Origin of the sequence: Pseudomonas sp. NFPP12 (genome assembly GCF_900103205.1) — a bacterium.
Taxonomy (GTDB): domain Bacteria; phylum Pseudomonadota; class Gammaproteobacteria; order Pseudomonadales; family Pseudomonadaceae; genus Aquipseudomonas; species Aquipseudomonas protegens.
The window spans coordinates 1-55651 of record NZ_FMWW01000001.1 but is presented as its reverse complement, the minus strand read 5'-3'; the positions used below and the strand labels follow the sequence as shown (position 1 = coordinate 55651).

At 62.4% G+C, this 55651-nt stretch carries 55 protein-coding genes, 1 tRNA gene and 3 pseudogenes (1 of these 59 cut by a window edge); 37 read left to right on the top strand and 22 right to left on the bottom strand.

The window, feature by feature from the left end:
* Both BLS75_RS00290 and BLS75_RS00285 read left to right on the top strand, forming a co-directional pair.
* On the top strand, window positions 1–366 hold the end of the coding sequence (locus BLS75_RS00290; protein WP_072449909.1) for an NADP-dependent glyceraldehyde-3-phosphate dehydrogenase. It extends 1260 nt beyond the left edge of the window; only the last 366 of its 1626 coding nucleotides appear in the window; the start codon falls outside the window, past its left edge; it ends in the stop codon at window positions 364–366.
* A gap of 106 nt (window positions 367–472) precedes the next feature.
* Window positions 473–1516 (top strand): FUSC family protein, encoded by a 1044-nt coding sequence (locus BLS75_RS00285; RefSeq protein ID WP_065363310.1) that lies wholly within the window; start codon window positions 473–475, stop codon window positions 1514–1516.
* Here the strand turns inward: BLS75_RS00285 and glp are convergent.
* Both glp and moaB read right to left on the bottom strand, forming a co-directional pair.
* Entirely contained in the window at window positions 1513–2718 is a 1206-nt protein-coding gene (gene glp, locus BLS75_RS00280; RefSeq protein WP_072449908.1) for a molybdopterin molybdotransferase MoeA, read from the bottom strand. The genes BLS75_RS00285 and glp overlap by 4 nt on opposite strands.
* Window positions 2715–3254 carry a molybdenum cofactor biosynthesis protein B gene (gene moaB / locus BLS75_RS00275; RefSeq protein WP_011061996.1) on the bottom strand — a complete coding sequence of 180 codons (540 nt, stop codon included), beginning with the start codon at window positions 3252–3254 and terminating at the stop codon, window positions 2715–2717. The genes glp and moaB overlap by 4 nt, the downstream gene beginning before the upstream one ends.
* A gap of 226 nt (window positions 3255–3480) precedes the next feature.
* On the opposite strand from moaB, the gene mobA reads away from it, so the two are divergent.
* The 3 genes from mobA to fdhD all read left to right on the top strand — a co-directional run bounded on the left by mobA (window position 3481) and on the right by fdhD (window position 5981).
* Window positions 3481–4095, top strand: coding sequence for a molybdenum cofactor guanylyltransferase MobA (gene mobA / locus BLS75_RS00270; protein WP_176707089.1), 615 nt, complete (start codon window positions 3481–3483; stop codon window positions 4093–4095).
* A gap of 109 nt (window positions 4096–4204) precedes the next feature.
* Window positions 4205–5095, top strand: a complete 891-nt coding sequence (locus BLS75_RS00265) for a LysR family transcriptional regulator (RefSeq protein ID WP_011061998.1) — start codon at window positions 4205–4207, stop codon at window positions 5093–5095.
* 58 nt (window positions 5096–5153) lie between these two features.
* Window positions 5154–5981, top strand: a complete 828-nt coding sequence (fdhD, locus tag BLS75_RS00260; RefSeq protein ID WP_011061999.1) for a formate dehydrogenase accessory sulfurtransferase FdhD — start codon at window positions 5154–5156, stop codon at window positions 5979–5981.
* A 72-nt stretch (window positions 5982–6053) separates the two neighbouring features.
* On the opposite strand, the gene moaE is transcribed toward fdhD, so the two are convergent.
* The 5 genes from moaE to moaA are packed head-to-tail and all read right to left on the bottom strand — an operon-like array spanning window position 6054 to window position 9215.
* The gene (gene moaE / locus BLS75_RS00255) at window positions 6054–6512 is read right to left on the bottom strand and encodes a molybdopterin synthase catalytic subunit MoaE (protein WP_072449907.1); all 459 of its coding nucleotides are present in this window, start codon (window positions 6510–6512) and stop codon (window positions 6054–6056) included.
* A 2-nt stretch (window positions 6513–6514) separates the two neighbouring features.
* Window positions 6515–6766 carry a molybdopterin converting factor subunit 1 gene (gene moaD / locus BLS75_RS00250; RefSeq protein WP_011062001.1) on the bottom strand — a complete coding sequence of 84 codons (252 nt, stop codon included), beginning with the start codon at window positions 6764–6766 and terminating at the stop codon, window positions 6515–6517.
* Complete coding sequence (moaC, locus tag BLS75_RS00245) at window positions 6763–7245, bottom strand: cyclic pyranopterin monophosphate synthase MoaC (RefSeq protein ID WP_036996513.1); 483 nt, start codon at window positions 7243–7245, stop codon at window positions 6763–6765. The genes moaD and moaC overlap by 4 nt, the downstream gene beginning before the upstream one ends.
* A 26-nt stretch (window positions 7246–7271) precedes the next feature.
* Window positions 7272–8171: a bestrophin family protein gene (locus BLS75_RS00240; protein WP_072449906.1), complete on the bottom strand. Its 900-nt coding sequence runs from the start codon at window positions 8169–8171 to the stop codon at window positions 7272–7274.
* Between the two features lie 45 nt (window positions 8172–8216).
* A complete protein-coding gene (moaA, locus tag BLS75_RS00235) occupies window positions 8217–9215 on the bottom strand; it encodes a GTP 3',8-cyclase MoaA (RefSeq protein WP_072449905.1) in 999 nt (332 codons plus the stop codon).
* Between the two features lie 456 nt (window positions 9216–9671).
* Between moaA and BLS75_RS00230 the strand changes: the two genes are divergently transcribed.
* The 5 genes from BLS75_RS00230 (at window position 9672) to BLS75_RS00215 (ending at window position 14845) form a co-directional block, all read left to right on the top strand.
* On the top strand, window positions 9672–11996 hold the full coding sequence (locus BLS75_RS00230; protein ID WP_072449904.1) for an FdhF/YdeP family oxidoreductase: 2325 nt from the start codon (window positions 9672–9674) through the stop codon (window positions 11994–11996).
* 128 nt (window positions 11997–12124) lie between these two features.
* Window positions 12125–13546, top strand: a complete 1422-nt coding sequence (locus BLS75_RS00225) for a cytochrome ubiquinol oxidase subunit I (protein WP_072449903.1) — start codon at window positions 12125–12127, stop codon at window positions 13544–13546.
* 16 nt (window positions 13547–13562) lie between these two features.
* Window positions 13563–14579, top strand: a complete 1017-nt coding sequence (gene cydB / locus BLS75_RS00220) for a cytochrome d ubiquinol oxidase subunit II (RefSeq protein ID WP_015636145.1) — start codon at window positions 13563–13565, stop codon at window positions 14577–14579.
* Window positions 14566–14697: a hypothetical protein gene (locus BLS75_RS32690; RefSeq protein WP_015636146.1), complete on the top strand. Its 132-nt coding sequence runs from the start codon at window positions 14566–14568 to the stop codon at window positions 14695–14697. The genes cydB and BLS75_RS32690 overlap by 14 nt, the downstream gene beginning before the upstream one ends.
* Window positions 14690–14845, top strand: coding sequence for a DUF2474 domain-containing protein (locus BLS75_RS00215; protein WP_015636147.1), 156 nt, complete (start codon window positions 14690–14692; stop codon window positions 14843–14845). The genes BLS75_RS32690 and BLS75_RS00215 overlap by 8 nt, the downstream gene beginning before the upstream one ends.
* 58 nt (window positions 14846–14903) lie before the next feature.
* On the opposite strand, the gene BLS75_RS00210 is transcribed toward BLS75_RS00215, so the two are convergent.
* From BLS75_RS00210 to BLS75_RS00200, 3 genes are all read right to left on the bottom strand, one after another.
* The gene (locus tag BLS75_RS00210; protein WP_015636148.1) at window positions 14904–15878 is read right to left on the bottom strand and encodes a Dyp-type peroxidase; all 975 of its coding nucleotides are present in this window, start codon (window positions 15876–15878) and stop codon (window positions 14904–14906) included.
* A gap of 317 nt (window positions 15879–16195) precedes the next feature.
* A complete protein-coding gene (locus tag BLS75_RS00205; protein ID WP_072449902.1) occupies window positions 16196–18469 on the bottom strand; it encodes an FdhF/YdeP family oxidoreductase in 2274 nt (757 codons plus the stop codon).
* 251 nt (window positions 18470–18720) lie between these two features.
* A complete protein-coding gene (locus BLS75_RS00200) occupies window positions 18721–19614 on the bottom strand; it encodes a DMT family transporter (protein WP_072449901.1) in 894 nt (297 codons plus the stop codon).
* A 132-nt stretch (window positions 19615–19746) separates the two neighbouring features.
* Between BLS75_RS00200 and BLS75_RS00195 the strand changes: the two genes are divergently transcribed.
* The 17 genes from BLS75_RS00195 to gspM all read left to right on the top strand — a co-directional run bounded on the left by BLS75_RS00195 (window position 19747) and on the right by gspM (window position 38540).
* Window positions 19747–20184, top strand: a complete 438-nt coding sequence (locus BLS75_RS00195; RefSeq protein WP_011062012.1) for an Lrp/AsnC family transcriptional regulator — start codon at window positions 19747–19749, stop codon at window positions 20182–20184.
* 304 nt (window positions 20185–20488) lie between these two features.
* Window positions 20489–21130 (top strand): response regulator, encoded by a 642-nt coding sequence (locus BLS75_RS00190; RefSeq protein WP_072449900.1) that lies wholly within the window; start codon window positions 20489–20491, stop codon window positions 21128–21130.
* A 35-nt stretch (window positions 21131–21165) separates the two neighbouring features.
* Window positions 21166–24822 carry an ATP-binding protein gene (locus BLS75_RS00185; RefSeq protein ID WP_083533672.1) on the top strand — a complete coding sequence of 1219 codons (3657 nt, stop codon included), beginning with the start codon at window positions 21166–21168 and terminating at the stop codon, window positions 24820–24822.
* Window positions 24823–24945: 123 nt separating this feature from the next.
* Entirely contained in the window at window positions 24946–26475 is a 1530-nt protein-coding gene (gbpA, locus tag BLS75_RS00180) for an N-acetylglucosamine-binding protein GbpA (protein WP_072449898.1), read from the top strand.
* A 309-nt stretch (window positions 26476–26784) separates the two neighbouring features.
* Window positions 26785–28305 (top strand): N-acetylglucosamine-binding protein GbpA, encoded by a 1521-nt coding sequence (gene gbpA, locus BLS75_RS00175; RefSeq protein ID WP_072449897.1) that lies wholly within the window; start codon window positions 26785–26787, stop codon window positions 28303–28305.
* 66 nt (window positions 28306–28371) lie between these two features.
* Complete coding sequence (locus BLS75_RS00170; protein ID WP_072449896.1) at window positions 28372–28878, top strand: cytochrome b; 507 nt, start codon at window positions 28372–28374, stop codon at window positions 28876–28878.
* Window positions 28875–29408 carry a type II secretion system protein N gene (locus tag BLS75_RS00165; RefSeq protein WP_065363300.1) on the top strand — a complete coding sequence of 178 codons (534 nt, stop codon included), beginning with the start codon at window positions 28875–28877 and terminating at the stop codon, window positions 29406–29408. The genes BLS75_RS00170 and BLS75_RS00165 overlap by 4 nt, the downstream gene beginning before the upstream one ends.
* Window positions 29409–29422: 14 nt before the next feature.
* Complete coding sequence (gspD, locus tag BLS75_RS00160) at window positions 29423–31342, top strand: type II secretion system secretin GspD (protein WP_065364685.1); 1920 nt, start codon at window positions 29423–29425, stop codon at window positions 31340–31342.
* Window positions 31339–32832: a type II secretion system ATPase GspE gene (gene gspE, locus BLS75_RS00155; RefSeq protein ID WP_072449895.1), complete on the top strand. Its 1494-nt coding sequence runs from the start codon at window positions 31339–31341 to the stop codon at window positions 32830–32832. Before gspD ends, gspE begins: the two co-directional genes overlap by 4 nt.
* 2 nt (window positions 32833–32834) lie before the next feature.
* The gene (gene gspF, locus BLS75_RS00150) at window positions 32835–34052 is read left to right on the top strand and encodes a type II secretion system inner membrane protein GspF (protein ID WP_072449894.1); all 1218 of its coding nucleotides are present in this window, start codon (window positions 32835–32837) and stop codon (window positions 34050–34052) included.
* 17 nt (window positions 34053–34069) lie between these two features.
* Complete coding sequence (gene gspG / locus BLS75_RS00145) at window positions 34070–34504, top strand: type II secretion system major pseudopilin GspG (protein WP_072450556.1); 435 nt, start codon at window positions 34070–34072, stop codon at window positions 34502–34504.
* Between the two features lie 3 nt (window positions 34505–34507).
* Window positions 34508–35002 (top strand): type II secretion system minor pseudopilin GspH, encoded by a 495-nt coding sequence (gspH, locus tag BLS75_RS00140; RefSeq protein WP_072449893.1) that lies wholly within the window; start codon window positions 34508–34510, stop codon window positions 35000–35002.
* Window positions 34977–35372, top strand: coding sequence for a type II secretion system minor pseudopilin GspI (gene gspI / locus BLS75_RS00135; protein ID WP_065363296.1), 396 nt, complete (start codon window positions 34977–34979; stop codon window positions 35370–35372). Before gspH ends, gspI begins: the two co-directional genes overlap by 26 nt.
* Complete coding sequence (gene gspJ, locus BLS75_RS00130; protein WP_065363295.1) at window positions 35369–36013, top strand: type II secretion system minor pseudopilin GspJ; 645 nt, start codon at window positions 35369–35371, stop codon at window positions 36011–36013. The genes gspI and gspJ overlap by 4 nt, the downstream gene beginning before the upstream one ends.
* A complete protein-coding gene (gene gspK / locus BLS75_RS00125; protein ID WP_072449892.1) occupies window positions 36006–36890 on the top strand; it encodes a type II secretion system minor pseudopilin GspK in 885 nt (294 codons plus the stop codon). The genes gspJ and gspK overlap by 8 nt, the downstream gene beginning before the upstream one ends.
* A 6-nt stretch (window positions 36891–36896) precedes the next feature.
* Window positions 36897–38036, top strand: coding sequence for a type II secretion system protein GspL (gene gspL / locus BLS75_RS00120; protein ID WP_072449891.1), 1140 nt, complete (start codon window positions 36897–36899; stop codon window positions 38034–38036).
* Between the two features lie 3 nt (window positions 38037–38039).
* Window positions 38040–38540 (top strand): type II secretion system protein GspM, encoded by a 501-nt coding sequence (gene gspM, locus BLS75_RS00115; protein ID WP_072449890.1) that lies wholly within the window; start codon window positions 38040–38042, stop codon window positions 38538–38540.
* A gap of 78 nt (window positions 38541–38618) precedes the next feature.
* Here gspM and BLS75_RS00110 read toward each other — a convergent pair whose 3' ends face one another.
* Window positions 38619–39290 (bottom strand): Bax inhibitor-1/YccA family protein, encoded by a 672-nt coding sequence (locus BLS75_RS00110; protein WP_011062013.1) that lies wholly within the window; start codon window positions 39288–39290, stop codon window positions 38619–38621.
* 123 nt (window positions 39291–39413) lie between these two features.
* On the opposite strand from BLS75_RS00110, the gene BLS75_RS00105 reads away from it, so the two are divergent.
* The 5 genes and pseudogenes from BLS75_RS00105 (at window position 39414) to BLS75_RS00085 (ending at window position 42266) form a co-directional block, all read left to right on the top strand.
* Window positions 39414–39501 (top strand) — tRNA-Ser (locus BLS75_RS00105).
* Window positions 39502–39714: 213 nt separating this feature from the next.
* A complete protein-coding gene (locus BLS75_RS31870; RefSeq protein ID WP_143031399.1) occupies window positions 39715–40110 on the top strand; it encodes a hypothetical protein in 396 nt (131 codons plus the stop codon).
* A gap of 226 nt (window positions 40111–40336) precedes the next feature.
* On the top strand, window positions 40337–41314 hold the full coding sequence (locus BLS75_RS00095) for a fimbrial protein (RefSeq protein WP_158267410.1): 978 nt from the start codon (window positions 40337–40339) through the stop codon (window positions 41312–41314).
* Window positions 41315–41505: 191 nt separating this feature from the next.
* Window positions 41506–41757 (top strand): annotated as a pseudogene (locus tag BLS75_RS32530) (SOS response-associated peptidase family protein); the annotation flags it as partial.
* A gap of 245 nt (window positions 41758–42002) precedes the next feature.
* Complete coding sequence (locus BLS75_RS00085) at window positions 42003–42266, top strand: hypothetical protein (protein WP_072449886.1); 264 nt, start codon at window positions 42003–42005, stop codon at window positions 42264–42266.
* 73 nt (window positions 42267–42339) lie between these two features.
* Here the strand turns inward: BLS75_RS00085 and BLS75_RS32525 are convergent, their stop codons facing one another.
* Both BLS75_RS32525 and BLS75_RS32520 read right to left on the bottom strand, forming a co-directional pair.
* Window positions 42340–42612, bottom strand: a complete 273-nt coding sequence (locus BLS75_RS32525) for a lysis system i-spanin subunit Rz (protein ID WP_345769791.1) — start codon at window positions 42610–42612, stop codon at window positions 42340–42342.
* Between the two features lie 52 nt (window positions 42613–42664).
* Window positions 42665–43167: pseudogene (locus BLS75_RS32520) on the bottom strand (glycoside hydrolase family 19 protein); the annotation flags it as partial.
* A 406-nt stretch (window positions 43168–43573) separates the two neighbouring features.
* On the opposite strand from BLS75_RS32520, the gene BLS75_RS00075 reads away from it, so the two are divergent.
* Window positions 43574–44350 carry a hypothetical protein gene (locus tag BLS75_RS00075; protein ID WP_072444434.1) on the top strand — a complete coding sequence of 259 codons (777 nt, stop codon included), beginning with the start codon at window positions 43574–43576 and terminating at the stop codon, window positions 44348–44350.
* A gap of 3 nt (window positions 44351–44353) precedes the next feature.
* Here BLS75_RS00075 and BLS75_RS00070 read toward each other — a convergent pair whose 3' ends face one another.
* Window positions 44354–45010 (bottom strand): HD domain-containing protein, encoded by a 657-nt coding sequence (locus BLS75_RS00070; protein WP_011062090.1) that lies wholly within the window; start codon window positions 45008–45010, stop codon window positions 44354–44356.
* Window positions 45011–45554: 544 nt separating this feature from the next.
* Here BLS75_RS00070 and BLS75_RS00060 point away from each other — a divergent pair.
* A complete protein-coding gene (locus BLS75_RS00060) occupies window positions 45555–45755 on the top strand; it encodes a hypothetical protein (protein WP_072449883.1) in 201 nt (66 codons plus the stop codon).
* A gap of 210 nt (window positions 45756–45965) precedes the next feature.
* A complete protein-coding gene (pseH, locus tag BLS75_RS00055) occupies window positions 45966–46523 on the top strand; it encodes a UDP-4-amino-4,6-dideoxy-N-acetyl-beta-L-altrosamine N-acetyltransferase (RefSeq protein ID WP_072449882.1) in 558 nt (185 codons plus the stop codon).
* 115 nt (window positions 46524–46638) lie between these two features.
* On the opposite strand, the gene BLS75_RS00050 is transcribed toward pseH, so the two are convergent.
* Window positions 46639–47475 (bottom strand): bifunctional allantoicase/(S)-ureidoglycine aminohydrolase, encoded by an 837-nt coding sequence (locus BLS75_RS00050; protein ID WP_011062092.1) that lies wholly within the window; start codon window positions 47473–47475, stop codon window positions 46639–46641.
* Window positions 47476–47661: 186 nt separating this feature from the next.
* Window positions 47662–48546 (bottom strand): LysR substrate-binding domain-containing protein, encoded by an 885-nt coding sequence (locus BLS75_RS00045; RefSeq protein ID WP_011062093.1) that lies wholly within the window; start codon window positions 48544–48546, stop codon window positions 47662–47664.
* A 223-nt stretch (window positions 48547–48769) separates the two neighbouring features.
* Here BLS75_RS00045 and BLS75_RS00040 point away from each other — a divergent pair, with 223 nt between their 5' ends.
* Complete coding sequence (locus BLS75_RS00040; protein WP_072449881.1) at window positions 48770–48964, top strand: hypothetical protein; 195 nt, start codon at window positions 48770–48772, stop codon at window positions 48962–48964.
* An 80-nt stretch (window positions 48965–49044) separates the two neighbouring features.
* Here BLS75_RS00040 and ykgO read toward each other — a convergent pair whose 3' ends face one another.
* The 4 genes from ykgO to BLS75_RS00020 form a co-directional block, all read right to left on the bottom strand.
* Window positions 49045–49194 (bottom strand): type B 50S ribosomal protein L36, encoded by a 150-nt coding sequence (ykgO, locus tag BLS75_RS00035; protein WP_011062095.1) that lies wholly within the window; start codon window positions 49192–49194, stop codon window positions 49045–49047.
* Window positions 49195–49380: 186 nt separating this feature from the next.
* The gene (locus tag BLS75_RS00030; RefSeq protein WP_072449880.1) at window positions 49381–50595 is read right to left on the bottom strand and encodes a TPM domain-containing protein; all 1215 of its coding nucleotides are present in this window, start codon (window positions 50593–50595) and stop codon (window positions 49381–49383) included.
* 156 nt (window positions 50596–50751) lie between these two features.
* Window positions 50752–52158 carry an aldehyde dehydrogenase family protein gene (locus tag BLS75_RS00025; RefSeq protein ID WP_072449879.1) on the bottom strand — a complete coding sequence of 469 codons (1407 nt, stop codon included), beginning with the start codon at window positions 52156–52158 and terminating at the stop codon, window positions 50752–50754.
* 10 nt (window positions 52159–52168) lie between these two features.
* Window positions 52169–53212, bottom strand: a complete 1044-nt coding sequence (locus tag BLS75_RS00020; RefSeq protein WP_019094215.1) for a homoserine dehydrogenase — start codon at window positions 53210–53212, stop codon at window positions 52169–52171.
* A 273-nt stretch (window positions 53213–53485) separates the two neighbouring features.
* Between BLS75_RS00020 and BLS75_RS00015 the strand changes: the two genes are divergently transcribed.
* The gene (locus BLS75_RS00015; RefSeq protein ID WP_072449878.1) at window positions 53486–53743 is read left to right on the top strand and encodes a hypothetical protein; all 258 of its coding nucleotides are present in this window, start codon (window positions 53486–53488) and stop codon (window positions 53741–53743) included.
* Window positions 53744–53916: 173 nt separating this feature from the next.
* Here the strand turns inward: BLS75_RS00015 and BLS75_RS31865 are convergent, their stop codons facing one another.
* Both BLS75_RS31865 and BLS75_RS32515 read right to left on the bottom strand, forming a co-directional pair.
* Window positions 53917–54330 carry a hypothetical protein gene (locus BLS75_RS31865; RefSeq protein WP_125063479.1) on the bottom strand — a complete coding sequence of 138 codons (414 nt, stop codon included), beginning with the start codon at window positions 54328–54330 and terminating at the stop codon, window positions 53917–53919.
* A 1-nt stretch (window position 54331) separates the two neighbouring features.
* Window positions 54332–55651, bottom strand: a pseudogene (locus tag BLS75_RS32515) (hypothetical protein); the annotation flags it as partial.

The window sequence follows — 55651 nt, the reverse complement described above, 5'->3', positions numbered from 1 at the left end:
GTGGTGCCCATCGTGCCCTACCGCGACCTGGACACCGTGATCGACTATGTCCTGGAATCGGACTTCGGCCAGCAACTGAGCCTGTTCGGCAGCGACCCGGCCGAGATCGGCCGGCTGGTGGACGCCTTCGCCAACCAGGTCGGGCGGATCAATATCAACGCCCAGTGCCAGCGCGGCCCGGACACCTTCCCCTTCAACGGCCGCAAGAACTCCGCCGAGGGCACGCTGTCGGTACATGACGCACTGCGCACCTTCTCGATCCGCACCCTGGTGGCAACCAAATTCCAGGAGCGCAACAAGCAATTGATCAGCGACATCATCCGTAATCGCGAGTCGAGCTTCCTGACCACCGACTACATTTTCTGAGGGAGCCCCGAGCGTTCGCCCTGGCGCGAACGCCCGGCCCCTGCCGCCAAACGGAGGAACCGATCTGGGCCCGTTCAAACACCTGCGGGGCATCACCCTGCCACCTTTGCTGCGCCGCCTGCTGCGTCCCGTGCTCGACCCGTACCGGCGCTACCGTCACGCCCGGCTGATCCACGCGGTGCGGGTCGCCCTCGGCCTGATCGCCACCATCGTGCTGACCACCGGCCTCAACCTGCCCCACGGCGAATGGGCCTCGGTGACCATGCTGGTGGTGATCGGCGGCCTGCAGCATCACGGCAACATCGGCAAGAAGGCCGCGGAACGGGCCATCGGCACCCTGGTGGGCGCCGGGGTCGGGCTGGTGCTGGTGGTGCAGCAGGCCTACTTCGGCCACCCCTGGCTGACCTACCTGGGCATGTCGGTGGTGTGCGGCTACTTTTCCTATCACGCCATCGGCAAGGGCGGCTACACCGCGCTGCTGGCGGCGATCACCGTGTTCATCGTCGCCGGCCACGGTGACAACCAGGTCAGCGACGGCCTGTGGCGGGCGGTGGACATCCTCATCGGCATTGCCCTGGCCCTGGCGTTTTCCTTCGCCATTCCGCTGTATGCGGTGTACTCCTGGCGTTACAACCTGGCCAGCGCCCTGCGCGACTGCGCGCAGTTGTACGGGCGGATAATCAAGGGCCAGTCGGTGACCGACGACGAGCACCTCAAGCTCCTGGGCCGGGTCAACAGCGCCATGCTGCAACTGCGTTCGCTGATGCCTTCGGTGTCCAAGGAAGTACGGATTTCCATGACCGAGCTGGACGCCATCCAGCGCAACCTGCGCATGTGCATCAGCACCCTGGAGATCCTCGGCAACACCCGCCCCGATGCCAGCGACCCGCAGGCCATGGCGCAGATGCAACTGGCGCTCAAGGCCGAGCACCGGCAGATCCGCGTGCAACTGATCGGCATGGCCCGGGCCCTGCAATCGGGGGTCACCCAGCGCCTGGAGAAATCCGTGGAAGGCCACCCCGAAAACGCTCTGGAGGCCCCGGTGTATTCGGCCCTGGATGGTTACCGGCTGCTGACCCGGCAACTGGCCGCGACCCTCGGCGAGATGCACCAGCGCCTGGCCAAGAGCGCCCGGCACTGGAAGATCTAGAACAGCTCGCTGAAAGGAATGAAGGGCGCCCGATCCCCTGCCTGCAAGGTCCGGCCCTCGACGATTTCCACCAGGCCATCGGCCCAGGAAGCCCCCAGCAACACCCCGGAACTCTGGTTCGGATAAAGCACGGCGCGGCCGTTCTCCAGGCGCGCTCGCAGGTACTCGCGGCGCTTGCCGGCCTTGGGCCAAGCGAAGGCCACAGGCACCTCGACGCTCAGCGGCGCCACCTCCTGTACCCCCTGCAGCCGCAGCAGGTAGGCCCGGGCCAACAGGCCGAAGGTCACCAGTGCCGAGGCCGGGTTGCCCGGCAGGCCGATCACCGGCACCTGGCCGAAGTAACCCACGGTCAGGGGCTTGCCGGGCTTGATGGCGAGTTTCCAGAACAGCGGCCGGCCACTGTCCCTGAGCACCTGCCCGAGGCAGTCGGCATCCCCGGCGGAAACGCCGCCGGTGGTCAGGATCAGGTCCGCGCCATGCTGCAACTGCTCCAGCCTGAGGCGGGTGTGCTGCGGCTGGTCGGGCAGGATCCCGGCGTCGATCACCTCGCAGCCCAGGGCGTCCAGCCAGTGCCTGAGCAGGGTACGGTTGCTGTTGTAGATGCAGCCGGGGCGCATGGGCGTGCCCGGCTCCAGCAATTCATCGCCGGTGGACAGCAGCGCCACGCGCGGGCGGCGCACCACCTGCAACTCGGTACAGCCCTGGGCGGCGGCCACCGCCAGTTCGAAGGGGCCGAGGCGCTTGCCGGCCTGCAGCAACACCTCGCCGGCGCGGTTCTCCTGGCCCTGGGGGCGAATGTTCTGCCCCGTTTTCAGGGCCTGGGTAAAACGCACCCGGCCGTCTTCCAGCAGCTCGACGTTTTCTTGCATCTCAACGCAGTCGGCGCCTTCGGGCACCGGGGCGCCGGTGAAGATCCGCGCACAGCTGCCCGGTTGCAGGGGCGCACCGGGCTGCCCGGCGAACACGGTCTGCGCTACCGGCAACGGTGCACCGTCCCAGTGCTGCAGGTTCAGGGCGTAGCCGTCCATGGCACTGTTGGGCCAGGGCGGCAGGTCCAGGGTCGCCACCAGGTCGGTGGCCAGTACCCGTTGCCGGGCCTGATCCACGGCCAGGGTTTCGCTCTCCGGCAGGCGCTGGGCGTCGGCCATGGCCAGCAGGCTGGCCAGTGCCTCTTCCACCGGCATCAGTGGGTTCTGGCTCATCCCCGGCTCTCGCAGGCCTGCACCGGCTTGAGGTGCGGCACGAAATTGCATGGCCGGTGTCGGGCATCCAGCTGCTCGGCGAGGATGCCTTCCCAGGCGGTGCGGCAGGCCCCGGTGGAGCCCGGCAGGCAGCACACCAGGGTGCCATTGGCCAGCCCGGCCAGGGCCCGGCTCTGCACCGTGGAGGTGCCGATATCGAGAATCGAGATGGCGCGAAACAGCTCGCCGAAACCGTCGATGTGCTTGTCCAGCAGGCAGCCCACGGCTTCCGGGGTGCTGTCGCGGCCGGTAAAGCCGGTGCCACCGGTGATCAGCACCACCTGGATGCGCTCGTCGGCGATCCAGGCCGCCACCTGGGCGCGGATCTTGTACAGGTCATCCTTGAGCAGGTTGCGCTCGGCCAGGCTGTGGCCGGCCTCCAGCAGGCGGCTGACCAGCAGTTGCCCGGAGGTGTCAGTGGCATATTCCCGGGTATCGCTGACCGTCAGCACGGCAATGTTCAAGGGTACAAACAACGCATCCGACTTCACGCTCATGTCATTCTCCGACCGGCAGGCTAAAAATCATGAACCCAGGCTAAAGGCCCGCCGACGCGGCTGTCTAATCGTTCTGGCTGACCGGATTATCGATGCGCTCTATCATCCTGCCGGGCCCTGCCAGGGGGCCGATAAAGCCCGTCAATCGGCCATTCAACACTTCCGATTGGACGTACCCGAAGGACAATGCCATCGTTTGCGCCACCTACTTGATATGCGTCCTGCCATGACCCCGACCCAGCCCGCCCCCGCCTGTTCCCTGCCCTGCTCGATCCTGCTGCTGGCCGGTGGCCGCGGCTCGCGCATGGGCGGCCAGGACAAGGGCCTGGTGGCCTGGCGCGGCCAGCCGCTGATTGCCCATGTGCAGGCGGTGGTGCGGCCCTTGAGCGATGACCTGATCATTTCCTGCAACCGCAACGCCGAGCGCTACCGGGCCTATGCCGACCGCTTGGTGGAGGACGGGCAGAAGGATTTCCCCGGGCCCCTGGCCGGAGTCCTGGCCGGCCTCGCGACGGCCCGCCACCCCTGGCTGCTGGTGCTGGCCTGCGATGCGCCGCAGATCGACGCGGCGCTGATCCAGGCCCTGCTGGATGCCCGCGGCAACGACGCCAGGCCGGTGATGGTGCAGCAGGCCGGGCAATGGCAACCCATGTTCAGCCTGATCCCCACGGCGCTGCTGGGTGACCTGCGCCAGGCCTGGGACAACGGCGAGCGCAGCCTGCTGCGGGCCCTGGCCGCCCATGGGCTGAGGCCCCTGCCCTGCGCCGCGGACGATCCGCGGCTGAGCAACTTCAATACCCCTGAACTACTGTCTGAAGCAGGCCCCAAGCCCCTGGCCTGAACAGCGCCGGAGGTGCCCAAGGGCGCAACCGGGCAAGGCCCCAGGCCTTTTCATGGGCGCAACACCTGCGTTATTACTGAACCCGACTTTTCCCACAACAGGTGCCATCGTGGACATCAAGCAACTCAAGTTTCTGATCGCCCTGGAGCAGACCCGGCACTTTGGCCAGGCCGCCGCGCGCTGCCATATCACCCAGCCGACCCTGTCCATGCGCCTGCGCAATCTTGAGGATGAACTGGACCTGATCCTGGTCACCCGTGGCCAGCGCTTCGAAGGCTTCACCGAAGCCGGCGAGCGGGTGCTGGCCTGGGCCAAGACCCTGCTGGCAGCCCATGACGGGCTGTTCGCCGAAGCCGCTGCCTGCCGCGGGCAACTGGTGGGCAAGCTGCGCCTGGGGCTGGTACCGCTGAGCGGCTTCAACCCCATCAGCTACGTGCAACAGCTATCGTCGAGCTTCCCGGAACTGCAGTTCAGCCTGTCGTCCATGAGCTCCGACCGGATCATCGAGGACATCGGCAACAACCAGCTGGACCTGGGGGTCTGCTACCTGGACCACGTCAACCCCAACTACCTGGACTTCTTCGAGATCGGCGAGACCCGGGTCGGCCTGCTCTACGACACCCGACACTTTCATTTCGAAGGCACCGAGATGAGCTGGGAGGACGCCGCCGAACTGCCGCTGGGCATGCTCAGCACCGGCATGCACTATCGCAAGTCCATCGACCTGAGCTTTCGCAGCCGCGGCCTGAACCCGCAGCCGATCCTGGAAAGCGACTCCACCTACCAACTGTTCCAGGCGATCCACGAAGGCTTCTGCTGCTCGATCATGCCCCTGGACAGTGGCCTGGATTCGCCCATCGAGAACCTGGCCTTTATCCAACTGCCGGATGCCAGCGTGCTGGCGCCACTGGGGCTGGTGATGCGCAAGACCGAGCCGCGCTCGGCGATTGCCGAAAAGTGCTTCGCCGAAGCCAAGAAGCTGTTTGCGATCAAAGAGTGAATCAATGCCCCAGGGCCGCCCACGGCCCTGGGCGAATCGAATGCAACGAGGTGTGGTCATGGTTTGCCGGATCGAACAAACGGAGCAACAACCCGAGGCCAATGCGCCGGCGCCGGCGCCGCAGCGGGTGGCCTATCGCGAGTACAGCGCCGACGGCCCGATGGCCGAGGCGCCGCTGGCCGCCGAGATCGCCCTGGCGATCACCTACAACGGCCTGAGCCAGGCGGTGATGATGGTGTCTCCGGGCAACCTGGAAGACTTCATTCGCGGCTTCAGCATCACCAACGACATCGTCAATGACCTCGGCGAAATCTACGACATCCGCCTCAGCCACTTCCCCCAGGCCTGCCAGGCCGACGTGGAAATTTCCAGCCGGGCGTTCTGGGCCCTCAAGGACCATCGCCGGCAAATGGCCGGCACCAGCGGCTGTGGCCTGTGCGGAGTGGAGGCCCTGGAACAGGCGCTGCCGCAACTGCAGATCCTCGAACCCGCGGCCCTGCCACCTGCCGAACACCTGCAGGGCCTGCGCGAGCGCATCGAACAGGCCCAGCACATGGCCCGCAGCAGCGGAGCCCTGCATGCGGCGCTGTACTTCGACGAACAGGGCGAGGTGCGCCTGTGCCAGGAAGACATCGGCCGCCACAACGCCCTGGACAAGCTGATTGGCGCGCTGCTGCAGGCCGGGATCGATGGCCGCCAGGGCTTCACCGTGGTCACCAGCCGTTGCAGCCTGGAACTGATCCACAAGGCCGTGCGCGCCCGCCTCGGCACCCTGGTCAGCCTCTCGGCGCCGACCGCACTCACCGTGCAATGGGCCAACAAGCATCGCCTGAACCTGATCCACGTCCCCCACCGCAACGCCCCACGGATCTACAGCCCGGTGTAAATGCACCACGCCGGATGACATGCATCCGGCGTGGTTCCCCCCTTCCCTCAAGCCTCTGTCAGCGGCTTAAGCTCAACGTTCGGCACCCCAACGTTCGGCCGCCTGCCGGTCGCTCTCGCGGCCGTCGATCCAGCGTTCGCCGGCCGGGGTGACTTCGCGCTTCCAGAACGGGGCGCGGGTCTTGAGGTAATCCATGATGAAGGCGCAAGCCTCGAAGGCCGCTTGGCGATGGGCGCTGGCCACCCCGACAAAGACGATGGGCTCACCCACCTGCAGCAACCCCACCCGGTGCACCAGGCTCACCCGGTTCAGCGGCCAGCGCGCCTGGGCCTGCTCCACGATGCGCTGCAGCGAGCGCTCGGTCATGCCCGGGTAGTGTTCAAGAAACAGGCTGTGCACCGCCTCCCCCAGGTTGAGATCGCGCACATAACCGACAAAGGTCACCACGCCGCCGACGCTGGCGTCGCCGGCCTGCAAGCCGGCATTCAACTGGTCGAGGCTCAACGCCTGGGTCTGCACCTGGATGCTCATGCTCAGCCCCCGGTCACTTGCGGAAAGAAGGCGATTTCATCGAAGTCCTCGATGGCCGCATCGAGCTTGCACAGTTCCTGGTTCAGCGCGCACATCAGGCTGTTCTCCCCCAGCACCTGCGCCCAGGTTTCACCCCGGGCCATCAGCCGCTGGCGCAGGTCCTCGACGGTGCGCAGGCTGGCATCCAGGGGCAGTTTCTCGCCACCGCAGCCCAGTTGCTCACGGTAGCGGGCAAAGTAGTTGACCAGAATCATCGGGCCTCTCCTGCGATAAAGGTGCCGGACTTGCCGCCCTGCTTCTTCAGCAGGTGCAGCCCTTCGATGACCATGGCGCGGTCCACCGCCTTGCACATGTCATAGATCGTCAGCGCCGCCACGCTGGCGGCGGTCATGGCTTCCAGCTCGACCCCGGTGGCGCCGTTGAGCCGGCAGCAACTGGTGATCTGCACCCGGTCCGGCGGCAGTGCCTGCAGTTCGATGTGGATCCCGGTGAGCAGCAACGGGTGGCACAGGGGGATCAGTTCGTGGGTCTTCTTTGCCGCCATGATTCCAGCGATGCGCGCCACGGCGAACACATCGCCCTTGGGATGGCCCTGGTCCTGGATCAGTTGCAGGGTGGCCGGGAGCATGCGCACCCAGGCCCGAGCCTGGGCCTCGCGCTCGGTAGCGGCCTTGCAGGTGACATCCACCATGCTGGCCCGGCCCTGGTCGTCCAGGTGAGTGAGTTCATTCATGTGCAACCTCGGATAACAACAGTGGATCAGCTCAGGACATAGTCCACCGGCTCCAGCGCCGGCGGCAGTTCGGTGGCCCCCAGGGCCTCGAGAATCTCGCGCTCGATGTTGCGCACGATGGCGCTCAGCGGCAGGTCGTTCTCGTCGTGGCCGAAGGGGTCTTCCAGCTCGTCGCCTATGGCGTCCAGGCCGAAGAAGGTGTAGCTGACGATGGCGGTGAAGATCGGCGTCAGCCAGCCCAGGGGCTCGGCCATGGCAAAGGGCAGGAGGATGCAGAACATGTAGCTGGTGCGGTGCAGCAGCAACGTGTAGGGAAACGGCAGCGGCGTGGCCTTGATCCGCTCGCAGGTGGATTGCGCGCCGGTGATGGCCGCCAGTTGATTGGCCAGCAGCAGGTAGCGCCATTCGCTGAGCCGCCCCGCCTGGGCCTGGTCCGAACACTGGCGCGCGATCTGGCGCAGCAGGCTGTCCGGCAGGTTGCTGGTGCTTGCCGGCGGCAACTGGCTGAGCCAGGTTTCGGCAGCGCTCAGTTCATCTTCGCGGCGCAGCCGGGCCTTGAGGGCATGGGCGAAACCGCACAGGTCGCGCAGGATCGCGCTGCGCGCCCGGGTGTCTTCAAGCACCTGGGTTTCGCGGATCATCGAGCGCACCTCGGTCACCACCGTGCCCAGGGACTTGCGCGCTTCGTACCAGCGGTCGTAGCAGGCGTTGTTGCGAAAGCTCATGAAGATCGACAGCGACAGGCCGAGCAAGGTGAACGGGGTGGCATTGACCTTGGAGAAATACGCCGGGTGCAAGGTCTCGATCAGCACGATGGCCGAGGCCAGCAGGGTCACCAGCAGGCTGCGCAGGGCGATGCGCTTGGCAATCGACCCTTTGAGGGAAATCAGCACGCTGATCAGGTTGGGTTTGGATCTGACGATCATCGGGGTAGAACCTTTGCACAATGAAAAGCCGTGATGAGCAGCGGTTCAGCCGCCGGTCATGTTCATGAAGCGCACCACCTGCACCTCGTCGTTGAGTTCGAAGTGATGGCTGTAGGGCTTGAGTTTCATCGCCTCGACTATGGCCCGCTGCAGGCGCCCGGTATCGCCGGGGTGAGCGCGCAGCACGGCCTTGAGGTCCACCGAGTGCTCGTTGCCCAGGCACAGCAGCAAGCGGCCTTCGACGGTCAGGCGCACGCGGTTGCAGGTGCCGCAGAAGTTGTGGCTGTGGGGCGAGATGAACCCCAGGCGGATGTGCGGCGCCTCGGCCAGGCGCCAGTAGCGCGACGGGCCCTGGGTCGACTCGGCGGACTCGATCAGGGTGTAGCGCTCGGCGATCCGCTCGCGAACCCGGGCACTGGAAAAGAACGCATCGCTGCGGCTGTGTTCGCTTATGGTGCCCAGGGGCATTTCCTCGATAAAGGAGATGTCCAGGCCGCGGTCGATGGCAAAGGCCACCAGTTCGTTGATCTGCCGGTCGTTGCGCCCCTTCATCACCACGCAGTTGAGCTTGGTGCGCTCAAAGCCGGCGGCAATCGCCGCGTCGATGCCGGCAACCACCTGGCCCAGCTCGCCGGTGCGGGTCAGCTGGCGAAACAGGGTCGGGTCCAGGCTGTCGAGGCTGATGTTCAGGCGCTTGACCCCGGCGTCGAACAGCGGCGCGGCCAGCTTGCCCAGTTGCGAGCCGTTAGTGGTCATGCACAGCTCCCGCAGCCCGGGCAGCCGGGCAATGTCCCGGCACAGCTGGACCACCCCGGGGCGGATCAGCGGCTCGCCGCCAGTGAGGCGGATCTTGCGGGTGCCCAGGGCCACGAAACGTTCGGCCAGCTGGTACAGCTCCTCCAGGGTAAGAATGCCTTGGCGCGGCAGGAACTGCATGTCCTCGGCCATGCAATACACACAGCGAAAATCGCAGCGGTCGGTCACCGACATGCGCAGATAGTCGACCCGCCGAGCGAAGCCATCGAGCAATACCTGATCTGACATCCGAGCCTCTTTCGACGGTGGGAATCCATCGCGATTAGTTGAAGTTCTTCCACACAAGCACATGCAGAAGGTGTTATTGGCGGCAAGATTAAAAGCCATTAAAAGCCCCGTCCAATCGCTATTAACAACTGGCTGATCAATACAATCTATCGCTCCTCAAATCGCTTCCAACAAAGACCGAAACAAACAACCATCTATTTGATATATATAGATTTTTAACACTGATAGAGGCTTTCGATCAGCCGGTCATTAATTGCGATTAGACAGCGGCCACGGGTGACGAATAGGCTTTATTCGTGGCCCATATAACGAGCCCTGAAAGTTACTCCACGCCAATAAGCAATACCGAACTCAAACAAGTTCACAACAACCGCATTTAGCCTGTGCAGTCAAACAATCACTGACATCAATTCAATGTCGGCCGGTTGCCTGCGTGCGCTGTATTGGAGAAATATCATGAGCGAAGTTGATCGATACAAACCCTACAAGGGCGCCGCTGCCGGTTGGGGGGCGCTGATCGCAGTGACCAAGAACTGGCTGGGCAGCGAGAACGCCTTCAAGAACATCCGCGCCATGCTCAAGACCAACCAGAACGGCGGCTTCGACTGCCCCGGCTGCGCCTGGGGCGAGTCGCCGGAAAACGGCATGGTCAAGTTCTGCGAGAACGGCGCCAAGGCGGTCAACTGGGAAGCCACCGGGCGCCTGGTGAACCCGGCCTTCTTCAACAAATACACGGTCTCGGCCCTGGCCGCGCAGAGCGACTACTGGCTCGAGTACCAGGGCCGCCTGACCCACCCCATGCGCTATGACGCCACCCAGGACCGCTATGTGGAAACCACCTGGGACGAAGCCTTCGAGCTGATTGCCAGCCACCTCAAGGGCCTGGACTCGCCGAACCAGGCGGAGTTCTACACCTCTGGCCGGGCCAGCAACGAGGCGGCCTACCTGTACCAACTGTTCGTGCGCGCCTATGGCACCAACAACTTCCCCGACTGCTCCAACATGTGCCACGAGGCCAGTGCCGTGGGTATGTTCGAAAGCGTCGGCGTGGGCAAGGGCACGGTGGTGTTCCATGACCTGGAACAGGCCGACGCGATCTTCGTCATCGGCCAGAACCCCGGCACCAACCACCCGCGGATGCTCGAGCCACTGCGCGAGGCGGTGAAACGCGGTGCCCAGGTGATCTGCTTCAACCCGCTCAAGGAACGTGGCCTGGAACGCTTCCAGCACCCCCAGCACCCGCTGGAGATGCTCACCAACGGCTCCGAGCCCACCTCCTCGGCCTACTTCCGCCCGGCCCTGGGCGGCGACATGGCGGCCTTTCGCGGCATCGCCAAGTTCCTCCTGCGCTGGGAGCGCGAGGCCCTGGCCAACAATGGCGAAGCGGTGTTCGACCGGGCCTTCATCGCCGAACACACCTCGGGCCTGGACAGCTACCTGGCCGAGGTCGATGCCACGTCCTGGAACCACATCGTCGAGCAGTCCGGCCTGAGCCTGGCCGACATCGAGCTGGCCGCGCGCATGTACCGCAAGGCCAAGCGCGCGATCATGTGCTGGGCCATGGGCCTGACCCAGCACACCCACTCGGTGCCGACCATCCAGGAAGTGATCAACGTGCTGTTGCTGCGGGGCAATATCGGCCGTCCCGGCGCCGGCCTGTCGCCGGTGCGCGGCCATAGCAACGTGCAGGGCGATCGCACCATGGGCATCAACGAACTGGCGCCCACCGAGCTGCTGGATGCCCTTGAGGCGCGCTTCGGCTTCAAGCCGCCCCGGGAGCACGGGCACAACACGGTGATGGCGATCTCGGCCATGGAACAGGGCCAGGCCAAGGTGTTCATCGGCCTGGGGGGCAACTTTGCCCAGGCCACCCCGGACACCCCGCGCACCCACGCGGCCCTGCGCAACTGCGAGCTTACCGTGCACATCGCCACCAAGCTCAACCGCAGCCACCTGGTGACCGGGCGCGAGGCGCTGATCCTGCCGTGCCTGGGCCGCACCGATATCGACATCCAGGCCAACGGCCCGCAAGGCATCACCGTGGAAGACACCTTCAGCATGGTGCATATCTCCCACGGCCAGCTCAAACCCAAGTCGCCGCACCTGCGTTCGGAACCGGCGATCATCGCCGGCATCGCCAACGCCACCCTGGGCCAGCACCCCATCGACTGGCTGTGGGTGATCGAAGACTACGGGCGCATCCGCGACCTGATCGCCGACACCATCCCCGGGTTTTCCGACTTCAACCTCAAGCTGCTCAACCCCGGCGGCTTCCACCTGGGCAACGACGCCAGCCAACGACGCTGGAACACCGCCACCGGCAAGGCGCGGTTCATCCCCAGCGAACTGCCGGAACACCTGGTCAGCGCCGGGGTGCGCAAGCTCAAGGTCAAGCCCGACCTGATCCTGCAGACCATGCGCTCCCACGACCAGTACAACACCACCCTGTATGGCCTGGACGACCGCTATCGCGGGGTCTACGGCATGCGCGAGGTGCTGTTCGCCAACGAGGACGACATCCGCCGGCTGGGCTACGAGCCGGGGCAGAAGGTCGACATCGTGTCGCTGTGGGATGACGGCCGGGAACGCCGGGTCAGCGGTTTCACCCTGATCGCCTACGACATTCCCGCCGGCCAGTCGGCCGCCTACTACCCGGAGACCAACCCCCTGGTGCCCCTGGAAAGCTACGGCGACCGCACCTACACACCGACCTCCAAGTTCATCGCCATCCGCCTGGAGCCGGCGGCGGCCAGCAACCTGATCCAGTCCGTCGGCGTTTGACCCGGCCGGAGCGGCCAAGGCGCCGCTCCAGCCTGCCCCGCGCAGCCTGTTGCCGTACGCCGCGAACCCGGGTTCACGGCGGCCGGAAGGCGCCTGCGCGGGCCCCCAGCCATTACGAGGGTTTCGTCATGTTTCATCTACAGGCACTCGACCTGGCGCGCATCCAGTTCGCGTTCACGGTCTCGTTCCACATCATCTTTCCCGCCATCACCATCGGCCTGGCCAGTTTCCTCGCGGTACTCGAAGGCTTGTGGCTCAAGACCCACAACAGCACCTACAAGGACCTGTACCACTTCTGGTCGAAGATTTTCGCCGTCAACTTCGGCATGGGCGTGGTTTCCGGGCTGGTCATGGCCTACGAGTTCGGCACCAACTGGAGCCGCTTCTCGGACTTCGCCGGGAGTATCACCGGCCCTCTGCTGACCTATGAAGTGCTGACCGCGTTCTTCCTCGAAGCGGGCTTTCTCGGGGTCATGCTGTTCGGCTGGAACCGGGTGGGTCGCGGACTGCACTTTTTCGCCACGGTGATGGTGGCCATCGGCACCCTGATCTCGACCTTCTGGATCCTCGCCTCCAACAGCTGGATGCAGACGCCCCAGGGCTTCTCCATCGTCGATGGGCGGATCATGCCCATGGACTGGCTGGCGATCGTCTTCAACCCGTCCTTCCCCTTGCGCCTGATGCACATGGCGATTGCCGCATTCGTCGCCACGGCGTTCTTCGTCGGATCGAGCGCCGCCTGGCACCTGCTGCGGGGCAACGACACGCCGCCGGTGCGCAAGATGCTGTCGATGGCGCTGTGGATGGCGCTGATCGTGGCACCGATCCAGGCGGTGGTCGGTGACGCCCATGGCCTGAACACCCTGGAGCACCAGCCGGCGAAGATCGCCGCCATCGAAGGCCACTGGGAAAACCACGGCAGCGAACCCTCGCCCCTGGTGCTGTTCGGCATTCCCAACATGGACGGCGAGAAAACCGACTACGCCGTGGAAGTGCCCTACCTGGGCAGCCTGATCCTGACCCACAGCCTGGATAAGCAGATCCCGGCGCTCAAGAGCTTCCCCAAGGAAGACCGGCCCAACTCGGCCATTGTGTTCTTCAGCTTCCGCATCATGGCCGGCCTGGGCATGTTGATGATCCTCACCGGGTTGCTGGGCCTGCTGCTGCGACGCAACGGCGCGCTGTACCGCAACCGCCTGTTCCTGCGCCTGGTGCTGTGGATGGGCCCCAGCGGCCTGATCGCCCTGCTGGCGGGCTGGATCACCACCGAAGTCGGGCGCCAGCCCTGGGTGGTGTACGGCCTGCTGCGCACCAGCGACGCCGCCTCCAACCACAGCGTGGCGCAACTGAGCATCTCCCTGGCGCTGTTCGTGGTGATCTACTTCTCGGTGTTCGCCGTGGGCATCGGCTACATGATGAAGCTGGTGCGCAAGGGCCCGCAGCCCCACCACGAGCATCCGCCCAGCACTGCGCCCGGCCAGGAGCCGACTCCGCGCCGGCCGCTGTCGGCCATCCCCGAGACCTTCGCCACCGGCGACCACCACCTCTGAAACAAGGGCAACCAACATGACGATTCAAGGCATAGACCTGTCATTGATCTGGGGCGTGATCATCGCCTTCGGGGTGATGATGTACGTGATCATGGACGGCTTCGACCTGGGGCTGGGGATCCTCTTTCCGCTGATCCCCGATGCCCGGGAGCGGGACGTGATGATGAACACCGTGGCCCCGGTGTGGGACGGTAACGAGACCTGGCTGATCCTCGGTGGCGCGGCGCTGTACGGCGCCTTTCCCCTGGCCTATTCGGTGATCCTGGAGGCCCTGTACCTGCCGCTGATCTTCATGCTCGCAGGGCTGATCTTCCGCGGCGTGGCCTTCGAGTTCCGCTTCAAGGCCAGCCCCGAGAAACGGCACATCTGGGATTGGGCGTTCATCGGCGGCTCACTGCTGGCGACCCTGTGCCAGGGCATCGTGATCGGCACCTATATCAGCGGCATCCCGGTGGTCGATCGGCAGTTCGCCGGCGGCACCCTGGACTGGCTGGCGCCCTTCCCGCTGTTCTGCGGCCTGGGGCTGATCGTGGCCTATGCGCTGCTGGGCAGCACCTGGCTGCTGGTCAAGACCGAAGGCATGCTGGAAGCGCGCATGCGCCACTACACCCGGCCCCTGGCGTTCGCGCTGACCGCGGTGGTGGCGGTGCTCTGCGTGTGGACCGCGCTGCTGCACCCGGAGATCGCCAACCGCTGGTTCAGCCATGCCCATATCGTGATCTTCGGTGCGCTGCTGGTGCTGGGGCTGGCGGCACTGTGCGGGCTCCTGGGCACTTTGCGCCAGCACCATTCCCACTGGCCGTTCGTGTTCACCCTGGTGCTGGTGTTCCTCGGCTACATCGGCCTGGCGTTCAGCATCTGGCCGAACATAGTGCCGCCGTCCATCAGCCTGTGGGAGGCGGCTTCACCGCTGTCCAGCCAGCTGTTCATCCTGATCGGCACCCTGTTCATCCTGCCGGTCATCCTGATGTACACCTGCTGGAGCTACTACGTGTTCCGCGGCAAAGTGAGGATTGGCGATGGCTACCATTGATCGAGCAACACCCCTGCCCTGGCACAAGGCTGTGGCGCAACTGAGCCTGCTGTTCATCGGCGCACTGCTGATGCTCGCCTGCAGCGGCGCACTGATGCTGGAGCTGGCGCATGGATAGGCTATCGACGCGGCCGCCACGGCCGGCATCCACCTGGCAGCGGTTGCTGTGGATGGGGGGTATCTGGCTGGCCAGTGTGGTGGGCCTGGGGCTGGTGGCCGGCGTGTTGCGGCTGCTGATGCAAGCCGCCGGCATGCACAGCCACTGAGCAGGGGCGATAACGCCTGCAACCCCGGCCCGCAATAGCGGGCCGGTTTTTTTTGCGCCTACAGGCCGGTGGGCGCGCGCTCGGCCAGGTCTTCCAACAGGTCGGCGGAGGGCACGAAGAACAGCCCGCCGGTGACCGCGGTGCTGAAGTCCAGCAGGCGATCGTAGTTGCCTGCAGGGCGGCCGACGAACATGTTCTCCAGCATCTGCTCCACCGGCCGTGGCGAGCGGGCGTAGCCGATGAAATAGGTGCCGAATTCCCCGGCGCCCGGGCGGCCGAACGGCATGTTGTCGCGCAGGATCTTCACCTCCTCGCCGTTCTCTTCCAGGGTGGTCAAGGAGCTGTGTGAGCAGCTGGGTTTCACTGCATCGTCGAGTTCGATATCCGACAGTTTGGTGCGGCCGATGATGCGTTCCTGGGCCTCCACCGTCAGTTCGTTCCAGGCGGTCATGTTGTGCAGGTACTTCTGCACCAGCACGTAGCTGCCATTGCAGAACTGCGGGTCCTCGTCCCCCACCAGGGTGAAATCCACCGCCTCGCGGCCTTCCGGGTTCTCGGTGCCGTCGACGAAGCCGACCATGCTGCGCATGTCGAAATAGCGGAAGCCCTGGACCTCGTCCACCACCTTGATCGAATCCCCCAGGGGCTTGAGCAACTGCGTGGCCAACTCGAAGCACAGGTCCATCTGTTCGGCACGGATGTGCAGCAGCAGGTCGCCGGGAGTCGATGGCGCGCGGCGCCCCTCCACGCCCACCTCGATGAACGGGTGCAGCGACGCCGGGCGCGGGCCGCCGAACAGGCGGTCCCAGGCGCTGGAGCCAAAACCGCAGACACAGGACAGATTGCCCCCCGGGACGCGCTTGCCCACCGAACGGGTCAAGGCGGCGATATCGGCGCACCAGTCGCGCACGGTTTGCGCGGCAGCGGCGCCGGGCGCCAGGGTGGCGACGATGAAGATCGCGCTACGGGTGATGGGATTGCAGATGGCTTGGGGCTCGGGCTTGCGCTCGGCCAGGGAGGACGGCTGGGTCATTATGGGTTCCACAGGCTGCGGTCGGAAAAATCACCGACAGGAAAATAGCAGATTGTGACCGTGGCAAGGGAGATTGCTCCCCCTGGAAGGCGCCGCCTTCCCATTCACCAAATCCCCGGGCCATCAAGCATCTCTGGCCTCGCACAGCGCACGACCCTGTAGCCGCTGCCGAGCCTGCGAGGCTGCGCAAAGGACCGCAGGGCCTTGCTTGGCGATCTACCGCCGGGCATCAGCGTTTTCCGGATCGCCGCGGCCGCTACGCGACCCTGCGGCAGCGGCTGCACGAGTCGCGAGGCGCTGTGACGCTGTGGCTCCGTTCAAGTGGGGCTTGAGCGCAACACTCGCACCGGCACCGATTTGTAGGACGGCGTGCCGCTGTCCACGTCCAGGTAGTCCAGGGGCACCAGGCGGTTGGCTTCGGGGTAGTAGGCGCCCACCGTGCCATTGGCGATCTTGTATTCGATGGCGGTGATCTTCTCGTAGCGCAGCCGGCGCCCGCCGATCACCGTTTCGATGTCCACCAGGTCGCCATGGGCCAGGCCCCGGGCGGCCAGGTCCGCCGGGCTGATGAACAGTACGTCGCGGCGGCCGAACACCCCGCGATAGCGGTCGTCCAGGGCGTAGATGGTGGTGTTGTACTGGTCGTGGCTGCGCAGGGTGATCAGCCGCAGCACATCGGCGCCGTCCACTTCCTTGTCCTCATGCAGCCCGGGAAAGACGAAGAATTCGGCCTTGCCCGAGGGCGTCAGCCACTGCCGCTCGGCTGCCGCCAGGGGCATGCGGAAACCACCCGGCACGCGAATGCGGGCGTTGTAGTCGTCAAAGCCGGGCACGGTCCGTTCGATCAGGTCGCGGATCTTGTCGTAGTCGGCCACCAGCTCCAGCCAGGGCACGCGGCTGCCCGGCAGGGTGGCCTTGGCCATGCCGGCGACGATCGCCGGCTCCGACAGCAAAAACTCGGAGGCCGGCGCCAGCTTGCCGGCCGAGGCATGCACCATGGACATCGAGTCTTCGACGGTGATCGCCTGACGCAGGCCGTCCTGCATATCCAGCTCGGTACGGCCCAGGCAGGGAAAGAGGAAGGTTTCCCGGGCCACCAGCAGGTGGCTGCGGTTGAGCTTGGTGGCGATGTGCACGCTCAGGTCCAGCTTGCCCATGGCCGGGAAGCACTGGCCCGGGTCCGGCAGGGCCACGGCAAAGTTGCCCCCCAGGCACAGCAGGGCCTTGGCGCTGCCGGCGATCATCGCCTGCATGGCTTGCACCGCATCGTGGCCGTGATGCGCCGGCGGGGTGAAGCCGAAGGTCTGCTGCAGCTTGTCGAGAAAGGCCGGGGAAGGCTTCTCGGTAATGCCCACGGTGCGGTTGCCCTGCACGTTGGAGTGGCCGCGCAACGGGCAGATCCCCGCCCCCGGCTTGCCCAGGTTGCCCCTCAGCATCAGCAGGTCGCAGATCAGCCGGACATTGGCCGTGCCTTCGTTGTGCTGGGTGATGCCCATGCCGTAGGTGACGATGGTGGCGTTGGACTTGGCATAGGCCGCGGCGACCATTTCCAGGTCCGCCTGGTGCAGGCCGCTGGCCTGCTCGATGTCTGCCCAGGCGGTGGCATGCAGGTCCGCCGCCAGGGCCTCGAAGCCCTGGGTGTGCTCGGCGATGAATGCCTGGTCCAGGACTTGCCCCAGGCTGTCCTCCAGGGCCAGCAGCGCCTTCATGATGCCCTTGATCGCCGCCGCGTCGCCGCCGGCCTTGACCTGGAAGTACGACGAGGCGATGCGGGTGGAGCCGTAGGTGGCCATCTCCACCATGTTCTGCGGGTCGGCGAAACGCTCCAGGGCGCGCTCGCGCAAAGGGTTGAAGACCATGATCGGCACCTTGCGCCGCGAAGCTTCATGCAGGGTGCCCATCATCCGCGGGTGGTTGGTGCCGGGGTTGTGGCCAATGGAGATGATCAGCTCGCAGAGGTCGAAGTCCTCCAGCGACACCGTGCCCTTGCCGATGCCAATGGACCGCGGCAGGCCGACGCTGGTGGGCTCGTGGCACATGTTCGAGCAGTCGGGAAAGTTGTTGCAGCCGTATTCCCGGGCGAACAGCTGGTACAGGTAGGCCGCTTCGTTGGACGCGCGGCCGGAGGTGTAGAACTCCACCTGCTCGGGTTGCAGGCTGCGCAGGATCTCGCCGATGCGGGCAAAGGCGTCCTGCCATGCCACAGGCTTGAAGGTGTCACTGGCGCGGTCGTAGACCAGGGGCTCGGTCAGGCGCCCGAGGTCTTCGAGTTCGTAGTCCGAACGCTGCAGCAATGAGGTCACCGGATGCTGGGCGAAGAACGCCGGGGTTACCCGCTTGTTGGTGGCCTCCCAGGTCACCGCCTTGGCGCCGTTTTCACAGAACTGGAAGGTCGACTTGTGCTCCTTGTCCGGCCAGGCGCAGCCCGGGCAGTCGAAGCCGTCGGGCTGGTTGGTGCGCATCAGGGTCAGCGGCGCCTTGAGGGTGTCCATCTGCTCGCGCACCGCGGTCGCAGTGGCCTTGAGCGCGCCCCAACCACCGGCGGGACCATCGTAGTTGCGGATTCCGGGAACCTTGCGTCGAGTACTCATGAGCGCTCCAGGGCCGGCCCGGCGCTGCACGACGCGAACCGGTGGTTGCGGGTGACCGAGGCGCGCCAGGGCAGGATGCCCAGGGGCCTGGATCGGGGGGCAAGCGCGCTGGAAAAGCCTCAGCGCAGGGTAAAATCTAGCCCTGCGGGTTGGCCTGTCAAGGCCAGGCGCCGACCGGTACAGGGCCCATGCCAGGGCCCCGGTCAGGCCCGGGGGAGCCTATTGCAGGCCCCCGCCAGAACCTGTAGCGCCTACTGCAAAACGCTGCGCCGGCGCTTGAGGGTCCAGCCCTGCTGCATGCCGGCCGCGGCCAGCAGGATCGCCCCCACGCCCACCCATTGCAGCAGCCCCAGGCGGTGCCCGAAGGCCACCCAGTCGACCAGGATCGCCGCAATCGGGTAGATGAACGACAAGGCGCCGGTCAGGGCCGTCGGCAGTTTCTGGATCGCCCCGTACAGCAGCACGTACATCACCCCGGTATGGAGAATGCCCAGGGTCAGCAGGCTGGCCCAGGCGCTGGCCTGCTGGGGTGGCGCGCCAAGGTTGGCCCAGGGCGCCAGCAACAGCACCCCGGTGCAGACCTGGATCAGGGCGATCAAGTGCGGCGGCGTGCCGCTCAGGCGCTTGATCAGCAGCGCGGCAAAGGCGTACAGGGCCGCCGCGCCCAGGGCCAGGGCAATGCCCAACAGGTAGTCGCCACCCTCCTCGCCCTGGCTGCCGTGGGCACTGACGATGGCCAGCATTCCGGCGAACGACAGGCCCAGCCAGAACAGCTTCTGCGGGGTGATCTTTTCTCCCAGGAACAACGCCCCGAGGGCCACCAGGATGAACGGCTGAACGTTGTACACCGCGGTGCCGATGGCGATCGAAGCCCGGGAGTAGGAGCCGAACAGCAGCACCCAGTTGCCGACAATGGCCACGCCACTGAGCACCGCGAGGATCAAGGTGCGCTTGCTCAGAATATTCTTACGCAAAAAGCCGAAAGCTCCACAAATCAGCAGCAAGGTCCCGGCGCCGAACAGGCACCGCCAGAACACCACATCCAGCACCGGTTGCCCGGACACCAGGACGAACCAGCCAATGGTTCCGGAAATCAGCATGGCAGCGGTCATTTCCAATGATCCGCGTCGGGTTTGTGCATCCATCATCAGGCTCCTTTGCAAGTGGGCAAATTATGCCCAGCCAGCAGAGCCCATCGCCAGATCAAAACCTGGGCTAGAATCGATTCAGACCTTTTTTATCAAGGCCAAAGAGCCCATTCACCTAACGAGATCGCCATGCTGGATGCCATCGACCAAACCCTGATCAGCGCCCTGATGCAAGACTCGCGACGCTCCCTCAAAGCTCTGGCGCAGATCAGCGGGCTGTCCGCCCCCAGCGTCTCGGAACGCTTGCGCCGGCTGGAAGAACGCGGCGTGATCAGCGCCTATACCCTGGAGATCGACCCCAGGTTTCTCGGTTACCAGTTGCAGGCCATCGTCCGCATCCGCCCCTTGCCGGGCAAGTTGCAGGAGGTCGAACGGCAGATCCTCGCGATTGCCGAGTTCACCGAATGCGACAAGGTCACCGGCGACGACTGCTTCATTGCCCGTCTCCAGGTGCGCTCCATGGAACAACTGGACAGCCTGCTGGACCACCTCAATCACTACGCCGAAACCAACACCGCGATTGTCAAGAAATCGCCGATCAAACGGCGCCTGCCGCCTCTGGAATGAGCCCCATCCCGAAAGCGCCTTCAGGATTGAAAAACGCCAGAAACGAGGCAGAAAAGCACCGCTGAGAGCCCGTTCTAGAGGCGTTTCACACTAAAAATAGGCTACGTATCCTACAGATTTACAGACATTTCTTAGCAAACATAAGACGATTCTTAAAAGCGCTTCAGCAGCTTTTTGACGTCAATTTCAGTGATACCCTGCGAAACCTCTGACTAGCCCACTAGCAAAATGCCTACTCCAACCAAAGGAAGCCGGTGCTTTGCTGGTTGCTCATGCCTGTCGAAAAAACGAGTAGCGAAAAACGATGTCGATCCGCGTCCAGATAGCCGATGACCATCCCCTGACCCTGATTGGGATACACACCCTGCTGGAGAACCGTGCCAACCTGGACGTGGTCGCCCAGGCCCACAGTGTTGAAGCCCTGCTGGAGAACCTGCAGCGTCACCCCTGCGACCTGCTGTTGACGGATCTGATGATGCCCGGCGGCGAGCAGGTGGACGGTATCCGCCTGATCCGCCGCTTGCGCACGCTGTACCCGCAGCTGGCGATCGTGGTGGTCACCATGCTCGACAACCCGGCGCTGATCAACAGCGTGCTCAAGCTGGGCATCCAGGGCCTGGTGAGCAAGCGCGGCCTGCTCAACGACCTGCCCAAGGCCGTGGCGGCCAGCCCGCGTGCGCCTTTCGTCTCCGCGTCGATCCAGCACCTGCTGGATTCCAGCGCCGCGTTGCACGGCAAGCCGTTGCTGCAACCGGAGCAACTCTCGGCCCGGGAAGTCGAAGTGCTACGCCTGTACGGCACCGGCATGAGCATCGGTGCCATTGCCCTGCATCTGTGCCGGAGCAAGCAGACCATCAGCACGCAAAAAAGCAGCGCCATGCGCAAGCTCGGCCTGGACACCTCTGCCAGCCTGTTCCTGTACATCCAGGAGCACGGCCTTTCCTGAGCTGCAAGCGCGGCACATCCCGGAGTCCCCCCTCTATGTATCTCTTTTCGCTTTCCTTCGTGCGCCGGAGGATGCAGCGCTTTTGCCTGCTGCTCATCCCGCTGGCCAGCCTGCCAACCCTGGCCACAGCCCACGCCGACAACCTGCCGCCAGCCGCCCGGGACAACAACCTGCCGCTGAACAGACTGTTGCAGCTGCGCGACAGCCTGCCGCGCAAGCGCCTCAAGGTGGCGCGGATCGTACCGCCGGATCGGCCCATGGAGAGCGCCGGCAATCAGGTCTTGAAGGCCATCTCCGACCAGTACCTGCAACTCATCGGCGAACAACTGGACCTGCACTTCGAAAACGTCGAGCTGCCTTCACCCCAGGCGGCGGTGGATGCGCTGCTGGAGCAGCGGATCGATCTGCTGCCAAGGGCCAGCGATTTTGAAGCAGCCAATCCGGAGCTGCGCCTGAGCCTGCCCTATTTGCGCAACCAGCCCATCATTGTCGGCCGCTCCAGTGACCGCAGCCTGCCCCTGGACCTGCGAGGCAAGCAGGTGCTGGTGCTAAAGAACTACCTGGACAGCAATCGGGTCCGCAAGGCCTACCCCCTGAGCATACTGCGCGAGGTCAGTACCACGGCGCTGGCCTTCGAGCAGTTGGCCCGGGGCGAAGCGGACGCCTTCATCGGCGACCAGTTCCGCTCCGACTTGTACCTCCAGGCACGTACGGACCTGGCTCTGCACAACAAGTTTTCCGCACAACTGCCCGACACCGGCTTCGCCTTCGCCGTGCGCCGCGATGAACTCACCCTGCTGACCCTGCTCAACCATGCGCTGCAGAGCATTCCCGAGGCCCAGAAGCTCAAGCTCCAACAGCAGGCCAGCCACGGGCCGTTCCCCTATTCCCCGATCGACACGTTCATGCTCAGCCCCCAGGAACTGGGGTGGTTACAGGACCACGGGCAAATCAACTTGCTGGCCCATGAAGCGCCGCCGTACCTGTATCGCACCAGCGACGGGCGCTGGTCCGGTCGCAGCGTCGAGCTGCTGCAGACCCTCGCCGATGCCTTTCGCCTGGAACTGAACATCGAGTCGAGCCAGTCCCGGTCCCACGACCTGGAGCAACTGACCAGAGGCCACGTCGACCTGGCCACCCGCCCGCTGGCGATTGCCGACGGCTCCCGCGGGATACGTTTCAGCCAGCCCTATGTCACCCGCAACTGGGCCTTCATCATCCGCAACGGAGACAGTTCCCCCAGTTCCCTGGAGGCCATGGAGGGGCACACCCTTTCGCTGCCGCGCCAGCACCCGCTGCTTGAACACTTGCGCCTGCGCTATCCGCAGATCCAACTGATGCTTACCGACAACTTCCAACAGGCCCTTGACCTGGTGCGCCTGCGTCGGGCCGACGCGACCCTGGACAGCCCCGCTAGCGACCCGATGCAGCCTGGCCCAGGCCTGCAATACGGCCTGTCGATCAAGGCCACGCCCAGCCCCCACCAGTTCGCCGTGGCCCAAGGCTCCGGCGAGTTGCTGGGTATCCTCGACAAGCTGCTGGACTCGTTGTCCCGCGCACCGCTGAGTGATATCCAGGTGGTGGCCGAACGCCCCCGGGACAATTTCTGGGAATGGGCCGCAGACCAGGCCTGGCACGTCGGCGTCGGGGCTCTGGTGATCTTCGCCCTGTTCCTGGTGTGGAACTGGCGGCTGAAGATCCAGGTCAAGGAACGGATCTGCGCCCAGACCCGGCTGCAGGACAAGCTGGCATTCCAGTTCTCCCTGCTCAACGGTCTGCCGACGCCACTCTACGTCTGCGACCTGCATGGTCGCCTGAGCACCTGCAACCGCGCCTACGAGGAGTTCTTCAGCACCTCCCAGGAACAGGTGGAGGGCTGCCTGCCCACCGAACAACTGAACATGCCAGCGGAGTTCGCCCAGGTCCTGCAGGACGAGCACCAACAACTGCTGCACAACCACCGGCCGCGCTTTCTCGACACCAGCCTGGTGATCAAGGGTGAACAACATTACCTGTACCAATGGCTGGTCCCCTTCTACAGTGCCCGGGGCCTGCTACAGGGACTGCTCGGCGGCTGGCTGGACATCTCCGAGCGCAAACACCTGGAAATCAAGTTGCGCGAAGCCAAGCAGGTGGCACTCAAGGCCAGCGCGGCCAAGAGCGAATTCCTGGCGTCCATGAGCCACGAGCTGCGCACTCCGCTCAACGCTCTGGTGGGCCTGCTGGAGCTGGAAACCAGCAGCCGCACCTTGCCATCGCACAACCTGCGGGTGGCCCAACAATCGGCGACTTCGATGATCGACCTGATCGGCAACATCCTCGACCTGGACAAGATCGAGAGCGGCCTGATGCAGCTGGCGGCGCACCCTACCGCGCTGGAGCCGTTGCTGACCAACAGCCTCGGCCTGTTTGCCGCCCAGGCGCGGGAGAAAAACCTGCAACTGCACTTCGACTACCATGCCGACCGCCAGCGCCTGTACTGGGTCGACTCGCTGCGCGTGCAGCAGATCTTCCACAACCTGATCAGCAATGCACTGAAGTTCACCGACCAGGGCGGCATCCATGTCCGAGTCAGCGAAAGTGTCCTGCGCGAAGGCGTCAGCCTGCTGACCCTGAGCGTCAGCGATACCGGTATCGGCATTCCCCTGGCCTTGCAGCCACAGATCTTCGAACCCTATCGCCAGGCCAGCGCGCGCACCGCCCACCTCTACGGTGGCTCGGGGCTGGGCCTGAGCATCTGCAATCAGTTGACCCAGTTGATGGATGGGCATATCTGGCTGGAAAGCCAGCCCGGCCAGGGCTGCTGCGTGAGTGTGGAACTGCCCCTGAGCTGGCAATTGGCCCCCGGGCCAGTGGACGAGCCCCTGGTGCCTGACCAGCAGGAGGCCAAGGCCCTGCGAGTCCTGGTGGTGGACGATGTGTCGACCAACGGCCTGGTGCTGACTCTGCAACTGGGTCGCCTGGGGCATCAGGCAGAACATGTGTGCAGCGGCGAACAGGCCTTGCTGGCCCTGAGCGAATCCACCTACGACGTGCTGATCAGCGACTGCAACATGCCGGGCATGGATGGCTACGCCCTGGCTCGCACCGTGCGCCAGGATGAACGGCGCCTGGGGCTGCCCCAGCGGCTGATCATCGGCTACACCGCCAGTGCCCTGAGCAATGAAGCCACCCAGTGCTCCAACGCCGGGATGAACGACCTGATGATCAAGCCGGTAACCCTGGCACGCCTGCAGGAAGTCCTGAACAACTACGCGCCGGTCGAGGAAGAGCCTCGGGATATTCGCGCCTTCAGCCTCGACCACCTGGATGAAGCAGGCCGGAACAGTTCGATCCTGCGCCGGCGCATTCTCCTTGAGCTGACCAAAAACCTGCAGCAAGAGATCCAGCAGATACGCGACACCGACCTGGCCGTCATGACGGAGACCATCGGCGACCTGAGCCACCGCCTGACAGGCGTGGCCTGCCTGATCGATGCCAGCGAAATGGCCGCGGCCTGCCAGGCCCTGCGCCAGGTCAACGTGCACCAGCCACAGGCAGTCCGCCGTTGCCAGGCCGAGCTGTTGCACAGCATGGAGCGCATCTTCGAACAGGCCAAGGCCGACCTGGCGGCCCTGCGCCAGCCCCTCAGGCCCTGGTCCAGGGGCATTGCTCGCGCGCCGCTGACTGACTCTCGTACTTGTCCCATGTGAAGTGGCGCCCGCCCTTCCTACCCTTGCGCTTGCTTTCGGGGGGCGCAAGACAGGGGTGCCAGCTGCACATCCTTCCCCACGATCGCGTGTTGAATCCAATAATTCCCAACTAAGGATCAATCGATGATCACGTTGCACCGAGCCCGTTCATTCCTCAAGCTTCCGCTGGCCATGGCCATCGGCATGGCTGCGCTCGCGGCTCAACAAGCCAGCGCTCACGGTTATATCGAGAGCCCGAAATCCCGCGCCTTCATGTGCCATACCAATGGTGGCAAGCTCAACGCCAACTGCGGCGCCGTGACCTATGAGCCACAAAGCACCGAGTACATCGGCCGCCCGGGGGAAGGGTCCATCTCGCACTTCCCAAGCAGCGCCCAGGCCTGCACTGGGGACTTCACCAAGTGCGGCCCGGCCAACGGCACCATCCCTGCCGGCGGCCTGGCGCGTTTCTCGGAGCTCAACGAGCAGACCGCCACGCGCTGGAGCAAGAACACCATCAAGCCGGGCCCGCAGACCTTTACCTGGCACTACACGGCGGCCCACTCCACCCGCTACTGGCAGTTCTACATCACCAAGAAAAACTGGAACCCGAACCAGCCACTGACCCGTGATTCGTTCGAAAGCACACCTCTGCTGGACGAGCCATGGCCAGCCCTGAACGCCCCGACCGCGGCGGGCGGCAAGACCAGGCACACCGTGAACATCCCGTCCGACCGCAGCGGTTACCACGTGCTGCTGGCGACCTGGAAAGTCCACGACACCGACGCCACTTTCTATCAGGTGGTCGACCTGAACATCGACAATGGCGCCACCATTCCGTCGACCTGGACCACTGTCGGCGCAGTCCAGCCTGAAGCCTTGAGCATCGGCGACAAGGTCAAGACCCGGGTGTTCAATGCCCAGGGCGAACAGGCCGCCAAGCAGATCGTGCTGCAAATCAGCTCCGCCGAACTGGCCAAGGCCGACGTCTGGCCGCACGAACTGGCCAAGAAGGTCAACGCTGCCAAGCAGGGCTACCAGATGGGCCTGCTCAACGACAAGGACGAAGTGCTACCCAACTTCGGCAAGAACGACATCCTGGTCAAGAAAGGCAGCGACATCGTCAACGTGATGATCGACAAGGAGCAGGCTGCCAAGCCGGGCGAACTGTCCATCACTGGCATGCAGTCCGAATACACCCTCAAGGACGGCAAGGTCGACCTGCACTTCAACGCCATCGCCAAGGGCGGCGACTACACCGTAAAAGCCACGGTGTACAACGCCAAGGGTGAAAGCGTGGCGTTCCAACAGGCTCCGGCCGGCAATACCCCGCACTTCTCCATGACGCTGACCGGTCAGAGCGCCGGCAAATACGACCTGGTCGTGGTAGCCACGTCGAAGAAAGGCGAAGTGCTGCAGCAGACTGCCAGCTTCTCCCTGAAACAGGAGGAAAGCGGCGGTGGCGGTGAGGGAGGCGGCAAGTACGATCACGTCTTCCCCCAAGGCTTGAGCACCTACAAGGCCGGCACCCTGGTGCTGCAACCCAAGGACGGCAATACCTACAAGTGCAAGCCCTTCCCCTACAGCGGCTACTGCGTGCAGTGGAAGGCCGGAGCGACGCATTACGAGCCAGGTACCGGTAGTCACTGGACCATGGCCTGGGATCGCCAGTAACCATCATTGGTGAAGGTTTCACCTTGGAGCGTGGCATGTGAATGCCACGCTTTTTCTGCGTACAACGCACGCTCCGTACCAGTGCTGGCAAGCGCGCGAAAACGCCCGATAACGTCCGGCCCTTGCTGCCCAACAGTGCTGGCTGGCGACTCTCGTACTCGTCCCATGTCCCCTCCCAGCCCCTGCCGCGTAGCCTGTGATTGTTCCCACGGCAGCGCTGGCACGGATGCCAACCGCCCCCTCAGATCGGTCCCCAGTGGCGCCCCCGAGAACTCCTGCATTTCCTTCTATCTGCTCAAGGATCTAACAATGATCAAAGCCAACCGAGTTCGCTCGTTCCTCAAGCTGCCTCTGGTGCTGGCCATGAGCGTTGCCGGCGTTGCTGCTCAGCAAGCTTGCGCTCACGGCTACATCGAGAGCCCTAAATCCCGTGCCTACATGTGCAACGAGAAAGGCCTGAACCAGAACAGCAACTGCGCAGCGGTGGCTTACGAGCCACAGAGCACCGAGTACATCGGCCGCAAGTTCGAAGGCGGCTTCTCGCACTTCCCAAGCGCCGCCCAGGCCTGTACCGGTGACTTCACCAAGTGCGGCCCGGCCAACGGCACCATTCCTGCCGGCGGCCTGGATCGTTTCTCCGCGATCAACGAACAAAGCAGTACTCGCTGGACCAAAAATACCATCAAGCCAGGCCCGCAGACCTTCGCCTGGAAGTACGCCGCTCCCCACGCCACCCGCTACTGGCAGTTCTACATCACCAAGAAAGACTGGAACCCCAACCAGCCACTGACCCGTGATTCCTTCGAAAGCACCCCACTGCTGGATGAGCCATGGCCAGCCCTCAACGTTCCGGCGAAAGCTGGAGAGACCACCAAGCACACCGTGAACATTCCGTCCGACCGCAGCGGCTACCACGTCGTGCTGGCGACCTGGAAAGTCCACGACACCGACGCCACCTTCTATCAGGTGGTCGACCTGAACATCGACAACGGTGCAGTCGTTCCTTCGGGCTGGACCACTGTCGGCCAGGTCAACCCGGAAGCCTTGAGCATCGGCGACAAGGTCAAGACCCGGGTGTTCAATGCCCAGGGCGAACAGGCCGCCAAGCAGATCGTGCTGCAAATCAGCTCCGCCGAACTGGCCAAGGCCGACGTCTGGCCTCACGAACTGGCCAAGAAGGTCAACGCTGCCAAGCAGGGCTACCAGATGGGCCTGCTCAACGACAAGGACGAAGTGCTACCCAACTTCGGCAAGAACGACATCCTGGTCAAGAAAGGCAGCGACATCGTCAACGTGATGATCGACAAGGAGCAGGCTGCCAAGCCGGGCGAACTGTCCATCACTGGCATGCGGTCCGTATACACCCTCAAGGACGGCAAGGTCGACCTGCACTTCAACGCCATCGCCAAGGGCGGCGACTACACAGTGAAAGCCACGGTGTTCAACGCCAGAGGTGAAAGCGTCCTGTTCCAGGAAGCTCCAGCCGGCAACAACCCGCATTTCAGCATGACCCTCACCGGTCAGGGCGCCGGTCAGTACGACCTGGTCGTGGTTGCTACTTCCAAGAAAGGCGAAGTGCTGCAACAGACCGCCAGCTTCGCCCTGAAAGCCGAAAACGGCGGCGGCGAGCCAGGCCAGTACGACCACGTGTTCCCGCAAAGCCTGAAGTCCTACAAGGCTGGCACAGTGGTGCTGCAGCCCAAAGATGGCAACACCTACAAGTGCAAGACCGGCCCTGTTGCCGGCTGGTGCACCATCTGGACCAGCAGTAACAACGCCTATGAACCAGGCGTAGGTTTCGCCTGGCAGCAGGCGTGGGACAAGAACTAAGCCACACCTTCGTTAACCCGAGCGTGGCGCTTGGCGCCACGCTTCCTTTTGCCAGTCATGCCCCCTATGTCTACTCGCAATTACTCCAGGCTTCATGTGCTGCTGCACTGGACCTTCGCCACCATCATCATCTGGGCGACGCTCAGTGGCTTCGGCAACGCCCTGCTCGACCTGCCCACCGTGATCGCCGACGGGATCAACTTCATCAACGTGTCGTTGACCTTCCTGCTGATTCCGCTGCTTGGCCTGCGAGTTGTGTGTGCCCTGGACCGCCAGGAACCGGCCTCCCCCCATCGGCTCGCCCGCCTGCTGGCCAAGGGCGGACACCTGGTGCTCTACCTCACGACCGGCCTGGTGCTGGCCACTGGCGTATTGATGATGGAACGCCCGATCAATGTCTTCGGCCTGCTGTCACTGCCCCAGCCGCTGCAGGAACCGCTGCTCACCACCTTCTTCAATAGGGTGCACAAGTACGCCTGCGTCGCGCTGGCGCTGCTGGTGGCCGGGCATGTGGCAGCGGTGGTGATCCATCACTGGCGCGGTGAAAAACTCCTGCGGCACATGAGCCTATGAACCTCCTGCGCCGATGCCCACGCGCCGTTCTACAGATCGGCGCGTTGTCGTTGCTGGTGACCTGGCTGGGCTGGCTCGCCTACAACAGCTTCCTGTTCGCCCAGCGTCTGGACGAGACCGTGCGCCCCGGCCCCCTGGCCGTCAGCGAACCGCCGCGCCTGCCGCCGAACAACGCGGCCATAGCCCAACTGTTCGGTGTGCTGCCCCAGGAAGCCACCGGCAACCTGCCAAGAGTGCCGCTGACGCTGCTGGCCAGCCTGGTGGAACGTCGCCCGGAACTGTCCAGGGCGCTGATTGAATCCCCTGAGGGCAGCCGTTTCTATGGCATTGGCGAGCCCCTTCCCGGAGGTGGCAGCCTGCGCGAAATCAGCACCCAACAGGTGCGCATACAACGCTTTGGCGAAGACCAGTCGCTGTCTCTGGCCCACCACTCGACTCCCCTGCTGATGCCGTTGCCCATGGCCCCCGAGATGCCTCAAAGCACTGCCGTGCGGGCAGAAACCCACAACCTCGTTCAACCCTCTTTGTGACCCCCCAAGACATCATGAAACGAACATTCATTGCAGGCTCCCTACTGGCCCTTAGCACCTTGATCGGCCCCGTCCAGGCCGCTGAAAAACCTCCCCAGGGACAACAGTGGACCTTGAACATGAAGGACGCAGAACTACGCGACCTGATCAACGAGGTCGGGCAGATCACCGGCAAGACCATGATCCTCGACCCGCGCCTGAACGGTAAGGTCACGGTCCAGTCCACCACCGCCATGGACCAGAAAGGCATTTACTCGCTGTTTCTCACCGCCTTGCGCAGCCAGGGCTACGTGGCCATGGACCAGGGCGACCGGGTGCTGATCCTGCCGGTAGCCGAGGCCAAGACCAAAGCCTATGCCCAACCCGACGAGGGCAGCGAAGAGTTCATCACCGAAGTCATCGAACTGCACAGCGTCAACGCCAGCGAAGTGGTCTCCGCCGTGCGCCCTCTGGTCGCCTCCGACGCCTACATGGCAGCTTCCACCACATCCAACTCATTGATCGTTTCCGACAGCGCCAACAACGTGCAACGCGTGCGCCAGGTAATCGGTGAACTGGATAACGCCGGCGGGCGTCAGTTCAACATTCTCCAGCTCAAGCATGCCTGGGCCAACGACGTGGCCAAGACCTTGAGCGAAAGCCTGACCGATAACAGCAGTGGCCAGAGCAGCGCCAAGGCTATCGGCGATTCGCGCAGCAACCGCCTGATCCTGGTCGGCCCGGCACCGATTCGCCAACAGATGCAGCGCCTGGCCCTGAGCCTCGACGTACCGAACAATGTCGGCGAGAACGCCCGAGTGCGACGCCTCAATCACAGCGATGCGAAGAAGCTCGAAGAACTGCTCAGCGGGATCGGCAAGCGCCTGGAAGCGGGAAGCCGCGGTGGCGACAATCAGAGACAGGAAAGCCCGGTGCTGGTGAGCGCCGACGAAAGCCAGAATGCCCTGGTGCTGATGGCCTCACCGGCACAACTGGCGACCTTCGAAAGCATCATCGACGAACTCGACCAGCCCCGCGCCCAGGTGCTGGTGGAAGCGGCCATCGTCGAAGTCAGTGGCGACATCAACCAGGCCCTCGGCGTGCAGTGGGCCGCAGGCCGGGGCAAATGGGGCGCCGTCAGCAACTTCAACAGCGCCGGCATGACTATCGGCACCCTGCTGGGCAACCTGGAGAGCGGCAAGAGCCCGACCCTCCCGGACGGAGCCGTGATAGGCATCGGCAGTAGCAACTTCGGCGCGCTGATCACCGCCCTGTCCAGCGATTCCAACAACAATCTGCTGTCCACCCCGAGCCTGCTGACCCTGGACAATGAGCAGGCGGAAATTCTCGTCGGCCAGAACGTGCCATTCCAGACTGGCTCCTACACCACCGACACCGCAGGGGCCAGCAACCCCTTCACCACCGTCGAGCGCAAGGACGTGGGGATCACCCTCAAGGTCACTCCGCATATCAATGAAGGCAACTTTCTGCGCCTTAAAGTCGAACAGGAAAGCTCCGAGCTGGCCGCGGCACCACCCGGCATCAGCACCAGCGATGTGATCACCAACAAGCGCTCGGTCAAGAGCACCATCCTGGCCAACGACGGGCAGATCATCGTGCTTGGCGGCCTGATCAAGGACAACATCAAGGTCCAGGTGAGCAAGGTGCCGTTGCTCGGTGATATCCCTTGGCTCGGCAAGCTGTTCAGCAGCAGCAAGGAGGTCAACGAGAAGACCAACCTGATGGTGTTCCTGCGTCCGACCCTGCTGCGCAATACGGCCAATGCCGACAAGCTGAGCACCCAGAAATACAACAACCTGCGCTCCCTGCGCACCCTGGATGGCAAGACCCGCGGCCAGCTGCCGCACAATCCGCATCAGTTGTTCGATGCCAACAGTGACGGCGACCAGGGCCTGATCGACATGCGTACCCAAGGGATTGCACCGCAGCCATGATCAGTCCCAACCCAAGCCCGCGCCTGGCGTTCGCCTATGCCCGCCGTCACGGCGTGGTCCTGGAGCACCAGGCCCAGGGCCCGGTGCTCTATTGCCGCGCCAATACCCCCTGGTCGGTGATCGCCGAGGTCCGCCGCTTCAACAGTGCGCCGCTGCGCAGCGAAATCCTCGATGAACAGGCCTTCGCCCAGCGCATGGCTGCCCACTACCGCGACGGCCAGGACGGTGCCAAGCAAGTGGCCGACGGCCTGGGCGAACAGTTCGATGAAGAGTTCGACCTCTCCAGCCTCGCCGAGCAGTTGCCGAAAACCACCGACCTGATGGAGCAGGAAGACGACGCCCCGATCATTCGCCTGATCAACGCGATCCTCAGCGAAGCGGTCAAAAGCAAGGCCTCCGACGTGCACCTGGAGGCGTTCGAGGAACACCTTTCGGTACGCCTGCGGGTCGACGGCCTGCTGCGCGAAGTGCTGCGCCCGCGGCGTGAACTGGCGACCCTGCTGGTGTCACGGATCAAGGTCATGGCCAAGCTCGACATCGCCGAGAAACGCATCCCCCAGGACGGTCGCATTGCCTTGCGCATCGCCGGGCATGAAGTGGATGTCCGGGTCTCGACCCTGCCTTCCAGCCACGGCGAGCGGGTAGTGATGCGCCTGCTCGACAAACAGGCCGGGCGCCTGGACCTGGCGCACCTGGGCATGAACCCGGCGGTACGCCAGCGCCTGGAGACCGCCCTGCACAAACCCCACGGCATCCTCCTGGTGACCGGCCCCACCGGCTCCGGCAAGACCACCACGCTGTACGCCGGGCTGGCCAGCCTCAACAGCCTGGAGCGCAACATCCTGACCATCGAGGACCCGGTGGAGTACCACCTCACCGGTATTGGCCAGACCCAGGTCAACGCCAAGGTCGACATGACTTTCGCCCGTGGCTTGCGGGCCATCCTGCGCCAGGACCCGGACGTGGTGATGGTGGGTGAAATCCGCGACCGCGAGACCGCGGAAATCGCCGTGCAAGCTTCCCTCACCGGGCACCTGGTGCTCTCGACCCTGCACACCAACAGCGCCATCGGCGCGGTGACCCGCCTGGTGGACATGGGCATCGAGCCGTTCCTGCTTTGCACGTCGCTGCTGGGAGTACTGGCCCAGCGCCTGGTACGTCTTTTGTGTCCCGAATGCAAGGAGCCCCATGACGCCGATCCCGCCGCCTGCGAACGGTTGGGCGTGGGCCCCGATAGCGCGCCACAACTGTACCGGCCAGTGGGTTGCCCGAACTGCCAGCACTCGGGCTATCGCGGCCGCCGCGGGATCTACGAGCTGGTGCTGTTCGACGACGTCCTACGCCAGTTGATCCACACCGGCGCCGGAGAACATGAATTGCTCAGCCACGCCCGGCAACACAGCCCAAGCCTGTTCGACGATGGCCAGGTCATGGTGCTACAGGGGCTCACCAGCCTTGAAGAGTTGCTGCGGGTTACCCAGAGGGACTGAAGATGGCCGCCTACGAATACCTGGCCATGTGCGCCGCCGGCAAGAAATCCAACGGCGTACTGGAGGCCGACAGCCCGCGCCAGGCCCGCCAAATGCTGCGCGAACGCCAGCTGATCGCTCTGAAAATCACCACCAGCCAGGGCCATCGCAGCACCGTCCTGGGCGAGGTCAAGAGGGCTGGCGGCGGCCTCAGCAGCGCCGAGCTGGCGCTGCTGACCCGGCAACTGGCAACCCTGGTGCAAGCCTCGCTGCCCCTGGAGGAAGTGCTCGCTGCCGTGGCCGCACAGTGCGAAAAACAGCGGGTAAAAAGCATGCTGCTGGCGCTTCGTGCTCGGGTCCTCGAAGGCTACAGCCTGGCCGTGGCCTTGGCCGCCTACCCCAAGGCCTTTCCCGACCTGTACCGGTCCACGGTGGCCGCCGGCGAACATTCAGGGCACCTGGACCAGGTGCTGATGAACCTCGCCGACTACACCGAAGCCAGCCAGGCCGCACGCCAGCAGATCCATCTGGCCATGCTCTATCCAAGCATTCTCATGGTGGCAGCCATCAGCATCGTCGGCTTCCTCCTGGGCTTCGTGGTGCCGGACGTGATCAAGGTATTCATCGACAGTGGCCAGGAGCTGCCGTTGCTGACCCGCGGGCTGATCGCCACCAGCGGCTTCCTGCGGGACTTCGGCCTGTTGCTGTTGATCCTGATCGGCGCCGCAGTGACGGCCCTGCGCATGCTCCTGAAGCAGCCGGCCAACCGTGAACGCTGGCATGCGCTGGTGCTGCGCCTGCCAATCATTGGCGGGCTGGTCAGGGCCAGCAACTGCACGCGCTTCGTCAGCACCCTGGCGATTCTCGGGCGCAGTGGCGTGCCGCTGCTGGACGCTCTGGCGATCGCCAGTGAGGTCGTTGCCAATCAGAAAATTCGTACCGGTCTGAAAGACATAGTCCGTGGCGTACGCGAAGGTATCAGCCTGACCCGAGCGCTTGAGCTCAACGGCAGTTTCCCTCCGATGATGCTGTACATGATCGCCAGCGGTGAACGCTCCGGTGAGCTGGACAGCATGCTCGAACGCGCATCCAAGCAGCAGGAAGCACAGCTGGCCAACCGCATCGCCCTGCTGGTGGGCCTGTTCGAGCCGGCCATGCTGGTGTTCATGGGCGCGTCCGTGCTGGTCATCGTCCTGGCGATCCTGATGCCGATCCTCAGCTTGAACCAACTGATCACCTGAATGTGGAATCCCCCAACGTGCACACACGAAACAAGCAACGCGGTTTTACCCTGATCGAAATCATGGTGGTGGTAGTCATTCTCGGCGTTCTCGCCGCCCTGGTAGTACCGCAGATCATGAGCCGCCCCGATCAGGCCAAGGCCACCGCCGCCCAGAGCGACATCCATGCCATTGCCATGGCCCTGGACATCTATCGCCTCGACAACCACCAGTACCCCAGCAGCCAGCAAGGCCTTCAGGCGCTGGTGAGCAAGCCCAGTGGCAGCCCGGCGGCCCGCAACTGGAACCCCGACGGTTACCTCAAGCGCCTGCCGGTCGATCCTTGGGGTAATGGCTACCAGTACCGGGTGCCCGGCACCAAGGGTGGCGCCTACGACCTGTTTTCCTTTGGCGCCGACGGCAAGCTCGGCGGCGAAGGCGTGAACAGCGATATTGGCAACTGGGAACAATAGACCGTGCAGCGCCACCGTACCCGGGGCTTCACCCTGCTTGAACTGCTGGTGGTGATTCTGCTGATCGCCCTGACCGCCGGCCTGGTCGGCATCGTACGCCCGGACTCCGGTGGCCGCCAGGCGCACCAGGAAGCACAGCGCCTACTGGGCCTGTTGCAGCTGCTGCGCCAGGAAGCGCTGCTCAACTACAGCGACTACGGCGTGCGAATCGAGCCCGACGGCTACTGGGTGCTGCGCCTGGACCAGCAGGGTCGCTGGATCGAGGACAAGGAATTCCGCACGCATGCACTACCCGCCAAATTGCGCCTGCGCCTGGACGTACCCGAGGCCGGCGCGGCCCTGGGTACCAGTGACAGCCGCACTGGCCTGCCGCAATTGCTGGTGCTTTCCAGCGATGAAACCAGCGCCTTCACCTTGTGGTTCGAATACCGCGACCAGGTACTGCTGAGCCTTTCCAGCGATGGCATACAGGATGCGCAAATTGAAACCCGGAACTGAACAGGGCTTTACCCTGCTGGAGGTCATGGTCGCTCTGGCGATCTTTGCCACCCTGTCGATCGCCCTGTTCAGTGCGGTGCAGCATGTGGCCATGAACAGCGCAAACCTCACCGAGCGCACCCAGGCGCTGTGGATCGCCGACAACCGCATGAATGAACTGCGCATCGGCCTACGAGAGCCGCAGAGCCAACGCAGTGCGGAACAGATCGAGTTCGGCGGCCGCCTCTGGTGGCTGTTCAGTGATATCCAGAGCGCACCCGACAGCCGTCTGCTCAAGGTCCAGTTGCGCGTCTCCGTCGAAACCACCCAGCAACGCGCACGCCAGTACAGCCGTGCACAACTGCTTGGCTACATCGAGGCCCGGCCATGAACCAGCGCGGTTTTACCTTGCTCGAAGTGATCGTGGCCATGGCCATTTTCAGCCTGTTGGGCCTGGCCACCTATCAGATGCTCGACAGGGTGCTGCGCAGCGATCAGCGCATTGGCCTGCATGAGCAGCAATTGCGCCAACTGCAACGGGCCATGAGTGTGCTGGAGCGTGACCTGGTGCAAGCCCGTCGACACCCGCTGGCGGATGACCCCAGCCAAAGCCAGGCACTGATCAGCCAGCCTGACGGCATTCGCCTGGTACGCGGTGGCTGGCGCAACCCGCTGGAGTACCCGCGCAGCAACCTGCTACAAGTCAGCCACCGTTGGGAAGGCGGCAGCTGGGTACGCGACACCCTGTCCCTGTCCCAACCCCTGGCCGCCCCCGGGGCGGCACAGCCTCCACCCGCCCCCATCAGCCAGAACCAGCAACTGCTGGCTGGCGTGGAGCTGACTCGCCTGCGCTTTATCGATGCCCGCGGCCAGGCCCACGAACACTGGCCGGCAGGGACCGAAAGCCTGAGCCTGCCGGCGGCCCTGGAAATCGAACTGGATGCCCCCGGCTACCCACAGGTACGCCGGCTGATACTGCTGCCCGGCGGCCTCGATGCCCAGGAACCCGACGAGGCCGCTCTGCATGAATAACCTGGCCCGGCAACGAGGCGTGGCCCTGCTCAGCGTATTGCTGATCACCGCCCTGGTGACCATGGTGGTAAGCAATATGCTCGCCCGCCAGCGGCTCAACCTGCACGCCAGCAGCAACCTGATAGAACAACAGCAGCTCTGGCAACTGGCGCTGAGCGGTGAAGCCTGGGCCCGTCAACAATTGCTCGAAGACACTCGCAGCAAGGACGGCCTGCTGGTGACCCACCTGGGGCAGCACTGGGCGCAACCGGCGCCAGCGTTCAAGATCGGCGATGGACGCATTCATGTCCAACTGCAAGACCTCGGTGCCCGGCTCAACCTCAACAGCCTGCGCCAGCGCAGCGATCTGAACCTGCGTGCCCGCTACCAGCGCCTGCTGGCCTTGGAAGGCATCCGGGCCCACGACCCGGCACTCCTGGTCGGCCAGAACAACCGTGATGGCCTACCGCTGCCCTTGAGCGACCTCAGTGAACTGCGCCAACTGCCCGGGGTGGACAGCCAGACCCTGCAACAGCTTGAGCCGCTAGTGGGGGTATTCGGCAACAGCCCGATCAACGTCAACACCACCCGCGCCGAGGTCCTGGCCAGTGTTGAAGGCATCGACCTACCCACGGCTCGCATTCTGGTCAGTTCCCGTCCGGAAGGTGGCTATCCCGATATCACCCGTTTTCTTTCCAACCCGGTGCTCCAGGGCCGGGACATCAAACCTCAGGGGCTAGGCGTCAGCAGTCGGCAGTTCCGCGCCACCATCGATGTCGAACAGGGCCGGCAACGCCTGCGCCTGGTGAGCGACCTGCGAGTCATGGATAGGGAAAAGGTCCGGGTGCAGCAGCGCACGCTGATGCCCACTCCTCCTGAACAACCGAAGACCGAGTAGACCGACATGAGGCAGTGGCTTTATCTATCTCCCCGTGCCACCGGCAACATGCCTTGGCAATGCTTCTGGTGGCAGGCCGGTGGCCAGTTGCACCAGGGCGACCTGCAGCAGGCTGCGGCCGCGCTGGGCAACCAGCCCCTGAGCCTGCTGCTTCCCATGGAAATGGCCAGCCACCATCAGGTCAGCGTGCCCGCCCGCAGTGGACGCTGGCTGCGCCAGGCATTGCACAGCGCGCTGGAAGAACAACTGATCGATGAACTGGACAACCTGCACCTGGCCCACGGGCCACTCAAGGACAAACGCCATTGCGCGGTGTTGGCGGTCAATCGTCAGCACCTGAAGCAGTGCCTTGGACAACTGGCCGAACTGGGGTTGCAGCCTTCGCATATTCATGTCGACGCCGATTGCCTGCCCCCAGACCAGCCCCGGGCCCTAACCTGGGACGGTCGCTGGCTGCTGGGAGGCAGCGCGCCGATGCGCCTGGCCCTGTACCCGTGCGAACTGGCGGACCTGGCCCCCCTGCTGCCGGCAGACTTGCACTGGCAGGGGCCGCAACCACCGGGCCTGGAAAGTTTCGACCAGCATCACTGGCAGGCCGATGAACGTCCCTGGGAATGCTTGAGCCAGGGCGCGCAGCAGGCCATCGACCTACGCCAGGGCGAATTCCTGCAGCGCCCCCGGCAAACGCCCCCCTGGCGCCTGGCCCTGCTCCTAGTGGTGGTGGCCGCAGGCTCCCACTTGCTGCAGAGCATGGGCCATCGCTGGTACCTGGAGCAGCGGAGCGAGCAGCTCCAGGCGCAGAACCAGGCGTTGTGGCAGGCCCATTCGGGTACTGAGGAGCCTGTGACCGACCTCGCCGCCCAGGTACACGCCAAGCAACAGCAAAAGGTCGAGAAAAGCTCCGGTAGCGCCCACAAACTGTCACTGCTGGCCGAGCAATGGAGCGCCAGTTACGGCGCCCTGGCCCAGGTACAGCGCCTCGATTACCAAAGCGGCGAAGGCTGGAACCTGCAGATCAGTGCACCAGCGTTCTCCGATCTTCAACAACTGCGCGAAGGCCTGATTGCCCAGGGCCTGGATGCCAGTACCGATTCTTCCGTCCGCGATGCCCGAGGGGTCAGCGCACGGTTGCAGATCAAGGAGTGAGGCATGGCCCTGCCGTTACTGAAAAAACCACTGTCCGCCCTGCTCCACCCACCCCTGGGGCACTGGCATCGCCTGGCGAAACGCGAACAGCGAGCCCTGAAAGGGCTGACCCTATTCAGCGCCCTGACCGGCGCCTACCTTTTGCTCTGGCAGCCACAACAACAAGCCCTGCAGCTTGCCGAACAACGCTTTATCGAGGCCACACAATTGCAACGCCTGATACTCCAACTGCATGCCGGCAAACCTGCCAGCCCCGTCACGGCAATCTCGGCCGAGGCCCTGCCCGGCATGCTAGCCCGCTCCAGCAGCCAGGCCGGCATCAACCTGGAGCGCATGGACAACGAAGCGCTCGGTCGGGTCAGCCTGGCCCTGGAAGGCCCGCTCACCGGGGTGATCGCTTGGATTGATGAGCTTGAACAGAAACAGGTGGACGTGCTGGCGTTTTCCATCGAGGTCAACAAAGACGCGGTCGCCACCGCGCGAATGCAGGTACAGGCACGTTGAAAAACTGAACGCCCCAAGGAGTCCAGGACAAAAAAAAGCCCGCCGAAGCGGGCTTTTTCAATGGCTCAGCACCTGTGATCAGTCATCGCGACCCATGATGCCGAACAGTTGCAGCAGGCTGACGAACAGGTTGTAGATCGATACATACAGGCTGATGGTGGCCATGATGTAGTTACGTTCGCCACCGTGGATGATGGCGCTGGTCTGGAACAGGATGCACACCGAGGAGAACAGCACGAAGCCGGCGCTGATCGCCAGTTGCAGGCCGCTGATCTGGAAGAACAGGCTGGCCAGCACGGCGCCCATCAGGACGAAGAAACCGGCGGTGATGAAGCCGCCGAGGAAGCTCATGTCCTTGCGGGTGATCAGCACATAGGCCGACAGACCGCCGAATACCAGTGCCGTCATGGCAAAGGCCGAACTGACCACTTCGGCGCCGCCCTGCATGCCCAGGTAGCGGTTGAGAATCGGGCCGAGCAAAAAGCCCATGAAACCGGTCAAGGCGAAAGCCGACACCAGGCCCCAGGCCGAGTCACGGAGTTTGTTGGTGAGGAAGAACAGACCGTAGAAGCCGATCAGCACCACGAAGATGTTCGGATAACCGACACGCATCTGCTGTGCCACATAGGCCATCACCCCACTGAACGCGAGGGTCAGGGCCAGCAGGCCGTAAGTGTTGCGCAGGACGCGGCTAACCTCTAGCTGCTCGGCCTGCACGCCGTTGTTAACTGCGTAATCCTGTTCGCGCATGGCGACACTCCTGTTGGGGGAAACATTTAGTGGCATGGATGATAACAGAGGCTCTGTAACTCGCGACGCAGAGAGTTTGACAGTGTGTTTCATTCGGGTATTATGGCGCCCGCAATGCGATCTGGAGGTGTGGCCGAGTGGTTTAAGGCAGCGGTCTTGAAAACCGCCGACTGTAACAGGTCCTAGAGTTCGAATCTCTACGCCTCCGCCAAATCTCAACGAGAAAGCCCTGATTATTCAGGGCTTTTTTGTGTCTGGCGTTCAGGCTTGGCGCCATTCCACTTTAAGCGTTCCATAACTTCCCCCTCTGGCGTTCTGCCGCCCCAGCAGCCCCCTCCCCCTACAGTTCCTCGGCGCAAATCGCGCCCCGCTCAAGCCTCGACGACTGCATGCACATATACAGCATTGGATTCGAGGTAGTACCGTGCACGCCGAAGACACCGACACAGCCGAAGACTGGCTAGGCATCCCCACGCCCGTGGAAACCTGCAAGCAACACATCCTGCTGCTGGAAAATGAACCGGCAGGTGCGCGCAGTCCGGGAAATCATTTTCAAACTGGTCAACATGCAAGCGCAGACAGGAAAGGCCGCGACAAGGCTCGGGCCAGGCTGCGTGCAAAGGTCGGAGAAGCTGCGGGGCTGTGGAAGAAAGCCAGCAACCTTGAACTGACAGTGCGAAGCAAGAACCGGGCGAATGAGGATCTGCGTCGGCAGATCCCTGTTGGCGCCCGCCCTCTGCAATTACTGGCAAGCCTCTACCGCGGCAACCAGCACTCGCTCGTACCGGATCCACCAAGGCGCCCTGTGCGCCGAACATGACTCACCATGAAATGTATACATAGCCGGCCCTCGAACAGAAAAGCCCCGGCAGATCATTGGCGACGCGCCATAGCTGTAGCCGCAAGAAAATTCAGAAACGCCTTAAACTCAACAGCCAACGCAATTAATAAACTAGGGGGCTTCCAATTCAAAAACAGACCAAAGAAAAATGCTACTTATCTACGGACCCCATACCTGCAGCCGACAATCCCTACGATTAAAATCAATGAAAGGAAAAATTATCGCCACGATATTATTTTTCTACTCCGCTCTTGGCTTCGCGGGGGAATGCACTACGAATAATGAGACCACCACTTTAAATATTCCTGATTTTACAATACGACGAGACACACCCATAGGAACAGAGATCGGAGCTGTTTCTACAACCATCGATGCATTTTCTTGCACAAAAGGATTCGACTATCAAGAGTTTGGCATCAAGGGATATGGCACTGCGGCGCCAAAAATAAATGGGCTGAATGTTTATAAATTAGGATCAAATTCAGCCGGAATAGGATATGCCATATACGCTAACAGCCCTAACACTTGCAACAATTACCTCTTCCCCTTAAAGGATGGTGACTACAACATTTTTTGCTTTATAAATGGAACATTTTCAAAGAAACCAATACAAGGTTATATAAAATTAGTATTTTACAAGATTGGGAACATCACTCCCGGCAGAAAAAACGGATACAAAGTAGCTTCCCTAATATTGCGCAACAACAAAAAAGATTGGCATCATCCAGAGGCATACTTACACACCGCACCATTCACCGTGATCACGCATGGCTGCACAATTAAAACCGAAAACATCAAAGTTCCACTTCACAACGTCGAAACCCACGAACTAAGCAACTTAGGCATGACTGCTGCGGAGAAACCCTTTTCGATTCCTCTTAACTGCGACACCGGGACAAAAGTCAAACTAACCCTCGACGCAGGCCCTGCCGGCGTTTATGACAATACCAAAGGATTACTCAATCTTACCAACCCTGCTTCAGCAAATACCGCCCAAGGTGTGAAGATTCAAATACTATCAAATAATGTGCCTGTGACATTTGGGAAGTCTTTAGATGTAGGCGTTCAAACCATTGAAGGAGCCTTCGACATTCCCCTTCAGGTTCGCTATTACAGAAGTGTGGAAAAACTCAAGGCGGGTGAAGCTAACGCCACTACCACTTACACCATTACTTATGAATAGTCTTCCGGGGTCTAAAAAAATATAAGCCTCTTCACTCCATGGAGAAACAACGGCCCCCACCCCTTCTCTGCTTTCAAAGCTCTACGAACACCAACTGGTCCTCGAAGCCCCCACTATCGAGTTATCAAACTGAGTGGAGCTGCGAGGCAGTTGCTGATGCGGCTGAGAACGTACGCAGTACCTTGGACACAATAGTCTACATTCACGACCGCCGGCCGGTAGTCCTGGCCCCGGACCTGGTTCGGGAATGGCTCAAGCCTGCAACGCCCAACGAGCGCGCCGAGCAGATGGCCTTGCACCAGCGCGAGCCCGCCGAGGCCTTCGAGTGGTTCAAGGTCGGCACTGGCGTCGGTAACCTCAACAATCACGGCCCTGAACTGATCGAGCCCTTGGCGATGCCATCACAGGCCCGCTCACAGATCACTCCCCTGCTCCGGCTTTGATCAGCATCTGCCACCAGACTTGATGGATAACTCACTACCTTCTTCGGATATCAGAAGAGACGTGAACCTCCCTTGCGAGCCGTACAAATTTTGCTGCTTTCAACAATGCAGCTACGCTTGCGAGTGGTTGCCTATTCCAATCATAAGTTCTAAAGGCGGTGCATACGGCCATACTGCCTTCAATAGCTTAGGGAGAGCACCGGGCAACTAAGCCCTACAACCATCAGTCTAAAAGGAATATAGACATGAGCATTACCGTTAAAAATAACACCTCGAATATAATTGAAGTTGCCATTAACCAATGGGACACGGACGGCGACACTCGTTACTCTCCGCTCGCTGCGGGAGCATCAGATAAGTGGGTTAGAAAGGACAGTAGAGGATATGTTCTTTCACTAAGACAAGGAGGTACTGAAAAGCCATATTACGTACTGGTTGACAGCAACATTGTGGTTGCCAACACTGAGGTAAAAGACAACGATACGGTTATTTCTCCAATCAGTAGATAACTCGAAGATAACATCCAAGGTGCCTATCAGGCACCTTGGATGAATAAAGCCAGTCAATAGTTAGCATGCGACGCTAACGTTGATAACTCTCACGTATGTATCCCTGACACGCCCGCAAAGCGATCAATCCTTGGTCACCCTCTCCGGCAATGGCGACAATTCGTTGAGCAGCCGCTGGGTCAAGTTCGGCTCTCGCTGCTCCATGAACCAGGCCGCCGGCGCCGGTGGCAGCTGGCAACCCACCGCCACCATCCGTGGCGGTGCTGGCGAGTAGGACTGACAATCGCAGCTCAGTAGTAGCAAGCTTGTCACGCAGGCGAACCTGATTCGATTGAGCATCGCGCAATTCCTTGTAGTGGGTTTCGTCATTCGCTTGCAGCCGATCCTCCAGAGCACAGCGAGCACCACCAGGCCGCAGACTGAGCGGCCTGCTCTGGTTGCTCGAGCAATTCGGGCTGGGCTTCAAGCGGCAGGCCCAGCCTTTCGCCGGCGGCGCGGTAGTTCGATCTGCCGGTGAGCTGGACCAGGCCACGGCCACGGGAGCGATAGCCGTCGCCCGTGGCCTCCAGGCCGTTGCCCATGCGCCCGCCATAGACAGCATTGCCGAAGCGCTCCGGCTTACCGCCCAGTTCATCCGCCCGCGGCACCAACGAACGCCACCGGCTGGCTACAGCGCAGACCTGACCGATCTGGCGGATGCGGTCGGCGCGATAGTTGAGGTTTTCCACCAGGGTGCGCAGCTGACCGGACTCATGGCCGACCTGGGCCAGGAACAACGCCTGACGCGCCAGCCTGTCGATCTTCCAGCGGGCCATGGCGCGGTTGAGCGCAGGAACAAAAACGCCCGCAACGGGCGGGCGCTGGGGAGGACCTGCAGCGATTGCTGCTCTGTGAGTGGCATTGTGTTTTCTCCAGGCAATAAAAAACCCGCTCAGGGGGGCGCATTCGGACGCTTCAGTTACAGCTGTGGATTGAACGGGTACTGCTGTAGCCCGCCTCCGGCATTCTGCCGACCCAGCACCACCCCCTCCCCCCCTACAGTTCGTCGGCGCAAGTCGCGCCGTGCTCAAGCTTCGAATACTGTATATATATACAGAAACCAACTCGAGTCAGCACCGCACACACTGGAGGCACCGCAACAGCCGATTGTCTGCTTCCCCTCACGCCCCTGGAGCGAGGCAGGAACTCCATACGTATCAAGCGAGACACCAGGGCTTTTCAGGAAAAGTGGCGATATGGCGGCGGTCATATGCCCCGGGCCATTTCGGCCCGCACTCAAGCACGCACTTCACTTAAGGATGAGCAGCATGAACGATGATTTGAAGCAGTCAGGCTCTACTACGACCTCGCAGACCACCACATCGCTGGAACAGGTGAAAACCGGAAGGGTCTTGGATTTCACCTGGGCACCTAACGCCAACACCACGACCACCACGGTATCAGCGGACTTTGTCGACTACCGAATCGATACAGCTCAAGGCAGCCCTACCGGGGACAGCCACTCCATAGCACGCTTTACCTATGTCCAGGGCAAAGGCGGCGGCCAGATCAGCCAGCTGTTTCTCGAGGAGATGCGTGCCGGTGTACGGGCCAACACCCAGATTGGGCTGATGGTCGGACGCAAGTGGGTTCTGGACCCCAACGGCGAGGTCTCGGGCAGCATCGGCACCTATGTGGTCGAACAATTCGATGACATGCGCGCCAGTGTCAATTATGTCGGTTCCTTCGCCCGGGTCTTCGCCGACCCCAGGATGGTCAGCTACCACGCCGGGGGCCATGTGCACCCCAATGTCTCGATCACCAGCAGCAGGCCTCTGACCATGGCGGATTCAGGTAAGTCGATCCTGGTCATTAGCGACACCGACGTCACGCTCACGATAGGTGACGATGTGACTGAAGGGTTCAAGGCCACGCTAATCCAGGCCGCCGCCGGCAAGATCAACATCGCGGTGTCGAGCAGCCACATGATCTACAGCAACGCAGGGGGCCGCACGCGCACGCTCAATCCCCTGGATGAGCTGGAAGTCAGCACCTTCCCATTCGGCCCGGTGTTCCTGGCCTTCCGCGTCAGGCCTACGGCCTGACGATTAATCGGGGGCTCCGATCTCCTCCATGAATCCGTCCAGGAAATCCTTCAGGCGCGCATGCCTGACTGCCGCCAACCGCGCCCCTTCGACCGTCTGAAATCCCGAGGCAAGGGAGAGTAGCTTGGTGTGGAAGTGCTCAATGGTAAAACGCTTGTCTTGATAGGGCCTGCCGATGGCGGTGGGGTTTGTGATGTCGTACAGCGCAGAGCCCATTCGCCCAGCGATGTAGAAACAACGGGCGACTCCGATCATGCCGATGGCGTCCAGGCGGTCGCTGTCCTGAAGGATCCTGGCTTCCAGGGTGAGGGGTTCGACGCCCGCGGAGAAGCTATGAGCCTGGACCGCGTGGGCAACAAGCTCAATACGCGGGGCAGGCCAGCCCATGCGCTGCAGAATAGACGCTGCTTTATTGGCCGAAAGAGTGGATGCCTGCGACCGCAATGGCGAGTTTTTCTCGACGGCCACGCAATCGTGCAAGAGGGTTGCGGCAAGCAACGCCTCCAGGTCCCCACCTTCCTTGTCCTGCAGGCGCCGAACATTCATCCAGACCCGATGAATATGAGAAAGATCGTGAGAGCCGTCCGTGCTGTCCTCAGGCAGGAAAGCGAGCAAGTCGGACGCCAGGCTCTGGTAAGGAAAAAACGGCTCTTCAAGCATTTCGTGGCTCCATGGAAGTACTGATCCTGCAGCGTCGGCGAAACGACTCGAGCAGATATCTCGGCGCTATAGAGAATCGGCGGCTAAGCAGAGAAGTACTTGAGCCAATAAGCATCCCGGCATTCATTGGTGAAGCTGATGTGAGCAGGGCGGATGATTTTGTCGAGAGGTTGGCGACCCCCTTCATGGCAGATCCAGCCTTCGACGCAGGCTGCATCGCTGGGAAACCGCCCTGCTCTGCTAGCCGCTTGATGAGTGCCCTGTCATCGTCGGCGGTGACGGTGTCCCCCTGATCGAGCCGGCTTTCCTGACTCGCGTTGTCAAGTAGCGCGGTGCGAGGCGATGCAACTCCCAGGCTTGCACTGACGTAGCTGGCAAGGTGGTCTGAATGAACCATGGACTGTGTCCGCAGGTGGATTGGGACGACTGACAAGCACGCTGACGACGCGCAGGGACTTTACCGATAAGGCAAGCCAATCGACAACCCTGGCCAATGCCACACGCTGTATCCGTTACTCACCTGTAGCAGGAACCTTTTTCCGGAATGGCAATCAGTGCTGCACGCTTTCCGATCAATCATTCAGTGGGCACCGGCATGATCTTGAGAAAAACGGCTCTATACATGGCCTTGGTAATGGTAGGCGTCCTTATCGGCTACAGCATCAAGCCCAGCAATGGGCTCCAGGTAACCGCAGGGCAACTTATAAGCTGCGGCAAGACCACCATTCCAACCATCGAGATGTGAGGGCAGCGCAACAGCGCTCCCTCCCTGATTACACCCAGCCCTCATATAAACCGGCACTGGCCGCCCAGGCCGATCCCACCTCGCTTGAAGCGAACCTCCAGCATCTCCCGACACCTGCAGCAAGCTTGCTGGCCGAATAATCTCTAGTCTGAAAGAATCTTCGCGCCTGAAGATCGCACCTCAGGCTCGCCTCCAATCCAGGACCCTCCCATGCAGCTCATTCCTTTGCTTGCTAGCAGCCCCACCGTTCAAGCCCAAGTGCGCGCGCTGCGCAACCAGCAGGAGGTGCGCAAGTACATGTACACCTCCCATGAAATCAGCGAACAGGAGCATGCAAACTGGCTGAGCAGCCTTCAAGACAACCCGCGTCAGGAGGTGTTTGTCGCGGTCGATGCCGGGCAAGCCTTGGGGGTCGTGTCCCTGAACGCCATCAATGCCCTGCAGAAAACTGCCGACTGGGCGTTCTACCTGGACGCCGAGCTTCAAGGCAAAGGCCTGGGCAGTCTCATGGAGTTCTGGTTGCTCGACTATGCCTTCAATCAAGCCGCTCTGGACAAGCTCAACTGCGAGGTGCTCGCAAGCAACACAACGGTGATCAGGCTGCACCTGAAATTTGGATTCGTACAGGAAGGCCTGCGGCGCCAGAACATTCTGAAAGACGGCGAGCGAATCGACGTAGTGCTGCTAGGTATTACTCGCCAGGAGTGGCAGGACAAGCGTCCGGCCCTTGAAGGTTTGATCGCGCGGCTCGGTCAGCGAGAGTCCTAGGCATAGGCAGCTACCCTGCCCCTCAGACAAAAGAAAACCGGCGAATGATCGCCGGTTCCTGTCACTCGCCGTTCAGCAGTGCGGAGGCCAGAACGGCCCCTGCACTGCCATCGGATCAATGCGCTGCGTTGAGGGTCAGGCGCATCTGGCGGTTCACATCCTTGTACAGCAGGTAGCGGAAACGACCCGGGCCGCCGGAGTAGCAGGCCTGTGGGCAGAAGGCGCGCAGCCACATGAAGTCACCGGCCTCGACCTCGACCCAATCCTGGTTCAGGCGATACACCGCCTTGCCTTCCAGGACGTACAGGCCGTGCTCCATGACGTGGGTCTCGGCGAACGGAATCACGCCGCCCGGCTCGAAGTTGACGATGTTGACGTGCATGTCATGGCGCATGTCGCTCATGTCGACAAAACGCGTGGTGCTCCAGCGGCCTTCGGTATCGGGCATGACCCGCGGCTCGATGTCCTGCTCGTTGGTGACGAAAGCGTCCGGGTATGGCACGCCATCGACTTTCTGGTAGTGCTTGCGGATCCAGTGGAAACGCGCCTCGGTGCCGCTGGTGTTGCGCAGCTTCCAGTCGGCAGCCGGTGGGATAAAGGCATAGCCGCCGGGCTTGAGGACATGCACCTGGCCTTGCAGGGTCAGGTTGACCTCGCCTTCGACGACGAACAGTACCGCTTCGGCGTTGGGGTCCTGCTCGGGCTTGTCGCTACCGCCATTGGCGCCGACTTCAACGATGTACTGGGAAAAGGTTTCGGCGAAACCCGACAGCGGACGAGCGATGACCCACATGCGCATGTTGTCCCAGTGCGGCAGGTGGCTGGTGACGATGTCGCGCATCACGCCCTTGGGGATCACGGCGTAGGCTTCGGTGAACATTGCGCGGTCGGTGAGCAGTTCGGTCTGTGCCGGGTGCCCGCCGTGAGGCGCGTAATAGGTGGTTTTGGACATGGAGACTCTCCTCATTGTTGTTTTGCTGCCCCGCGCGGCAACGCCGCCAGGGTGAACAAACCTGCGGGTCGACGCGCTAGGGAAGCGGCGCGGACCACTGCTGGCCACCACGATATCCAGCGTTACGCACATGCACAAATTAAATACTGGAATCCGCCATATTCATTTATCGAATGCCGCGCGACTTCAGCCCTGAGTGTCCTGGGCCAGCACCCGCGACAACACTCGCGCCAGTTCCTTGACCATGGGATCTGCCGCCGGGCGGTGCAGCAACGCCACCTCGAACACGTCCACCGACGGCAGCCCGGTGCTTTTGGACAGGACCTGGTGGCCAGCCGTGACCGCACGCAATGGCAACAGGCCTATGCCCATGCCATCGGCAATGGCCGACTGTAGGCCGCTGAGGCTGGAGCTGGTGAAGCTGATATGCCAGCGCCGGCCCACCGCCTCCAGGGCATTGATCATGGCATCGCGGTACACCCCGCGTGGCGGGAAGGTAACGATAGGCAGCGGGTCGAGATCGATGCAGGGGTTTTTCGCGCTATCCACCCATCGGGTCTTCTCCGGCCAGCAGGCCAGTGCCTCGCGGCTGTTGCGCAGTTGCTTGAGCACCACCAGGTCCAGTTCGCCACGGTCATAACTGGCGTTGAGGTCGCGACTCATGCCGCTGGTGACCTCCAGCTTGACCTGGGGATAGCGCCGGTTGAACGCAGCCAGTTGCTCGGTGGTGCGGCCGGCAGCGAAGTCGTCCGGCACGCCGATACGCACCGTCAGCACCACCGTGGCACCGGACAGCGCCTCGAACATTTCATCGTTCAGTGCCAGCAGGCGCCGGGCATATCCCAGCAGGGTCTCGCCGGCATCGGTGGGCAACACATCGCGATTGCCGCGCTCAAGCAGGCGCTGCCCGACCATCTCCTCCAGGCGGCGGATCTTCTGGCTGATGGTGGATTGGGTGGAATGCAGGCGGGTGGCGGCCGTGGTGAAACTGCCGCAGTCGGCCACCGTGACAATGGCCCGCAGCAAGTCGAGGTCGAACAGGCGGCTATTGGGTTTCTCAATGTCGCTCATGCTGGTATCTGTTTTCTGAATGCGTTGCGCCTTTCTACCGGGTCTGGCCCGAGGACACAATTGCTCCCGCGGCGCTGAGCAGCCCCGTGCCAAGGCGGCATCCTGCAAGCACGGCAGATATTTTTTCCGGGCCCGCCTGATTGGCAATGTGTATCGACATGTAACGGCGTAGGATGAGGCTCCGGTTCGCTCTATCCCTGACCCTGCTCTGGAGATGCTGAAAATGAAGTTGAAATGCCTCAAGGTGTTGCTGATCGGCGCCACCCTACTACTGGGCGCCTGCTCCAGTGCGACCACCCACCCCTGCTATTCGGACAAGTGCCGGCTTGGCGGTGGCGTGAGCAATCTGAATCTCAACGGCAACAGCGCATTGGGCAACAGCTTCAACGAGTACGGCTCGACCCTGCTGCACGACTGAAAAACCTGCCCCCCATGCCTGGGTGCTGTCGGGAGTGGCTCGCTCCAGCAGCGCCTTGTCACTCCCGACCGCCCCCGCACTCACCCCTTGTTCCGGTTCTTCGCCCCGCCCTGGCGAGCCTTGAAGCGCGGATTGGATTTGCAGATCACATAGATGCGACCGCGACGCTTGACGATCTGGCAGTCGCGGTGACGATTCTTGGCTTCTTTGAGGGACGACAGGACTTTCATGGCAACGCTTCCTTGGGACTGAAATTAATGTAATAACATATCATATTCACCAATGAGAATTATTATCAACCATCAATTTCCGCCACCCTGACCGCTCAACGATTCTCTGCGCCGCCATCGGCCCGTTGCCCGGCCCCGCAGGCTTGGGAGAACAGGACGGCTGCGTGATCATTACCGCGCCCTGCCTCACCAACTGCCCGACGCCCCGCCGCCGCCACTGGAACCGCCGCCCCCGGAAAAACCGCCACCCGAGCTTGAGCGGCCGCCACTGCTGCTGCCACCGCCGCTGCTCCAGCGAAAGCCACTGCCGCCGGCAAACAGTATGAAACTCAGGAAATAGGCGAACGGCACGACCCTCAGCCAACGCTGCGCCGCCTGCCAGGCATCCACACCCAGGCCCATCAGCAGAACCAGCGTCAGCAACACGGCAAAGCGCCACAAAAAGCCCCGGGGGCTCTTGCGCCAGCTGTTGCGCATCATCCAGTACAGCAGCCAATGGCCGCCCAGCACCAGCAGTGCCCCCGCCGGCCAGGCCAGGCCGTAGAGGAAAGTCAAACGGCCCAGATACTGGCTGACCAGGGTCAGCAGGCCGATGTACAGCAGCAGCCCCAGCACCCCGTAGAACACCCGCCGCGCCTGCCACAGCCCGGCGAAGGTCGCGCCGCCGATCAACATGCACAGCGGCACCAGGAACAACTGCGCCAGCCATTCATGGCCGCCCACGGCTCCCACCAGCACCGCCATCAGCACCACTGCGCCCCCCAGCACCCGGCGCCAGTTCCAGCCGGCGGCCAGCATCACCCCCGCCACCGAGCCGAAAACGAACGCCAGCAGCAAGGCATAGGCTTCGAGCGGCACCACCTGCCCCGCAGGCTCGGGCAACGAGCCCCCGTCCACCAGCAGGATCAAGTCATCCAGGGCACGGTCGATACCGCCGGCAAAGTCGCCCTGACGAAAGGCCGGGGTCAGGTCCTGGGCGATGATCTGCCCGGCCAGCAGGTCGGTGACCACCGGTTCCAGGCCATAACCGACCTCGATCCGCACCTTGTGGTCGTTCTTCGCCACCAGCAGCAGGATGCCGTCGTCTACCCCCTTGCGCCCCAGCTTCCAGGAGCGAAACAACTGGTTGCTCAGGGCCTCGATGCTCTGCTGGCCCAGGTTGGGCACCAGCATCACCGCGATCTGCGCGCCGCGGCGCTGCTCCAGCGCCTCCAGCTTGTGCACCATCCGCTCCTGGGTGGCGCTATCCAAGGTCGCGGTCAGGTCGATCACCCGCCGGTCCAGGGGCACCTTCACCAGCCCCGGCGGCGCCTCCTCGGCGTGCACCAGGGTCGGCAACAGCAGCCCGAGAAACAGCGCCAGCCACAGGCCACGCCCTTGTTGCAACCACACCTTGATCATCGGCCCGCTTCCCGCATCGTTCATCCTGAAGCGGCGAACTTTACCACTGCCCGTACCGCGACCGATTCACCGCACCTCACCGCCAGCAAAAAAACACCGGGCAGGTGACCAAACCTGCCCGGTGCCCGGCGACCTGTCGTGTTGCTGCAATCAGCCTCAGCCCAGGCGGTTGAGGCACACCACCTTGGGCTGGGTCATTTCCTCATAGGCGAAACGCACCCCTTCGCGGCCCAGGCTGCCGTACTTGAAGCCGCCAAACGGCATGGCATCGAAACGGTAATCGGACGAATCGTTGATCATCACCCCGCCCGCCTCGATCCGCCGCGCGGCGTCCATGGCGATACGCAGGTCATTGGTGAAGATCCCTGCATGCAGGCTGTATTCGGGCTGATTGGCCAAAGCGATGGCCTGATCCAGATCGTCGAACGGTTGCAAGACCACCACTGGCGCAAAGACCTCGTCCTGCCACAGGCGACTGCCGTGGTCGACATTCTCCAGCACCGTGGCGGCGTAACAGGAACCCCGGCGCTGATGCCCACAGAGCAAACGCGCGCCCTGTTGCAGCGCTTCATCCACGACCTTCTGCGCGTTCTGCGCCGCCTGCAGGCTGATCATCGGCCCGATGTCCGTGCTGCTGGCCAGCGGGTCGCCACTGACCTGCTCCCGAGCCAGGCGCACAAAAGCCTCTCGAAACGCCTCATAGATCGAGGCCTGGACCAGCAGGCGCTGGGTGCCGATGCAGTTCTGCCCCGCCGCCCAGAAGGCCCCGGACACGCAGCTTTCCACCGTCGCCGCCAGGTCGCAGTCGGTCATCACGATCACCGGCGCATTGCCTCCCAGGTCCATGGCCAGCTTTTTCAACCCGGCGCTGCGGGCGATCTGCTCCCCGGTGACAAAGCCGCCAGTGAACGACACCATGCGCACCTCACGGGCTTCCACCAGGGCCTTGCCCAGATCCGCACCACCGGTGGCCAGGGTCACCACCGAGGTCGGCAGGCCGGCATCGCGCAAGTAGTCCACCAGCTTGATCGCCGACAGCGGCGCCAGCTCCGAGGGCTTGAGAATCACCCCGTTGCCCCCGGCGATGGCCGGGGCCAGTTTGTGCGCCACCAGGTTCAACGGATCGTTGTAAGGCGTGATCGCCAGGATCAGCCCCAAGGGCTCGCGCGAAAACCAGCCCTGGCGGTTTTCCGAACCTTCATAGGCATCAAACGGCAGCACCTCGCCGGCATTGCGCTTGGCCTCTTCGGCCGACAGCTTGAGGGTGTTGATGCAGCGCTTGACCTCTTTCTGCGCCTGTTTCAGGGTCTTGCCCGCTTCATCGACGATCAACCGGGCGAAATGTTCGGCGTCGCGCTCGATGTTCAGGGCCGCCCGCTCCAGAATCCGTGCCCGCTGATAGCGCGGCAGCGCCGCGCAGTCGCTGACACCCTGGCGGGCTTGCTGCAACAGGTAGGGCACGGCACAGGCCTCAAGGCGTGGCACTGTCCCGATCAGCCGACCATCGAAGGGGCTGCAGACATCAATCGAATCGGCGGCCAGCGCCAGACGTGACAGGTTCATGGGCATGCTCCTAGCGGGCCAAGCGCGACTGGTGGATGTGAATGATGTCCGAGAGCAAGGCAAAGGCGGTCTCGATGCGCCCAGCGCCCGGCCCGGACACCGTCACCGCGCCCAGCAGTTCGGTGTTGAACGACACCGCGTTGATCGCCCCGCCAATGCCCGCCAGCGGATGGGCCAGGGGCAACAGGCGCGGCTCGACACTGGCTTGCAGCGAGCCATCGGCCAGGCGTTGGGCCGAACCGATCAGCTTCCAGCGCGCGCCCTCGGCACGGGCCTGCTCCAGGTCCTTGGCCGTCAGGCCGGAGATACCCCGGCAACTGACATCACTGACGGTCAACTGCGCGTCGAGCAATTCGTTGGCCAGGATCACCACCTTCAAGCGCACGTCAAAGCCTTCGACATCCGCGCTCGGATCGGCCTCGGCATACCCCAGGGCCTGGGCCTCGGCCACCGCTTCGGCAAAGCCCAGGCCGGCCTCCATGCGGGTCAGCACAAAGTTGGAGGTGCCATTGAGAATGCCCTCGAACCCCAGTAGCCCACTGCCGGCCAGGGACTGCTTGGCCATGCGGATCACCGGGGTGCCGCTCATCACCGCGCCTTCGTATTCGAAGGCCGCCAGATTGCGCTGGGCCAGGGCCTTGAGCTCGGCGCTGTGCAGGGCAATGGGGCCCTTGTTGGTGGTCACCACGTGCTTGCCCTGCTCCAGGGCCCAACGGCAGAAGGTACTCGCTGGCTCGCCGTCCACCGGGTTGGTGAAGGTGGCCTCGGCAATGATGTCGGCGCCAGAGTCCTTGATCACCTGTTCGTTGAGCGCCTCCACCTGGCCGCCCGGCAGTTGCGCCAACGCGCCTTTGGTTGCCGGCAGCTTGCTCAGCAGACCGGCGTCCAGTCCCTGGGGAGCGACGATGGAGCCGAGGAACAGATCGCTGATGCCGACGATTTTCAAACTGAAACCCAGCTGTTTTTTCCATGCCTGATTGCGCTCGGCAATCAATTGCGCCAGGGCCCGATTGACCCCGCCGAAGCCCACCAGGGCGATGTTGTATTCAGTCATTTTTGTTGTGTTCCATCCGGGTTGAGAAGCTGATGGACACAAGGTTAGGGGGCTGGCCCGGGCAGTGAAATATGCCGTTTTGCTGTATTTGCTGAGCATTTTGCCCACGCCTGGAGCCAGGTGCGCGGGCATAGAAATATGGCGGGTTGCGCAGGGACGCCTTCGAGAGTGCCTGGTCCTGTATCCCTGGTCCGCCAACCTTGTGCAATCCGTCACCCTTACTCTGTTTGGCGGCAGAAGGTGATGGCTCTGATTGATACAGGAGTAAGCCCCATGAGGACTCTGAATCGATACATGCCGATTACCGGCCACGACTGCAACATTCCCTCGCTGCTGATCGATACCCAGGCCCCCATTGACGTCCTCCACGATGCAGCGGCGTATCGCATTCGCGCTGTGACTCAACTGCTGGAGAACTTCGCGACTTCTGATGACGCGCCCGAAGGTGCAGTGGTTCTGCAGGAAATGTCACTGGTGTGCAGAATTCTGCTGCGCGGCGGGTATGATTTGATGGATTTTACAACAAGGTGAATACAGGAGCAGGTACTTCAGCAAGCAAAAATCGCGGCTTGAAAGTCGCGATTTTTCTCTCGTGCTCTTCGACGCTCAGTTCGCGACAAGATAGTTACTCTTATTTTCAGAAGCAACCCCTCTTCCAGCCAGCACAGTATCATCAACATCAGTTTCTTTACACCAAATATCAGTCAAGAAACATATTCACATCTAATATCAGAAAAACCAAAGCCACTCACAACTTCCTTAAGTCTAAAAACATACTCAGTAAAATCCGGCACAGTGCCAAAAACACAAATTCTATTTATTGAAATAGACAACGATATACAATCTCGACTAATTAAGAACTCCCCTCCAAACCTTCCATCAAAAACCATAGCAATACCAATCCTCCCGAATGGCGAATGAGAGTCGAGAAATTCCTTTAAGTTGAAATGCTCAGCATACTCTTTCTGCCAATCATAAGAGTCAATATCTGATGACAACAAAAATAGAACATCCCCTTCAAAATCAAAACTCCACCCAGAATCAAGTAGTGCCATCACTATATCTTTTGGACTACAAGGCCGAGACAGACTTACATCTACAGATGCTTGGCTACCCATATTAATACTCCTTAAAAAATATCCCTTTTGAACTCAGCCACTCCTTGGCATGCTGAGGAATCGGTGTATTGGAATGGACCTCAAAAGAAGCGCCATTATCTTTAGCTATTCGAGCATGCGCGCCGACATCTGACTTAAACTTATCAAAACCTTTAGATCCGGCTTGAGCATGATCCTCCCAGTATCGGCCAGATTTAGCCTCGTACCATATAGAGTTATTCGCTCCATAAGCCCCGTCAAACTCTCGTCCTTTCGTCGAAAAGCTTGGTTTTCCACCCAGTTCTTTATAAAGATAGTTTTCAAAATCCTGTCCGATTAAACCTTTTGCAGCTCCATCTTCACTATACATCACCCCCGGATTCAGCTTGTGCTCCGGAGTCACATAGGCACCATCCTTCTGCACCCCATCCAGTTGAGTACCGCCGGTATGTGGCGTTGTAACAACTCCGCCACCCTCAGCGTAGCCTCCACTGGCAGGAATCCCTCCTGACGTATCAACAATCGGACTGACCAGCTTTCGGTTTTCGTCATCAAGCAGGTGAATTGGAAACGGCATGTGGGTTACCAACTCCCAAAGCCCCATCGAAACCCTCAGCCGGCTCTGCACTTGCTCCTTTGTTTCAGAGACGCCCCGGCTGACACTTTCAATCATGGAGTTGGCCGCGTTAAGCATCCGCGCTTGATTTTCAGGTGTGGACGCTTGATAAGCCAGTGCGCCAACCAGGGCAAGCATAACCCCCGAACTAGCGAGCCCCTGAGCATAGTTATTTGCGCCTGCAGGAGAATCGCTGAGGCGGCCGATGAGCGCTGTCAGTTCAACTGACTTCTCAGGGCTCTGACGGGCAATTTCCTGCATGCGAGCGACGAGAAGCTTTTCCCCGTCAGATTTTGGATCTCCGAACTTCTGCTTGAGTCGAAACTCAATAGCCTCCGCACGTCTGTTCTCATCCTTGCTGAAGGCTTTTAGGTAGTTTTCAGTTTCTACCAAGACTCTATTAATTTCTTCGGATGTGCCCTGAAGATTGTCTGGCGACGCGATTAGAACGCCCATGCTGGCCAAGAGAAGGGTCAGCTTTACCATCGTCTCCCGGCTTTTTTCCCCATACAACTCAACACTCTTCTTCCACTGTTCGTACGTCTTCTTCGGGCTCGCCACCGCTCCAAGGGAAGAACTGCTCGCATACAAATCCGTACGCGACTCCTCATCCTTGGTGATCTCATACGCCTTGCTCACATCCCGGTTCAGCCCGGCCGTTGAATCGGCCCCGGTCTCGGCATCCTTGCGCACCACGATCTCGCCCGCCCCGACGGTGGCGCGCAC

What these genes read in the sequence shown, in the direction of transcription:
- BLS75_RS00095 (WP_158267410.1), top strand. Translation starts at nt 40,337, where the DNA reads ATGAAAGGAAAAATTATCGCCACGATATTATTTTTCTACTCCGCTCTT.
- BLS75_RS00215 (WP_015636147.1), top strand. Translation starts at nt 14,690, where the DNA reads ATGGATAGGCTATCGACGCGGCCGCCACGGCCGGCATCCACCTGGCAG.
- gspD (WP_065364685.1), top strand. Translation starts at nt 29,423, where the DNA reads ATGAAACGAACATTCATTGCAGGCTCCCTACTGGCCCTTAGCACCTTG.
- BLS75_RS00030 (WP_072449880.1), bottom strand. Translation starts at nt 50,595, where the DNA reads ATGATCAAGGTGTGGTTGCAACAAGGGCGTGGCCTGTGGCTGGCGCTG.
- BLS75_RS00185 (WP_083533672.1), top strand. Translation starts at nt 21,166, where the DNA reads ATGTATCTCTTTTCGCTTTCCTTCGTGCGCCGGAGGATGCAGCGCTTT.
- gbpA (WP_072449897.1), top strand. Translation starts at nt 26,785, where the DNA reads ATGATCAAAGCCAACCGAGTTCGCTCGTTCCTCAAGCTGCCTCTGGTG.
- ykgO (WP_011062095.1), bottom strand. Translation starts at nt 49,194, where the DNA reads ATGAAAGTCCTGTCGTCCCTCAAAGAAGCCAAGAATCGTCACCGCGAC.
- gspJ (WP_065363295.1), top strand. Translation starts at nt 35,369, where the DNA reads ATGAACCAGCGCGGTTTTACCTTGCTCGAAGTGATCGTGGCCATGGCC.
- gspE (WP_072449895.1), top strand. Translation starts at nt 31,339, where the DNA reads ATGATCAGTCCCAACCCAAGCCCGCGCCTGGCGTTCGCCTATGCCCGC.
- BLS75_RS31865 (WP_125063479.1), bottom strand. Translation starts at nt 54,330, where the DNA reads ATGGGTAGCCAAGCATCTGTAGATGTAAGTCTGTCTCGGCCTTGTAGT.
- gspI (WP_065363296.1), top strand. Translation starts at nt 34,977, where the DNA reads ATGCGCAAATTGAAACCCGGAACTGAACAGGGCTTTACCCTGCTGGAG.
- gspF (WP_072449894.1), top strand. Translation starts at nt 32,835, where the DNA reads ATGGCCGCCTACGAATACCTGGCCATGTGCGCCGCCGGCAAGAAATCC.
- moaD (WP_011062001.1), bottom strand. Translation starts at nt 6,766, where the DNA reads ATGATTCTGGTCAACTACTTTGCCCGCTACCGTGAGCAACTGGGCTGC.
- mobA (WP_176707089.1), top strand. Translation starts at nt 3,481, where the DNA reads ATGACCCCGACCCAGCCCGCCCCCGCCTGTTCCCTGCCCTGCTCGATC.
- BLS75_RS00240 (WP_072449906.1), bottom strand. Translation starts at nt 8,171, where the DNA reads ATGATCGTCAGATCCAAACCCAACCTGATCAGCGTGCTGATTTCCCTC.
- BLS75_RS00085 (WP_072449886.1), top strand. Translation starts at nt 42,003, where the DNA reads ATGAGCATTACCGTTAAAAATAACACCTCGAATATAATTGAAGTTGCC.
- BLS75_RS00205 (WP_072449902.1), bottom strand. Translation starts at nt 18,469, where the DNA reads ATGAGTACTCGACGCAAGGTTCCCGGAATCCGCAACTACGATGGTCCC.
- moaA (WP_072449905.1), bottom strand. Translation starts at nt 9,215, where the DNA reads ATGTCAGATCAGGTATTGCTCGATGGCTTCGCTCGGCGGGTCGACTAT.
- BLS75_RS00190 (WP_072449900.1), top strand. Translation starts at nt 20,489, where the DNA reads ATGTCGATCCGCGTCCAGATAGCCGATGACCATCCCCTGACCCTGATT.
- BLS75_RS00045 (WP_011062093.1), bottom strand. Translation starts at nt 48,546, where the DNA reads ATGAGCGACATTGAGAAACCCAATAGCCGCCTGTTCGACCTCGACTTG.
- BLS75_RS00050 (WP_011062092.1), bottom strand. Translation starts at nt 47,475, where the DNA reads ATGTCCAAAACCACCTATTACGCGCCTCACGGCGGGCACCCGGCACAG.
- BLS75_RS00020 (WP_019094215.1), bottom strand. Translation starts at nt 53,212, where the DNA reads ATGACTGAATACAACATCGCCCTGGTGGGCTTCGGCGGGGTCAATCGG.
- BLS75_RS00110 (WP_011062013.1), bottom strand. Translation starts at nt 39,290, where the DNA reads ATGCGCGAACAGGATTACGCAGTTAACAACGGCGTGCAGGCCGAGCAG.
- BLS75_RS00200 (WP_072449901.1), bottom strand. Translation starts at nt 19,614, where the DNA reads ATGGATGCACAAACCCGACGCGGATCATTGGAAATGACCGCTGCCATG.
- moaB (WP_011061996.1), bottom strand. Translation starts at nt 3,254, where the DNA reads ATGAGCGTGAAGTCGGATGCGTTGTTTGTACCCTTGAACATTGCCGTG.
- BLS75_RS00040 (WP_072449881.1), top strand. Translation starts at nt 48,770, where the DNA reads ATGAAGTTGAAATGCCTCAAGGTGTTGCTGATCGGCGCCACCCTACTA.
- BLS75_RS00225 (WP_072449903.1), top strand. Translation starts at nt 12,125, where the DNA reads ATGTTTCATCTACAGGCACTCGACCTGGCGCGCATCCAGTTCGCGTTC.
- moaE (WP_072449907.1), bottom strand. Translation starts at nt 6,512, where the DNA reads ATGAGCATCCAGGTGCAGACCCAGGCGTTGAGCCTCGACCAGTTGAAT.
- BLS75_RS00170 (WP_072449896.1), top strand. Translation starts at nt 28,372, where the DNA reads ATGTCTACTCGCAATTACTCCAGGCTTCATGTGCTGCTGCACTGGACC.
- gspM (WP_072449890.1), top strand. Translation starts at nt 38,040, where the DNA reads ATGGCCCTGCCGTTACTGAAAAAACCACTGTCCGCCCTGCTCCACCCA.
- BLS75_RS32690 (WP_015636146.1), top strand. Translation starts at nt 14,566, where the DNA reads ATGGCTACCATTGATCGAGCAACACCCCTGCCCTGGCACAAGGCTGTG.
- gspK (WP_072449892.1), top strand. Translation starts at nt 36,006, where the DNA reads ATGAATAACCTGGCCCGGCAACGAGGCGTGGCCCTGCTCAGCGTATTG.
- glp (WP_072449908.1), bottom strand. Translation starts at nt 2,718, where the DNA reads ATGAGCCAGAACCCACTGATGCCGGTGGAAGAGGCACTGGCCAGCCTG.
- pseH (WP_072449882.1), top strand. Translation starts at nt 45,966, where the DNA reads ATGCAGCTCATTCCTTTGCTTGCTAGCAGCCCCACCGTTCAAGCCCAA.
- BLS75_RS00075 (WP_072444434.1), top strand. Translation starts at nt 43,574, where the DNA reads ATGAACGATGATTTGAAGCAGTCAGGCTCTACTACGACCTCGCAGACC.
- fdhD (WP_011061999.1), top strand. Translation starts at nt 5,154, where the DNA reads ATGGTTTGCCGGATCGAACAAACGGAGCAACAACCCGAGGCCAATGCG.
- gspL (WP_072449891.1), top strand. Translation starts at nt 36,897, where the DNA reads ATGAGGCAGTGGCTTTATCTATCTCCCCGTGCCACCGGCAACATGCCT.
- BLS75_RS00070 (WP_011062090.1), bottom strand. Translation starts at nt 45,010, where the DNA reads ATGCTTGAAGAGCCGTTTTTTCCTTACCAGAGCCTGGCGTCCGACTTG.
- gbpA (WP_072449898.1), top strand. Translation starts at nt 24,946, where the DNA reads ATGATCACGTTGCACCGAGCCCGTTCATTCCTCAAGCTTCCGCTGGCC.
- BLS75_RS00230 (WP_072449904.1), top strand. Translation starts at nt 9,672, where the DNA reads ATGAGCGAAGTTGATCGATACAAACCCTACAAGGGCGCCGCTGCCGGT.
- BLS75_RS00060 (WP_072449883.1), top strand. Translation starts at nt 45,555, where the DNA reads ATGGCAATCAGTGCTGCACGCTTTCCGATCAATCATTCAGTGGGCACC.
- BLS75_RS00195 (WP_011062012.1), top strand. Translation starts at nt 19,747, where the DNA reads ATGCTGGATGCCATCGACCAAACCCTGATCAGCGCCCTGATGCAAGAC.
- BLS75_RS00210 (WP_015636148.1), bottom strand. Translation starts at nt 15,878, where the DNA reads ATGACCCAGCCGTCCTCCCTGGCCGAGCGCAAGCCCGAGCCCCAAGCC.
- BLS75_RS00015 (WP_072449878.1), top strand. Translation starts at nt 53,486, where the DNA reads ATGAGGACTCTGAATCGATACATGCCGATTACCGGCCACGACTGCAAC.
- BLS75_RS00025 (WP_072449879.1), bottom strand. Translation starts at nt 52,158, where the DNA reads ATGAACCTGTCACGTCTGGCGCTGGCCGCCGATTCGATTGATGTCTGC.
- moaC (WP_036996513.1), bottom strand. Translation starts at nt 7,245, where the DNA reads ATGAATGAACTCACTCACCTGGACGACCAGGGCCGGGCCAGCATGGTG.
- cydB (WP_015636145.1), top strand. Translation starts at nt 13,563, where the DNA reads ATGACGATTCAAGGCATAGACCTGTCATTGATCTGGGGCGTGATCATC.
- BLS75_RS00165 (WP_065363300.1), top strand. Translation starts at nt 28,875, where the DNA reads ATGAACCTCCTGCGCCGATGCCCACGCGCCGTTCTACAGATCGGCGCG.